This window comes from Streptomyces sp. NPDC127197, from assembly GCF_042672405.1.
Classification (GTDB): domain Bacteria; phylum Actinomycetota; class Actinomycetes; order Streptomycetales; family Streptomycetaceae; genus Streptomyces; species Streptomyces flavusporus.
Genome location: NZ_JBHXVG010000042.1, coordinates 1 through 55,720, shown reverse-complemented (window position 1 = coordinate 55,720; position 55,720 = coordinate 1). Strand labels below are relative to the sequence as shown.

General features: G+C 68.9%; 48 protein-coding genes and 7 pseudogenes. 27 read left to right on the top strand and 28 right to left on the bottom strand.

What is annotated here, in order from left to right; all coding sequences use genetic code 11:
* Nucleotides 1-91: 91 nt before the first annotated feature.
* Nucleotides 92-859 (bottom strand): hypothetical protein, encoded by a 768-nt coding sequence (locus ACFVJQ_RS38220; protein WP_385790346.1) that lies wholly within the window; start codon nt 857-859, stop codon nt 92-94.
* A gap of 552 nt (nt 860-1,411) precedes the next feature.
* Nucleotides 1,412-1,666, bottom strand: a pseudogene (locus ACFVJQ_RS38215) (helix-turn-helix domain-containing protein); the annotation flags it as partial.
* Between the two features lie 219 nt (nt 1,667-1,885).
* Between ACFVJQ_RS38215 and ACFVJQ_RS38210 the strand changes: the two are divergent.
* Nucleotides 1,886-2,188, top strand: coding sequence for a ricin-type beta-trefoil lectin domain protein (locus ACFVJQ_RS38210; RefSeq protein WP_385790344.1), 303 nt, complete (start codon nt 1,886-1,888; stop codon nt 2,186-2,188).
* 90 nt (nt 2,189-2,278) lie between these two features.
* Nucleotides 2,279-2,812: a hypothetical protein gene (locus ACFVJQ_RS38205; protein WP_385790342.1), complete on the top strand. Its 534-nt coding sequence runs from the start codon at nt 2,279-2,281 to the stop codon at nt 2,810-2,812.
* Nucleotides 2,813-2,900: 88 nt separating this feature from the next.
* Here the strand turns inward: ACFVJQ_RS38205 and ACFVJQ_RS38200 are convergent, their stop codons facing one another.
* Together ACFVJQ_RS38200 and ACFVJQ_RS38195 are read right to left on the bottom strand one after the other, a co-directional pair.
* Nucleotides 2,901-4,703, bottom strand: a complete 1,803-nt coding sequence (locus ACFVJQ_RS38200) for a family 43 glycosylhydrolase (RefSeq protein ID WP_385790340.1) — start codon at nt 4,701-4,703, stop codon at nt 2,901-2,903.
* Nucleotides 4,704-4,814: 111 nt separating this feature from the next.
* Entirely contained in the window at nt 4,815-5,162 is a 348-nt protein-coding gene (locus tag ACFVJQ_RS38195; RefSeq protein ID WP_385790338.1) for a transposase, read from the bottom strand.
* A gap of 11 nt (nt 5,163-5,173) precedes the next feature.
* Here ACFVJQ_RS38195 and ACFVJQ_RS38190 point away from each other — a divergent pair, with 11 nt between their 5' ends.
* A complete protein-coding gene (locus ACFVJQ_RS38190; protein WP_385790336.1) occupies nt 5,174-5,350 on the top strand; it encodes a hypothetical protein in 177 nt (58 codons plus the stop codon).
* A 14-nt stretch (nt 5,351-5,364) separates the two neighbouring features.
* Here ACFVJQ_RS38190 and ACFVJQ_RS38185 read toward each other — a convergent pair whose 3' ends face one another.
* The 3 genes from ACFVJQ_RS38185 to ACFVJQ_RS38175 all read right to left on the bottom strand — a co-directional run bounded on the left by ACFVJQ_RS38185 (nt 5,365) and on the right by ACFVJQ_RS38175 (nt 12,768).
* Nucleotides 5,365-7,704 carry a xyloglucanase gene (locus ACFVJQ_RS38185; RefSeq protein WP_385790334.1) on the bottom strand — a complete coding sequence of 780 codons (2,340 nt, stop codon included), beginning with the start codon at nt 7,702-7,704 and terminating at the stop codon, nt 5,365-5,367.
* A gap of 82 nt (nt 7,705-7,786) precedes the next feature.
* Nucleotides 7,787-9,769 carry a TIM-barrel domain-containing protein gene (locus tag ACFVJQ_RS38180; protein ID WP_385790332.1) on the bottom strand — a complete coding sequence of 661 codons (1,983 nt, stop codon included), beginning with the start codon at nt 9,767-9,769 and terminating at the stop codon, nt 7,787-7,789.
* Between the two features lie 137 nt (nt 9,770-9,906).
* A complete protein-coding gene (locus ACFVJQ_RS38175) occupies nt 9,907-12,768 on the bottom strand; it encodes a glycoside hydrolase family 3 C-terminal domain-containing protein (protein WP_385790330.1) in 2,862 nt (953 codons plus the stop codon).
* A gap of 260 nt (nt 12,769-13,028) precedes the next feature.
* Between ACFVJQ_RS38175 and ACFVJQ_RS38170 the strand changes: the two genes are divergently transcribed.
* Nucleotides 13,029-15,158 carry an alpha-galactosidase gene (locus ACFVJQ_RS38170; protein WP_385790328.1) on the top strand — a complete coding sequence of 710 codons (2,130 nt, stop codon included), beginning with the start codon at nt 13,029-13,031 and terminating at the stop codon, nt 15,156-15,158.
* A gap of 189 nt (nt 15,159-15,347) precedes the next feature.
* Here the strand turns inward: ACFVJQ_RS38170 and ACFVJQ_RS38165 are convergent, their stop codons facing one another.
* From ACFVJQ_RS38165 to ACFVJQ_RS38140, 6 genes are all read right to left on the bottom strand, one after another.
* Complete coding sequence (locus tag ACFVJQ_RS38165; protein ID WP_385790326.1) at nt 15,348-16,274, bottom strand: carbohydrate ABC transporter permease; 927 nt, start codon at nt 16,272-16,274, stop codon at nt 15,348-15,350.
* Nucleotides 16,271-17,326, bottom strand: coding sequence for an ABC transporter permease (locus ACFVJQ_RS38160; RefSeq protein ID WP_385790324.1), 1,056 nt, complete (start codon nt 17,324-17,326; stop codon nt 16,271-16,273). The genes ACFVJQ_RS38165 and ACFVJQ_RS38160 overlap by 4 nt, the downstream gene beginning before the upstream one ends.
* On the bottom strand, nt 17,326-19,002 hold the full coding sequence (locus ACFVJQ_RS38155) for an extracellular solute-binding protein (RefSeq protein ID WP_385790322.1): 1,677 nt from the start codon (nt 19,000-19,002) through the stop codon (nt 17,326-17,328). The genes ACFVJQ_RS38160 and ACFVJQ_RS38155 overlap by 1 nt, the downstream gene beginning before the upstream one ends.
* 375 nt (nt 19,003-19,377) lie before the next feature.
* Nucleotides 19,378-20,586, bottom strand: coding sequence for an ROK family protein (locus tag ACFVJQ_RS38150; RefSeq protein ID WP_385790320.1), 1,209 nt, complete (start codon nt 20,584-20,586; stop codon nt 19,378-19,380).
* 243 nt (nt 20,587-20,829) lie between these two features.
* Nucleotides 20,830-22,533 (bottom strand): ABC transporter permease subunit, encoded by a 1,704-nt coding sequence (locus ACFVJQ_RS38145; RefSeq protein ID WP_385790318.1) that lies wholly within the window; start codon nt 22,531-22,533, stop codon nt 20,830-20,832.
* A gap of 85 nt (nt 22,534-22,618) precedes the next feature.
* Nucleotides 22,619-23,137, bottom strand: a complete 519-nt coding sequence (locus tag ACFVJQ_RS38140; protein ID WP_385790316.1) for a hypothetical protein — start codon at nt 23,135-23,137, stop codon at nt 22,619-22,621.
* A gap of 180 nt (nt 23,138-23,317) precedes the next feature.
* Here ACFVJQ_RS38140 and ACFVJQ_RS38135 point away from each other — a divergent pair, with 180 nt between their 5' ends.
* Nucleotides 23,318-23,503 carry a hypothetical protein gene (locus tag ACFVJQ_RS38135; protein ID WP_385790314.1) on the top strand — a complete coding sequence of 62 codons (186 nt, stop codon included), beginning with the start codon at nt 23,318-23,320 and terminating at the stop codon, nt 23,501-23,503.
* Nucleotides 23,504-23,583: 80 nt separating this feature from the next.
* Here ACFVJQ_RS38135 and ACFVJQ_RS38130 read toward each other — a convergent pair whose 3' ends face one another.
* On the bottom strand, nt 23,584-24,048 hold the full coding sequence (locus tag ACFVJQ_RS38130; RefSeq protein WP_385790312.1) for a hypothetical protein: 465 nt from the start codon (nt 24,046-24,048) through the stop codon (nt 23,584-23,586).
* Between the two features lie 774 nt (nt 24,049-24,822).
* Here ACFVJQ_RS38130 and ACFVJQ_RS38125 point away from each other — a divergent pair.
* Both ACFVJQ_RS38125 and ACFVJQ_RS38120 read left to right on the top strand, forming a co-directional pair.
* Entirely contained in the window at nt 24,823-25,677 is an 855-nt protein-coding gene (locus tag ACFVJQ_RS38125) for an IS5 family transposase (protein WP_385790310.1), read from the top strand.
* On the top strand, nt 25,674-26,072 hold the full coding sequence (locus ACFVJQ_RS38120; RefSeq protein WP_385790308.1) for a type IV toxin-antitoxin system AbiEi family antitoxin domain-containing protein: 399 nt from the start codon (nt 25,674-25,676) through the stop codon (nt 26,070-26,072). The genes ACFVJQ_RS38125 and ACFVJQ_RS38120 overlap by 4 nt, the downstream gene beginning before the upstream one ends.
* Here ACFVJQ_RS38120 and ACFVJQ_RS38115 read toward each other — a convergent pair.
* The 3 genes from ACFVJQ_RS38115 to ACFVJQ_RS38105 are packed head-to-tail and all read right to left on the bottom strand — an operon-like array spanning nt 26,069 to nt 28,213.
* Nucleotides 26,069-26,323: a gamma-glutamylcyclotransferase family protein gene (locus ACFVJQ_RS38115; RefSeq protein ID WP_385790306.1), complete on the bottom strand. Its 255-nt coding sequence runs from the start codon at nt 26,321-26,323 to the stop codon at nt 26,069-26,071. The genes ACFVJQ_RS38120 and ACFVJQ_RS38115 overlap by 4 nt on opposite strands.
* Complete coding sequence (locus ACFVJQ_RS38110) at nt 26,302-26,856, bottom strand: GNAT family N-acetyltransferase (RefSeq protein WP_385790304.1); 555 nt, start codon at nt 26,854-26,856, stop codon at nt 26,302-26,304. The genes ACFVJQ_RS38115 and ACFVJQ_RS38110 overlap by 22 nt, the downstream gene beginning before the upstream one ends.
* 10 nt (nt 26,857-26,866) lie before the next feature.
* On the bottom strand, nt 26,867-28,213 hold the full coding sequence (locus tag ACFVJQ_RS38105; protein ID WP_385790302.1) for a hypothetical protein: 1,347 nt from the start codon (nt 28,211-28,213) through the stop codon (nt 26,867-26,869).
* A 239-nt stretch (nt 28,214-28,452) separates the two neighbouring features.
* Between ACFVJQ_RS38105 and ACFVJQ_RS38100 the strand changes: the two genes are divergently transcribed.
* From ACFVJQ_RS38100 to ACFVJQ_RS38080, 5 genes are all read left to right on the top strand, one after another.
* The gene (locus ACFVJQ_RS38100; protein ID WP_385790300.1) at nt 28,453-28,950 is read left to right on the top strand and encodes an ATP-binding protein; all 498 of its coding nucleotides are present in this window, start codon (nt 28,453-28,455) and stop codon (nt 28,948-28,950) included.
* Nucleotides 28,951-28,972: 22 nt separating this feature from the next.
* A complete protein-coding gene (locus tag ACFVJQ_RS38095; protein WP_385790298.1) occupies nt 28,973-29,359 on the top strand; it encodes a DUF6415 family natural product biosynthesis protein in 387 nt (128 codons plus the stop codon).
* A 73-nt stretch (nt 29,360-29,432) separates the two neighbouring features.
* Nucleotides 29,433-30,104, top strand: a complete 672-nt coding sequence (locus ACFVJQ_RS38090) for a hypothetical protein (RefSeq protein WP_385790296.1) — start codon at nt 29,433-29,435, stop codon at nt 30,102-30,104.
* 152 nt (nt 30,105-30,256) lie between these two features.
* A complete protein-coding gene (locus ACFVJQ_RS38085) occupies nt 30,257-30,949 on the top strand; it encodes a phytanoyl-CoA dioxygenase family protein (protein ID WP_385790294.1) in 693 nt (230 codons plus the stop codon).
* Between the two features lie 26 nt (nt 30,950-30,975).
* Nucleotides 30,976-31,404 carry a hypothetical protein gene (locus ACFVJQ_RS38080; RefSeq protein ID WP_385790292.1) on the top strand — a complete coding sequence of 143 codons (429 nt, stop codon included), beginning with the start codon at nt 30,976-30,978 and terminating at the stop codon, nt 31,402-31,404.
* Nucleotides 31,405-31,470: 66 nt separating this feature from the next.
* Here the strand turns inward: ACFVJQ_RS38080 and ACFVJQ_RS38075 are convergent, their stop codons facing one another.
* Nucleotides 31,471-32,712, bottom strand: a complete 1,242-nt coding sequence (locus ACFVJQ_RS38075; protein ID WP_385790291.1) for an MFS transporter — start codon at nt 32,710-32,712, stop codon at nt 31,471-31,473.
* An 89-nt stretch (nt 32,713-32,801) separates the two neighbouring features.
* Here ACFVJQ_RS38075 and ACFVJQ_RS38070 point away from each other — a divergent pair, with 89 nt between their 5' ends.
* The 3 genes and pseudogenes from ACFVJQ_RS38070 (at nt 32,802) to ACFVJQ_RS38060 (ending at nt 34,132) form a co-directional block, all read left to right on the top strand.
* Nucleotides 32,802-33,674 carry a hypothetical protein gene (locus tag ACFVJQ_RS38070; RefSeq protein WP_385790289.1) on the top strand — a complete coding sequence of 291 codons (873 nt, stop codon included), beginning with the start codon at nt 32,802-32,804 and terminating at the stop codon, nt 33,672-33,674.
* 84 nt (nt 33,675-33,758) lie between these two features.
* Nucleotides 33,759-34,022: pseudogene (locus ACFVJQ_RS38065) on the top strand (DUF6009 family protein); the annotation flags it as partial.
* The gene (locus ACFVJQ_RS38060; RefSeq protein WP_385790348.1) at nt 33,992-34,132 is read left to right on the top strand and encodes a DUF6009 family protein; all 141 of its coding nucleotides are present in this window, start codon (nt 33,992-33,994) and stop codon (nt 34,130-34,132) included. The pseudogene ACFVJQ_RS38065 and the gene ACFVJQ_RS38060, both read left to right, overlap by 31 nt.
* 70 nt (nt 34,133-34,202) lie before the next feature.
* Here ACFVJQ_RS38060 and ACFVJQ_RS38055 read toward each other — a convergent pair whose 3' ends face one another.
* Nucleotides 34,203-35,387, bottom strand: coding sequence for a serine/threonine-protein kinase (locus tag ACFVJQ_RS38055; protein WP_385790287.1), 1,185 nt, complete (start codon nt 35,385-35,387; stop codon nt 34,203-34,205).
* Between the two features lie 484 nt (nt 35,388-35,871).
* Between ACFVJQ_RS38055 and ACFVJQ_RS38050 the strand changes: the two genes are divergently transcribed.
* Together ACFVJQ_RS38050 and ACFVJQ_RS38045 are read left to right on the top strand one after the other, a co-directional pair.
* Nucleotides 35,872-36,984 carry an ABC transporter substrate-binding protein gene (locus tag ACFVJQ_RS38050; protein ID WP_385790285.1) on the top strand — a complete coding sequence of 371 codons (1,113 nt, stop codon included), beginning with the start codon at nt 35,872-35,874 and terminating at the stop codon, nt 36,982-36,984.
* Between the two features lie 123 nt (nt 36,985-37,107).
* A pseudogene (locus ACFVJQ_RS38045) lies at nt 37,108-38,560 on the top strand (NF041680 family putative transposase).
* Here the strand turns inward: ACFVJQ_RS38045 and ACFVJQ_RS38040 are convergent.
* A pseudogene (locus tag ACFVJQ_RS38040) lies at nt 38,485-38,706 on the bottom strand (Tn3 family transposase); the annotation flags it as partial. The pseudogenes ACFVJQ_RS38045 and ACFVJQ_RS38040 sit on opposite strands and share 76 nt — an antisense overlap.
* Before the next feature lie 109 nt (nt 38,707-38,815).
* On the opposite strand from ACFVJQ_RS38040, the pseudogene ACFVJQ_RS38035 reads away from it, so the two are divergent.
* The 8 genes and pseudogenes from ACFVJQ_RS38035 to ACFVJQ_RS38000 form a co-directional block, all read left to right on the top strand.
* Nucleotides 38,816-39,157 (top strand): annotated as a pseudogene (locus ACFVJQ_RS38035) (HNH endonuclease); the annotation flags it as partial.
* Nucleotides 39,158-39,354: 197 nt separating this feature from the next.
* Nucleotides 39,355-40,192 (top strand): annotated as a pseudogene (locus ACFVJQ_RS38030) (hypothetical protein).
* A 159-nt stretch (nt 40,193-40,351) separates the two neighbouring features.
* Complete coding sequence (locus ACFVJQ_RS38025; RefSeq protein ID WP_385517937.1) at nt 40,352-41,566, top strand: ROK family protein; 1,215 nt, start codon at nt 40,352-40,354, stop codon at nt 41,564-41,566.
* 136 nt (nt 41,567-41,702) lie between these two features.
* Nucleotides 41,703-43,040, top strand: a complete 1,338-nt coding sequence (locus tag ACFVJQ_RS38020) for an ABC transporter substrate-binding protein (protein WP_385517940.1) — start codon at nt 41,703-41,705, stop codon at nt 43,038-43,040.
* 7 nt (nt 43,041-43,047) lie between these two features.
* Nucleotides 43,048-43,989 (top strand): carbohydrate ABC transporter permease, encoded by a 942-nt coding sequence (locus tag ACFVJQ_RS38015; protein ID WP_385273235.1) that lies wholly within the window; start codon nt 43,048-43,050, stop codon nt 43,987-43,989.
* Nucleotides 43,989-44,879, top strand: a complete 891-nt coding sequence (locus ACFVJQ_RS38010; RefSeq protein WP_385273238.1) for a carbohydrate ABC transporter permease — start codon at nt 43,989-43,991, stop codon at nt 44,877-44,879. Before ACFVJQ_RS38015 ends, ACFVJQ_RS38010 begins: the two co-directional genes overlap by 1 nt.
* Before the next feature lie 7 nt (nt 44,880-44,886).
* Nucleotides 44,887-46,152: a 6-phospho-beta-glucosidase gene (locus tag ACFVJQ_RS38005; protein WP_385273241.1), complete on the top strand. Its 1,266-nt coding sequence runs from the start codon at nt 44,887-44,889 to the stop codon at nt 46,150-46,152.
* Nucleotides 46,149-47,192, top strand: coding sequence for an N-acetylglucosamine kinase (locus ACFVJQ_RS38000; RefSeq protein WP_385790282.1), 1,044 nt, complete (start codon nt 46,149-46,151; stop codon nt 47,190-47,192). The genes ACFVJQ_RS38005 and ACFVJQ_RS38000 overlap by 4 nt, the downstream gene beginning before the upstream one ends.
* Nucleotides 47,193-47,242: 50 nt before the next feature.
* Here ACFVJQ_RS38000 and ACFVJQ_RS37995 read toward each other — a convergent pair whose 3' ends face one another.
* From ACFVJQ_RS37995 to ACFVJQ_RS37975, 5 genes are all read right to left on the bottom strand, one after another.
* Complete coding sequence (locus ACFVJQ_RS37995; RefSeq protein WP_385790280.1) at nt 47,243-47,797, bottom strand: transposase; 555 nt, start codon at nt 47,795-47,797, stop codon at nt 47,243-47,245.
* Nucleotides 47,767-48,369 (bottom strand): transposase, encoded by a 603-nt coding sequence (locus ACFVJQ_RS37990; protein WP_385790278.1) that lies wholly within the window; start codon nt 48,367-48,369, stop codon nt 47,767-47,769. Before ACFVJQ_RS37990 ends, ACFVJQ_RS37995 begins: the two co-directional genes overlap by 31 nt.
* Nucleotides 48,370-48,445: 76 nt before the next feature.
* Nucleotides 48,446-48,667 carry a hypothetical protein gene (locus ACFVJQ_RS37985; RefSeq protein ID WP_385790276.1) on the bottom strand — a complete coding sequence of 74 codons (222 nt, stop codon included), beginning with the start codon at nt 48,665-48,667 and terminating at the stop codon, nt 48,446-48,448.
* The gene (locus ACFVJQ_RS37980) at nt 48,667-49,893 is read right to left on the bottom strand and encodes a hypothetical protein (protein ID WP_385790274.1); all 1,227 of its coding nucleotides are present in this window, start codon (nt 49,891-49,893) and stop codon (nt 48,667-48,669) included. The genes ACFVJQ_RS37985 and ACFVJQ_RS37980 overlap by 1 nt, the downstream gene beginning before the upstream one ends.
* A gap of 31 nt (nt 49,894-49,924) precedes the next feature.
* Nucleotides 49,925-50,053 (bottom strand): hypothetical protein, encoded by a 129-nt coding sequence (locus tag ACFVJQ_RS37975; RefSeq protein WP_385276589.1) that lies wholly within the window; start codon nt 50,051-50,053, stop codon nt 49,925-49,927.
* Nucleotides 50,054-50,697: 644 nt separating this feature from the next.
* Between ACFVJQ_RS37975 and ltrA the strand changes: the two genes are divergently transcribed.
* Together ltrA and ACFVJQ_RS37965 are read left to right on the top strand one after the other, a co-directional pair.
* A complete protein-coding gene (gene ltrA / locus ACFVJQ_RS37970) occupies nt 50,698-51,957 on the top strand; it encodes a group II intron reverse transcriptase/maturase (RefSeq protein ID WP_385790271.1) in 1,260 nt (419 codons plus the stop codon).
* Nucleotides 51,958-52,117: 160 nt separating this feature from the next.
* Nucleotides 52,118-52,651, top strand: a complete 534-nt coding sequence (locus tag ACFVJQ_RS37965; RefSeq protein ID WP_385790269.1) for a hypothetical protein — start codon at nt 52,118-52,120, stop codon at nt 52,649-52,651.
* Here ACFVJQ_RS37965 and ACFVJQ_RS37960 read toward each other — a convergent pair.
* The 3 genes and pseudogenes from ACFVJQ_RS37960 to ACFVJQ_RS37950 all read right to left on the bottom strand — a co-directional run.
* Nucleotides 52,599-52,733, bottom strand: a pseudogene (locus ACFVJQ_RS37960) (IS5/IS1182 family transposase); the annotation flags it as partial. The gene ACFVJQ_RS37965 and the pseudogene ACFVJQ_RS37960 overlap by 53 nt on opposite strands.
* Nucleotides 52,734-53,367: 634 nt before the next feature.
* Nucleotides 53,368-53,997, bottom strand: coding sequence for an IS5 family transposase (locus tag ACFVJQ_RS37955; protein ID WP_385276583.1), 630 nt, complete (start codon nt 53,995-53,997; stop codon nt 53,368-53,370).
* Nucleotides 53,998-54,011: 14 nt separating this feature from the next.
* Nucleotides 54,012-55,631 carry an IS4 family transposase gene (locus ACFVJQ_RS37950; RefSeq protein WP_385790267.1) on the bottom strand — a complete coding sequence of 540 codons (1,620 nt, stop codon included), beginning with the start codon at nt 55,629-55,631 and terminating at the stop codon, nt 54,012-54,014.
* Between the last annotated feature and the right edge of the window lie 89 nt (nt 55,632-55,720).

Sequence of the window (55,720 nt, the reverse complement as noted above, 5' to 3'; positions counted from 1 at the left end):
CGCCCGGACAGACCCATGGTGACGCACCCCCTGCGCCAGCACCCGAGCGGCGCGTCACATCACAACAGGGCAAACGTTGCCTGATACGGCACTAGATGCTTGATCCGCCGCCGGAGGTGTTGCTCCACCAGGCGCTGTAGGCGTTCAGCGAGTACCGCTTCTGCACGCCGCTGGTCGAGCTGATCTCGAGGCCGAACTGCATCGTGTCGAAGGTGGTGTTGCGCAGGAGGTTCTGCGACGCGGCCCACCGCCAGACCGCCGCAGCGTCGACGGAGCCGGTGTTGCTCTGCTGGGCGGGGATGAACTGCAGGACGTTCCAGCCGGGATCGGCCTGCCAGACCGACGCATACCGGACGCCGCCGATGGTCACGTTGGACGCGACCTGCCTTCCCCAGCCGCCTAGCGGTCCCGGGTTCCAGCTGGTGAAGACCATGATCTCGTCCTGGTTGTTGGTGGACCAGAGGTCGGCCGTCCAGCCCCAGTTGTCACCGCCGGCGGCGGGAGCCGACGACGTGTTGTACCAGAAGCCCGCCGAGTTCAACTGCGACAGCGGCGTCTGGGGCCGGACCGAGGTGTTCGAGTAGGACTTGATCCCGCCGCCGGAGTGGTTCGCATCGATGTACCAGGACTTGATGCTGTCGACGGTCAGGCACTGCCTGCCGTGGTTGTCGCCCCATAGGTTGTTGTGGATCGTCCAGGTGCCCTGGGTGTACTGACCGTACCGCTCGCAGGTGGAGTACACCGCTGCCTGCGCCGGAGACGCGAAGCTCAGGAACCCGGCGATCACGGCGACGATCAGGGCCAGCCGGCCGAACCCGGCCGACTTGCTGCCTATGGATTTACGGGCTTGCCATCTCATGTGTCCCTCCAAGGACGGCGATGGGTGGTTTTTCCGGCCCCCCCGGTCTGGTGGCGGACTCTGGCGCCGCGAGGTGTCGCTCGCCGGCGAGTCCGGGCTCGGGACGGCGCGACTCAGCTCCGTCCGAGGTGCTTGCGCAGTCGGCGGACTGATCACCTTGATGGCCCGCCCTGGGCGAAGTGGTTCCTTCCACTGCTCGCAGTTGGAATCCCCGCCGAAAGCGAGGCGGCCGAGACGGTCGGTCAGCTGACGTGTTGACACCTTCGCTCCGTTCACATGCGGTGCTGCTCGCGATGGTGGGTGGCTCGTGTCGTCGAGGTGGCGCGCTCACGAACTGCGGGAACGGTGCTCGGTCCCCTTACTTCAAGCACCGGGCTGGCCAGACGCAGGTGCGAAGTGTCGAAGCGCTTGCGTCTTCGGGGACAGTAATGATGGGACGTCTGAACAGCAATACTCTGCGTAGGAAGACACATTTCTTTCACCTGGCGACATCATTGTCGAAGCGCATCGAATAGCATCGGCCGCGCCCGCCACCTGGCTTTCGCTGAACCGCTACTGGTCCTGGTGGATGTGGCGGAAGGTGCCGGGGCAGGTGCCGATGTGACGGGTGAAGAACTTCGCGAAGTTGGTGGGGTCGGGAAAACTCGGACGGCGGGAGGTGGTCGCCACCGGCTCATCCGTGTGCGCCGGCAACCGCTTCACCTCCAACGCGGCACGGGCATTGATCCCATGCTTCACCGGCTGTCCGGTGGCAGCCATGCACGCACGGGTCAGGGTCTTGACCGTGTAACCCAGACGGTGCGCGTGCCACCGGTCGTCCCCGGCCGCACATACCGCTGCACCTGTGCAGATCACCATCATCGGCGCCCGGAACATGGCCTGGGGCATCGCCACACGGGCCCCGGCGGGCGGGCACACAGTGACCGTCACCGCCAAGGTCCCGCCAAAGCCGCGCGACTCGCCGGCGAGCTGGGCGCGCACGCCAGGAACCCGCCCCCCAACACCGCCACCGGATACGGCGACGGCATGACCCTGAGTCGTGTCCCGGCCTCGCCCACCTACAGCGCCCTGGTCAACGCGGCCTCCAGCAGTTGCCTGGAGATCTACGGCGGCGGCACGGCCGCGGGCTCGGCCTCGGAGGTCCGGACCTGCAACGGCGCCAACAACCAGCAGTTCGCCCGCGCCTCCAACAGCGAACTCCAGGTCTACACAGGCTTGCTCACCATGTGCCTCGACTCCAACGGCGTGACGAGTCCGGGCTTCGCTGTGGTGATCGAGAACTGCACCGTCGCATCGGTATCGTTGTCCAAGCCCGTGGTTCCTGAATGATCGTTCTGCGTCGAGAACAGAAATGATCACTCACGACCACGGGCGTCCTGCTACCAGGGCCGCCCCCACCACCCCTGACACTCACCCAACGTGACAGCCGGTCAGCCTCTCAGTACCAGCGCACCGCTCAACTTCGAAGAGCCCCTTTCCTTCCGGGCCGCCGTCGGCCTCCAAGGCCATGCCGGGCTCGAATGGGACCTGCTCGGCTGCGACGACGCCGAGCTCAAGTCGGTCCGCGCGTACGGGGCGCTCTACCGCGAGCTTCGCGACCTCCTGCACTGCGGTACCGTGATCCACCCCGACGACGTCGACCCCGCGTTGCGGGTGCGCGGCGTCGTCGCTCATGATCGATCACAAGCCCTGTGGACCGTCGCGGCGGTCGCCCGGCCCGAGGAGTCCCTCGCTGACCCGGTTGCGGCTGCCCGGGCTCGACCCCGACCGCCGCTACACGGTGCAGGTCCGTCACGACGTCGGCGCACCACGGACCGAGTGGGCGCCCCGAGCTGGCTGAGCGCCACCGCACCACTCGTGCTTCCAGGCCGGCTGCTTGCCGAGGTGGGTCTCCAGCTCCCCACCCTGCTGCCTGTGCTGGCCCTGGTCTTCCACCTCACCGCCGTCGTGTGACGACGGCACCCGGACCTCCTACCAGGTCCGGGTGCCGCCCAGGCTGTTCGCCGATGCCGTCAGCCCGAGGTAGGGCCTGCCTCCGACATCAGGGCACCACCACTTCGAGGCGAACGTCGGTCAGTTCCTCTCGCAGGTCGCGGGCCGGGCTGAGGTTGAAGACGGGAACTCCGCCCCTGCCGAAGTGGACTCGGTGCATCGCGGACGAGACCACATCGTGACCCACGGGCGAGGCGACCGCGTGGTAGCAGATCCAGGTGTTGCCGTCGTAGTCGGTGAAGAGGGAGTTGTGTCCGGCGCCATAGAGCCCTTCTACCGACTGGTAGTTCAGGGCCGGCGTGATCGCCTTGGACCATGCGGAGGCATCCAGGTAGTCACCGCCTCGGGGAATACTCAGCATCCCGATGGAGTAGGTGTAGCCTCTGGCCGCTCCACCGGAGTACGTGATGTACACGGTCTCGTCGGTCAGGAACGGGTACGGGCCTTCGTTGTTGATCGCCCCCTGCACGTTCTCCCAGCCGTACAGCGGGCGCGTCAGCAACACCGGTTCGCTGATGAGACGAGTGGGATCAGCCACGGTCGTCTCCGCGATGTAGACCATGCTGCCCGAGTCCATCGGCGAGCCCAGACCTGTCCGGGATGACCAGACGAGGAAGCACCTCTCGTCAGCTTTGAAGTAGGTCATGTCCAGCGTGATGCCGCCACTCTCGGCCAAGTAGGAGCAGTCGGCCTTCCGGACCCGTACGGGGGTCTCCCAGCTGTCGGCCTGCATGATGTCGTGACCCTTCTTGAGTCGCATCATGTGGCACTGCGGCCCCCACTCAGTGCCGCTGACAGCGAACAAGATATAGAGGTCGTTGCCGATCTGGTGGAACTCGGGGGCCCAGAAGGTCTGCACGAAGCCCTTGCTCTCGTCCGCGTCGAGGATCACCTGCTCGCGGAACCCGTCGTCGAACAAGCCGTTGATCGTCTCGGACTCTCGGACGTAGAGGCCGATGTCGTCCACGTTGTCGTTGGTCGCGATGTAGTAGTACTTCCCTTCCCAGGGCAGAATCACCGGGTCCGCGTACCCGCGCGCCAATGGGAAGGGGCGAACGGGAGTCTGCACCGTGCCGGAGACTCGGTAGGTTCCCGGAGCCGAGAAGTCCACTGCACTGGTGTCCCAGGCGACAGACTTGTCGGCCGTGGAACCGTCGGAGTAGACGGCTGTCGCCTTCACCGCGGCCAGTTCCGACAGGGAGGACGCGACGACAGTCTTGGGGACGCGGGTTTCCGTATGCGCCAGGGGCGTCCACCGGTCCCGAACGGCTTGAGCGATCGACGGTTCCACCGCGAGCACGTTCCCCGGGTTGATGTCCGTCAGGTTGCAGGGGTCCGCAACCTGCGGGAACCGGGATCCCGGCCGAGGCCCCTTTGACCCTCCTCCTGCGAGATCGACAACCTGGTTCACGAACACGTTTCCGTCGGCGTCTCGCCACAGAAACTCGTACGCACCGACCGCCTCGTCGTACTGACACGCGACGGCATCGACATGCACGGAGTTGTGCAACCGAAGGAGCCCTCGGGATCGGAACTCCGTCAGATCGGTCGACGTCCACACCAGGACACAGCCACGGCTTTCCTCGTCCTGTGCTCCCCGGGGTGCGACACGGACGGCGACCAGCCCGAACCCGCCTTCTCTCGTGCGGAACAGGAAGGGGTTCTTGGCACCCTTCTCCAGGATCGTGTTGTGCTCGCTCACCGTGGCTTCGGGAAACAAGATCCCGTAGTTCTGGTTGAGCGGCTCAAACGGTGCTCCGTCTTCGCTCAACGCGAGGTGGATGCTGTTGCTCAGCGACTCCGTGTACTCGCCGAGCGGTGTTCGGGTGTAGACGAGAACTCTGTCTTCCATGACGAACCCCGTTCAGTGTCTGGCGCTGATAGATGGTCTCTGGATCCGACGACGGTTTTGGACGGAGGGCGACGTGTGGTCGGTCAACAACCCTATGAGGTCGTAACAGGATCATGAGCGGGTCTTCTTGAGGCGCCTCCAGCAGATGAGAGAACAGCCCAACGAGACGAAGGCGTCGTGGAGTTCGAGACGTCGTTCCCATCGGACGGCGAGGCGCTTGAACTGGTGGAGCAGGGCGAAGGTCTGCTCGACGACATAGCGGAGTTTGCCCAGGCCCCTGATGTTCGCAGAACCCTTGCGGGAGATCACCGGCAGGATCCGGCGCCGACGCAGTTCGTGGCGCACGGCCTTCGAGTCGTACGCCATGTCGCCGAGCACGGCATCGGGGCGCCGACGGGGACGGCCAGGCGTCCGGCCACCGTTCCGGAGGGTGAGAGCCGCTCCGAGAGGCGAGGGCACGGGAGTTGTCGATGGCCGAGGTCGACGCCCTTTCCTGGCAGGACTTCGAGAAGTACGTCGGCGCCCGAGCACGGCGCGGACGTCGCGCTCTTCGTCACCACCTGCCGTGCCTTCACCCGGCCGCCCTCCAGTTGGCGGTGCGCCAGCGCCCGGAGTCCGGTCACGGCGGCTGGGTGCTTCTGCCGTGACCGGAGCCGGGGGTTCAGGCCGGGTCGCCGTAGACGACCCCCCGTCCGTTGGTGCCGAAGTAGACACGGCCGTGGATGCGGGGGTCTCCGGTGATGGTGCCGCCCGTCCAGGCGTATTGGTGCCGGTCGTCGTTGATGCGGACCCAGGTCCGGCCCGCGTCGTCGGACCGGAAGATGCCGCGCACGCCGCCGATCCTGGAGCTGGTGAACACCGCGGGGTACGGAGCGCCCGGTGCGGCCTTGTCGAAGCCGACGGCGTCGCCCTGGTCCACCGCTTCGATCCGGGTGAAGGTTGCTCCGGAGTCGGTCGAGCGCCACATGCCGTACGGCGTGGAGGTCCCGTCCTTGTCGGTGCCGCCGGCCAGCCAGATGTCGCCCTCGTGGCCCGGCACCGCCTTGAACCGCACGTTTCCGTCGGTGGGCAGACCGGTGGCCGCCGTACGGCCGAAGCTCTCGCCGCCGTCGCTGCTGACATAGAAGTCGCCGGAGGCGTACGCATAGAACTTCGCCGGGTTCACCCGGTCGGAGCGCACCGGCGCCCCCGCCGGCAGCCCCTTCGCGGCGGTCCAGGTCGCACCGTGGTCGTCGGACCAGCTGACCGGTGCTCCGGCCGGTGACCAGACGATCCGTCGGCCGTCGGCCCCGACGGCGACGGCCTGGTCCTCGACACCGGGGCCGGTGAGGCCGGCCGGTTCGTCGCCGGACGGTTTCCAGGTGTCACCGCCGTCGGTGGAGACAGCGAGGTGCTGGGTCCAGCCGCTGGTGGGGCGGCCGACCCGGACGACGGTGTAGGGCGCGAGCTCTGCGTAGTCCAGGGCCGGGGTGTTGTCGAAGGTCGGGGTGTCGTACATCTTCGACGCTTTGTGCAGGTCCGTGTGCCGGAAGCCGCCGACGTCCCCGATGCCGGAGAAGAGATGGGCGCGCCCGGTCGGCGGGCTGATCAGGCACAGGACCGCTGTCTCCTCCAACCCCTGGGCCCGCACGGACAGATGGACCGTGCCGTCGCGGTCCCAGTCCGTCAGGTTGTCCGCGCCGTAGATCGTCGCCCCGGTCCCGTACAGGAAGCGGTCGGAGTCGAACGGGTCGATCTGGACGGACTCCATCATCCAGCCCAGCTTCGGGGCCGCCTCGGGGGGCTTCGGGGAGGCGTTCCACGTCAGCCAGGGGGCGTCCGAGATGTCGATGTCGTAGCGGAACGTGCGCTGCCCGTCCGCGTCCTGGTCCCAGATGCGGCTCCAGTGGGCGCCGCCGTCGGTGGACCGGAACAGGAGGCAGTCGGGGTACCACTTGACCTGGGTGGACACCATCAGGGTCCGCGGGTTTCGCCGGTCGATGGTCAGACCGCTGTAACCGTAGGCGTTCTCGTCGCTGGTGGAGGGGACGGGGCTGATACGGGTCCAGGTGTCGGTGGCGGTGTCGAGCTTCCACACGTCGCCCTTCGAACCGTCGTAGGGGCCGGCGGTGTCGCTGGTCGCGAGGTACAGGTAGCCGCCTTCGTGGTCGAGGACGGCGTGGTGCGGGATGTATCCGGTGGGCTGGCCGGGGACGCGCTGCCACGTGGCTCCCGCGTCGGTGGACCGGTAGAGGATGTTGTCCTTGTCGGCGACGGTGACGTACAGCGTCCGGGTCGCCCTGCCCGGTCTGCCGGTGCGCTTGTCGAAGACGACCTGCAGTACCCCCAGGTTGTCGCCGTTGTAGCCGCCGGGGTCCGACGGGTCGGGGACGAAAGTGCCGACGTTGGGAAAATGGGTCACCTGCGCGAAGGTCTTGCCGTGGTCGGTGCTGCGCCACAGCCCGTGGCCGCCGCGCACGCCCAGATAGAGGATGCTGTTGCGGTTCGGGTCGATCACGAGGCGTTCGCCGATGCCCCGGCCGGGCATGTTGCCGCCCAGACGGAACGGCAGCGGGGTGGTCTTCCAGGTGCGGCCGCGGTCGGCCGAGCGCAGGATCGCCGCCATGTCCGGGTCCCAGTCGGGCAGGGTGTAGGTACCCGCCGCCAGATAGACCCGGTCAGGGTCGGCCTCGTCGGTGGCGATGCTGATGATGCCGGTGTGACCGTACTCGTCCCAGCCGATCCAGTCGGTGAGGGGGACCCACCGCCGGGACGCCGTGTCCAGGCGGTAGGCGCCGCCGATGTCGGTACGGGCGTACACCAGGCCGGGCTCGCGCTGGTTGAAGACGATCCCGTGGACGAAGCCGCCGCCGACTATCTCCGCGTTGCGGAAGCGGTACGGCGCTTCGGCCCTTCCGGAGCCGGCGGCGGACGCCGCGGAAGGGGCGAGCACCGGGAGCGCGGCGGCTGCCGCGCCGGCGGCCAGCAGTCCGCGCCGCGAGAGGTGCGGGGTGGGAGGCATGGACGGTCCTGCCTTTCTGGTGGGCGTCTTGTCTTGAGGGCCTGGCCGGTGTGCGCACGAGAAGTGGGTGCCCGGGGCGTCGTCAGGCCAGGTGTTCCGCCATGCCGGACCCCTCCCGCACGAAGACCGGGATGCGTTCCAAGGGGGCTTCGGCGTCGAGCGTCGTGCCGCCCTTCCGCAGGGCTCCGGTGGCAGGGTCGAGCCAGCCGGTCCCGGACGGCAGGTACACCCGGCGGGCCCGGGCGCCCGCCTCGTACACGGGCGCCACCAGGACATCGGGGCCCAGCAGGAACTGGTCGTCCACGTCCCAGGCACCCGGGTCCTCGGGGAAGTCGAAGAACAGCGGACGCATGGGCGGAGCGCCGGTGCGGTGGGCGTCCTCGGCGAGGCGGTGCAGGTAGGGGCGCAGGCGTTCACGCAGCAGCAGATGCTGCCGCAGGATGTCGTACGCCTCCTGCCCGTACGACCAGACCTCGTTCGGCCCGGCGGTCATGTCGGTGGAGAAGGTGGGGTGGTTCGGCTCCCGGTCTCCGTGCAGCCGCATGACCGGACCGAAGGTGCCGTACTGGAACCAGCGGATGAGCAGTTCACGGTAGGCGGGGTCGTCGGGGTCGCCGCCGGCGAAGCCACCGATGTCGGTGTTCCACCAGGGGATGCCGCTCATCGCGACGTTCAGGCCGGCCCGGATCTGGCGCGCCAGGGAGTCGAACGTGGTGGGGATGTCGCCGGACCACAGCAGGGCGCCGTGCCGCTGGCTGCCCGCCCAGGCCGACCGGATCAGTGACAAAGGGCGGTCCTCGCCCGTCGCGTGCAGACCGTCGGCCACCGCGCGGGCGTGCTGCAGCGGGTAGAGGTTGGCGGTTTCGGCGGCGGGCCCTGCCGCGTACACCGCGCGCTCGGCGAACGCCGGAGGCAGGTCGGGCTCGCAGGCGTCCAGCCAGAAGCAACTGACGCCCACGGCACGGTAGTTGTCGTTCAGGCGCTGCCACAGTGCCGCGCGGGCGCCGGAGTGCGTGGCGTCGTAGTACGCCATCGGGCGGGTCAGCGCGTCGCCGCCGTGGCGGGAGGGCCACGGGAAGGTGAGCAGGCCGCCGTCGGCGTCCGTGACGAGGTGCCCGGCCGCGCGCAGTTCGTCGTAGGTGTCGCTGTCGGGTTCGACCGTCGGCCAGACCGAGACGGCGAGTTTCACCCCGAGCCGTCCCAGCTCTTGCGTCATGGCGGCGGGGTCGGGCCACTCGGCGGGCTCGAAACGCCAGTCGCCCATGCGCGGCCAGTGGAAGAAGTCACAGACGATGACGGACAGCGGCAGGCCGCGTTCCTTGTACTGCCGTGCCACCGACAGGAGTTCGTCCTGAGTACGGTAGCGCAGCCTCGACTGCCAGAAGCCGGACGCCCACTCCGGCAGCAGGGGCGGCCGGCCGGTCGCCTGTGTGTAGGCGTCGAGGATCTGGGCCGGGGTGTCGCCCGCGGTGATCCAGTAGTCGATGCGTCCGCCGGCGTCCGCGGTCCAGCGGGTGGCGTCCGCGCCCAGCTCGACCCGGCCGGTGGCGGGGTTGTTCCACAGCAGCCCGTAGCCCCGCGAGGAGTGCAGGAAGGGGACGGCCGCCACGGTGTTGCTCTGGACGAGATCGATCACGCAGCCCTTCTGGTCGAGGCGTCCGTGCAGATGCTGCCCGAGGCCGTGGAGCCGTTCGCCGTCGTAGGCGTCGAAGGACTGCTGGGTGCGGCCGCCGGCCGCGAGGACGCGGGAGCCGGTGTGATGGGAGCGCGGGTCGCGCTCGGCGAGGAGTACGCGACCCGAGGCGACGTGACGGAACGTCAGCCAGCCGTCGGCCGAGGCCTCCACGGCCAGTCGGCCGTTGACCAGACGGGCACAGCCGTCGTCCGATGCGGACAGGGCGACGGGGGCGGCGGGCGCCGGGCTCTCCAGCGCACCGGGGGCGGCGGGGTCGAGGGTCCCTGCCGTGGCCCGTACGCGTACGGCGTGCGGGCCCCAGGGCTCGATGCGGAGCATCTCCGCCGCGGTGTGGCGTTCCAGGCCGCCCGCACGGATGCTGTAGGACACGGTTTCTCCCTTGATCGTCTCGGAGGCGGCCCACGCCTGTGAGGTCTCCCGGCCGCGGCAGGGGCCGCGGCGCCGGGATCAGGAGGAGGCACAGACATCGCACAAGCTTGTTTTGCGCTGGTGGGCGAGGTGAACGCTCAGTTGTTCGCCGGGGACGAGTGGAAGCGGAACGCGGCGAGGCGCAGGCTCCCGCGCAGGATCAGGGTCAGGTCGTGCGGGCCGGGTTCGACGCCGGACAACTCGGCGGCGACCTCGGTCCACGCGTACCGGTCGCCGGTGACCGGTACCGTGATCCGGCCCAGGCTCCGCTCGCCCGCCCGCACTTCCACGCTCGCCTCGCCCTCGGCTTCCTCCTCGCGGGCGACCTCGGCGTCGAAGCGGACCGCACCGGTCAGATCGGCCGAGCGGAACAGCAGCGTCGTGGGGCGGGACGGATCGGAGGGGGCGACGGCGTCGCCCGCGGCCCGGGTGGCGTCGACCAGGACGGCGCGCGTGTGGTCGTCGAAGTCGCAGGCGCGCGTGCGGCGGCCGACGACCGTTCGGGGCGCGGGTGGTGGCCCGGTCACACGGAGCCCCGCGGTGCCGACGACGTCCCCGGCGGAGCGTGCCACCAGTACGTCGTAGTCACCGGGGTCGACGGTGAAGGTTCCGGCCCCCACGTCCCAGTGGGCGAACTGTTCGGCCGGGAGCCGGAAGTCGAGCCGCCTCGTCTCGCCAGGTTCGAGCCGGACCTTGCGGAAGTCGGCGAGGCGCAGCCGGGGCGCCTGGTAACGGGCGTGACGGGGACGGACGTAGAGCTGAACGACCTCGCTGCCGGGCCGGGATCCGGAGTTGACCGTCGTCACCGAGACGTCCAAGGCGCCGTCCTGGGCCATGGTGTGCGCGGAGAGCCGCAGGTCACGATAGGTGACATCCGCGTACGACAGGCCGTGCCCGAACGGGTAGAGCGGCGCGGCGTGGTGGTACTGGTAGGTCCAGCCGGCCTTGATGACGTCGTAGTCGAGCGGGTCCGGCAGTTCGTCGTCGCCGCGGTACCAGGTCTGCGGCAGCCGTCCCCCGGGATCGGCCTCGCCGAGCAGCACGGCCGCCAGCGCAGGGCCGGTCTCCTGGCCGCCGTGGGAGGTCCACAGCACCGCAGGCAGATGCGTGTCGGCCCAGTCGACGGCGTAGGGGTAGCTGCTCATGACGACGAGCGCGGTCTCGGGACGGACCGCGGCGACCGTACGCAGCAACGCCCCCTGGGCCTCGGGCAGGGCGATTCCCGAACGGTCCTCGGTCTCGCGGCCGTTGATCATCGGGTGGTTGCCGAGGACGACGATGGCCGCGTCGGCCGACGCGGCGGCGGCCCGCGCCTCGGCCGTCCCGTCGTGCAGCAGCTCCCGCTGCCAGCGCTCGGCCGCCGCGAGGCCGTCGGCGGTGACGTGCACGCTGCCGTCCGCGGGATCGACGGCGGCGTAGCGGCCGGTGCGCACATGCCGGAGCACCAAGACGTCGTCCTCGTCGTCCGGGGCGGGCTCCAGGCGGAACGTCTCGTCGACGAACCAGTCCTTGAGCAACGTCCGTTCGGCGACGAGTGAACCGTCGTCGGCACAGCGGAGATAGCGGCCGGTACCGGCCTCGCACAGGGTGACAACGCCGTCGCCCCACTCCTGAACGTCGAAGGCGCTCTTGCCCAGGGGATCGCCCGTGGTACGGGAGCGCAGCGCGATCCGGTCGGTGCCCGGCACGCACACCACCTCGCCGCCCAGGGGCGCGAGCGCCGCCCGCAGAGCGGTCGCGATGCCGACCTGGTACGGCAGAGTGCCGCTGTACCAGTCCTCGTACAGCGCGTCCGCGTGCGGGCCGATGACCGCTATCCGCGCGGCACGGGCCGGGTCGAGCGGCAGCAGGCCGTCGTTCTTGAGCAGCACGACCGACTCCGCCGCCGCACGGCGGGCGAGGGCACGGTGCTCGGGGCAGTCGACCACCTCGGGCCCGATGCCCGCGTACGGGTCCAGGTCGGGGTCGAACTCGCCCAGTCGGAAGCGGAGTTGCAGCTGCCGGCGGACGGCGCGGTTCACATCCTCCTCGTCGATCAGGCCGCGCTCCAGCGCCTCGCGCAGTCGGCCGATCACGGTCGCGCTGTCCTCGCGGAGGTCGGTGAAGTTGTCGATGCCCGCCTTCAGGGCGGCGGCGTGGCCCTCGGCGTGGTCGTCGAAGTAGTGCTCCGGTGTGACGAGGTTGGTCGGCGCGCCCTCGTCGCTGACCACGAACAGCTCGTGGCCCGTGGACCGGGCCCAGGCCCGCAGCTCTCGCTCGAGCAGTGGACTGACATGGCAGGGACGGCCGTTGACGAGGTTGTAGGCGGCCATGGCGCCGGTGGCCGCGCCGGAGGCGATGACCGGGCGGAAGGCGGCCAGGTCGTACTCGTGCAGTACGCGCGGGCGCAGGCCGGAGGAGGTGACGCTGCGGTCGGTCTCGTTGTTGTTGGCGAGGAAGTGCTTGAGTACGGGAGCGGTCCGCAGGTAGGCGGGGTGATCACCGGTCAGTCCTCGGCAGTACGCAGTGGCGACGCGCGAGGTGTGCAGCGGGTCCTCCGAGTAGCCCTCCTCGTTGCGGCCCCACCTCGGATCGCGCAGCAGGTTCACCACGGGCGACCAGACCTGCAGCCCGTTGGGGCCGGGCCCGGTCGGGGTGGGCTGATGCCGGTGCAACGCGCGCAGTTCGGCGGAGACGGCTTCGCCGACGGCGTGCACGAGTTCCTCGTCCCAGGTGGCGCCGAGCCCCACGGCCTGGGGGAAGACGGTCGCCCTGCCGAGGCCGGCGACACCGTGCAGCGCCTCCGTTCCGGTGCGGAACGCGGCGATGCCCAGGCGGGGGACGGCGGGCACGTACTGGTGCAGCATGGCGAGCCGCTCGTCGAGCGTGAGCCGTTCCAGCAGGTCGTCGACGCGCTCGTGCAGCGTGAGCGCGGAGTCGCGGAAGGGGGGCGTGGCTGCGGATGCGGACGCAGAAGTCACGTGAGGGATTCCTCGGCAGACGGGGGTCGAGTGGTGGTGGAGAGCATGTGTCGAAGCGCATCGACGCTGACATTCCCTCTCCGTTGCTGTCAATGGTTCGAACCGAGGGAATTTTCCCGGGAGTTGACACGTCATTCTCCCTCTTTCCTCTTGTTCCGAAGAATTGACTCGGTTAGCTTCACTGTTTTAGTGAAGCGCTTCGATTCCGATATCCCGCGACTGGCTTCCCCACCTCCGTACAAGGGACACCAAAGGACACCATGGACAACGAACAGCGGGACTTCCGCTGGGGTCACAGCGCCCTGCGACTCGACTTCACCGTCGGCGACGACGACCGCGTCCGCCTTGCGCATATGGGCCGCCCCGGCGACGTGGGCGGCGACGACGGCGCGTCCCTGCCTCTGGTGGAGGTGACGGCGGCGGGCCACGGCCGGGACTGGTCGGGCAGCCGCCTGATCGGGACCGCTCTCGGCGCCCGCCTGCGCCACCGAGGGCACCGGGCGGGCCGGGACGGAGACTGGCACACCCTGACCGTGGACCTGCACGACCCGGAGACCGGGCTCGCCGTCGAGATGACCTACCGGTCGCCGGACGGCGTCCCCGTGCTCCGCGGCGAGGCGACCCTGCGCAATGAAGGGCCGGACACGCTGCACCTGGAATCGGTCAGTTCGCTCGTCGTGGGCTGTCTCACCCCGCGGGACCCGGCAGCGATCGACGCGGCCGACGTGTGGTGGGCGGACAACGACTGGCTGGCCGAGTGCCGTTGGCGGTCGCAGCCGATGCGCCGGACCACGCCCGCGGTGAGCGGCCGTGTGCCGTACGGGCACGGCAAGGCCGGATACGCAGTGACCGGCCAGGGCGTCTGGTCCAGTTGCGGGCACCTGCCGATGGGCGGCCTGACGGACCGTCACTCCGGCCGTGCGTGGGTGTGGCAGATCGAGCACAACGGCGGCGGCTGGCGCTGGGAGTGTCAGGAGCACGACGGGGCGGCGTACGTCGCCTTGTTCGGCCCCACCGACACCCATCACGGATGGCGGCACCGACTGGAGCCGGGCGCCGCCTTTCACACCGTGCCCGTGGCCCTGTCGGTCGCTGCCGACGCAGGCCCGGACGACGCGTTCGCCGCGCTGACCCGCTACCGGCGCGCCCAGCGCCGTCCGCACGCCGACCACCTGCGTCTGCCCGTCGTCTTCAACGACTACATGAACTGCCTGATGGGCGACCCCACCACCGAGAAGCTGCTGCCGCTGATCGACGCGGCGGCGGATGCGGGCGCCGAGTACTTCGTCATCGACGCCGGCTGGTACGACGACAGCGACGGCTGGTGGACCAGCGTCGGCGCCTGGGAGCCGTCCGTCTCCCGTTTCCCGGGCGCGCGCGGCATCCACGAGGTCCTCGACCGCATCCGTGCGCGCGGCATGACACCCGGCCTGTGGTTGGAGCCGGAAGTCGTCGGCGTGCACAGCCCCGTGGCCAAGTCCCTGCCCGACGAGGCGTTCTTCCGCCGTGACGGCGTACGTGTCACCGAGTCCGGCCGACACCACCTGGACCTGCGTCATCCAGCCGCCCGCGCCCACCTCGACCAGGTCGTGGACCGCCTGGTCGGCGCGTGGGGCGTCGGCTACCTCAAGTTGGACCACAACATCGACCCTGGTTCCGGTACCAGCGCCCACCCCGGCGAGAGCCCGGGCGACGGTCTGCTCGGCCACAACCGCGCCCACCTCGACTGGCTCGACGGCGTCCTGGACCGCCACCCGCATCTGGTGGTGGAGAACTGCGCCTCGGGCGGCATGCGCTGGGATCACGCCCTGCTGTCCCGGCTGCAGCTGCAGTCCACCAGCGACCAGCAGAACCTCGTTCATTACGCGCCCATCGCGGCCTCCGCGCCCACCGCCGTCACCCCCGAACAGGGCGCCGTGTGGGCATATCCGCAGCCCGGAGACTCCCTTGACGAAGTCGCCTTCACGATGACGAGCGCACTTCTTGGCCGCATCCACCTCTCCGGCCGTCTGCCGGAGCTGGGGCCCGAAGCCCGTGGACTGGTCCATGAGGCGATCGCCGTGTACCGGGCCGTCCGCGCCGATCTGCCGCAGGCCGTGCCGTCCTGGCCGCTCGGGCTCCCCGCCTGGGACGCCCCGTGGATCGCCCTCGCCCTGCACACGCCCGCCACCACCTACCTCACGCTCTGGCGCCGCCCGGGCGGGCAGGACACGGTGTCCGTCCGTCTGCCGCAGCAGGCGGGCGGCGCGGCCCACGCCGACGTGCTGTACCCCGCCGCACGCGGGGCGAGCGCTGCCTGGAACCGGGACAGCACCGAACTCACCGTGACCCTGCCCACCGCGCCCTCGGCGGCACTGCTCCGCATCACCCGCACGACGCCGGAGGCCTGAGCGCCGACCCCGCTCCCCGGACGTACCCCACGTGGTGGTCACCGGTGAGTCTGTCGATGACGGGCAGCACCGGTCCGCCGGGCGGCGGACACCCTGCTGGAAGAGCGCAGTGCGCGGCGGGGCCGGCGATCGCGTCATCCGTGATCGCCGGCCCCGCCGTAGCGCCTTCCTCCGCCCTGTTCCTCGGCGTCACCCCTTGATGGCGCCCGTGAGCATGCCCTTCTTGAAGTGCCGCTGGACGAACGGGGAGACGACGGCGACAGGGATCAGCGCGAGGACCATGACGGCCATCTGCAGGCCCAGTGCCGAGAGCTGGCCGGTGTGGACCGCCTGCTGGAGACCCGTCGGTGCCTCCGTGTTCTTCTGGACCAGCTGGATGAGCACGTTCTGCAGCGGCATCATCTGCTGGTCGGAGAGGTAGATGGAGGCGTTGAACCAGGCGCTCCAGTAGCCGACCGCGTAGAACAGGGAGATGACGGCCAGCACCGCCCGGGACAGCGGAAGGACGATGGTCAGCAGGATGCGCACGTCACCGGCGCCGTCGATGCGGGCGGACTCGGTGAGTTCGGGGGAGATCCCCATGAAGAAGGCCCGCAGCACCAGGATGTTGAAGACGCTGACGGCGCTCGGCAGGATCAGCGACAGGTAGGTGTCCGTGAGGCCGAGTGTCTGCACGAGCAGATACGTGGGGATCAGCCCGGCCCCGAAGAACATGGTGGCCATCATGGCCGTCAGGGAGAACCGGTGTCCCAGGCTGCCCGGCCGGGACAGGCCGTAGGCCGCGAGCACCGACACCGTCATGGAGAACAGGGTGCCGACGAGGGTGACGCCGACCGAGACCGTGATCGCCCGGCTGACCTGGCCGCCGCTGAGCAGTTCCGTGTAGTTGACGAAGGTGATGCCCTGCGGGATGACGACGAGACCGCCGGCCCGGTCGATCACCGGCTTCGGGGAGATGCTGGTGACGATCACGATCCACAGCGGGCCCAGAACCCCCAGGCAGCACAGGGCCAGGAACGCGCCCTTCGCGGTGAGTCCGGCCTTGCTGGGCGGCTCCTCCCACACGGGGCGGGCGGGAGCCTTGAGGCTGCGGATGAGCTGCGTGTTGAGGCTCACTTCTTGTACACCCCCTGCTCGCCGAGCAGGTGCGCGAACTTGTTCGCGCCCAGGACGAGACACACTCCGATGACCCCCTTGACGAGGCCGACCGCGGCCGCGTAGCTGAAGTCGCCGTTCTGGATACCCATGTTCCACACGTAGGTGTCGAGGACCTCGCTGGCCCCGGCACCGACCGCGTGCCGCTGGAGCAGGAACTGCTCGAAGCCGACGCTCAGCGCGTCACCCACCCGCAGGACCAGCAGCAGCGCGATCACCGGGCGCAGCGCAGGCAGCGTGACATGCCACATGCGCCGCCAGCGCCCCGCGCCGTCCATGGCGGCTGCCTCGTACAGGTCCGTGCTGACGGCGGACAGGGCCGCGAGGAAGACGATGATCCCCCAGCCGGCGTCCTTCCACACGGCCTGCGCGGTGACCAGATACTTGAACAGGTCCGCGTCGGTCATCAGGTCGAAGCCGCTCCACCCGTGCTTCTCCAGGGTCTGCGCGATGATGCCCGCGCCGCCGAGGATCTGCTGGAAGACGGTGACCACGAGGACCCAGGAGAAGAAGTGCGGCAGATACATGATCGCCTGCGCCACGGCCCGCACCCGAGGCCGGATCACACTGTTGATGACCAGCGCGAGGGCGATGGGGATCGGGAAGAACAGCACCAGTTGCAGCACGAAGAGCACGATGGTGTTCTTCGTGGCGCTCCAGAACAGCGGGTCGTCGAGCATCCGCGAGAACTGCTCCACGCCGACCCAGGGGCTGTGGAAGATCGCCGTGATGCCGTTGCCGGCGGCGTACGGGTCGTAGTCCTGGAAGGCGACGACATTGCCGAGCAGCGGGACGTAGTTGAAGATCAGGAGCAGGAGGATGACGGGCAGCGTCATCAGGATGAGCGTGCGGTCGCGGCGCAACCGGACCCGGAAGGGAACCTTGCCCCTCTTGCCGGCCCCGCGCGGCACGCTCTCCTTCACTGTGGCGGGGGCGTCCGGGGCCGTCGGTTCCTCCACGGCTGCCGCGGGGGGACGTGTCCCGTCGGGCCTGCTCCGGGCCGTGAGGGACATCAGTTGCCACTGCCGTTCTTGTCGAGGAGCTGCTTGTACCAGTCCCGCAGCTTGTCGCCGCCGGAGGACTTCCAGGTGGAGATGGCCTGCTGAATGTCGGACAGCTTCTTGTTGCCGCGCACGAAGTCGATCTCCAGCTGCTCGAACTGGCTGGAGAGGGTGGCGTAGCGGTTCGGCTCGACGATGTTCATGCCGTACGTGGACGTCTTCTTGACGAAGGCACCCTGCCGCTGCTGCCACTCGACCTGCTTGCGGGCGATTTCGGGGAAGTCGGGGTGGGCCAGGTAGGGAGCCGGGGCCGCCAGCATCGCCCAGGCGTTGTTCACCTCCTGGATACCCCGATCGTTCTTGAGCGGGACGCCGTCCTTGACCGTGTAGTGGGTGCCCTCGACGCCGTACTCGACGGACATCCGCTCCTTGGTGCCGTAGGGGGCTGCCACGAAGTTGGCGGCGGCCAGCGCGTTCTCGATCGTCTCCTTCGAGGCGCCCTTGCGGATCATCGACCAGATGCCGGCGGGCTGGGCGGCGTACAGCGTCGGGTTGCCGCCGTCGGCGGCGAAGTAGTCCATGCCCTCGATCTCGAAATCCGGGTTGGACTGGGCCTGTTCGGCGGTCTTGCCGTACCAGGCGGACGTGTCGCTGTTGAAGACCAAAATCTGCCCGGCGGTGAACCGCTGGCTCGGGTCGCCCGTGATTGCTTTGTCGTCGGGATGGACCACGCCCGCGGCGAACAGCTTGCGGACCCACTCCAGATGTTCGAGGTACTCAGGATGCTCGATGCGGTACGTCAGCTTGCCGTCGTCCCCGATGTTCCAGCCGAGCGACCCGGCGGGGCGGAGACCGAAGATGGCCGCCGCCGCCCACCTCATGTCACCACAGGCCCACACCTTGGCCTTGGCGCTGGTGGCCTCCTTGGCCCAGCTGAGGAACTCGTCGGCCGACTTGGGGACGGTGTAGCCCTCCTTGTCGAAGACGTCCTTGCGGTAGTAGGGCACGATGCCGGGCGCGGCGGCGGCGGGTACCGGGATGCCGCGCAGCGCGCCGCCGAAGATGCTCATGCGCCAGGAGTCGGACGGGATCGCGGCCAGGTTCGGGTACTTCTTGACCTTGTCGCCCGACAGGTAGGGGCCGAGGTCCATGAACTTCGCGGTGACCGCGCTCGAGATCTTGCCGACCAGCTCCCAGCTGGGCACGACCACCATGTCGGGTATGGAGCTGGAGGCGAGGACGGCGCCGAGCTTCTGGCCGTAGGTGTTGCCGTCCTGGTTCTGCCAGGTGATCTTGGTGCCCGCCGCCTTGTCGAGTTCCGTGTAGTAGGCGCAGTCCGGCTTCGGCGGGGTCCCCCAGAGCGGGGACATGACCTTGAAGGGGGCGCCGGTCCCGAGCTTGTCGGGGACGGAGGTGGCAAGGTCGGCGAGGTCGATCTTGCCGGTGTAGCCGGCCGCCGAGCCGTTCTTCGCCGGAATGTCCGGCTTGGCGGTCGTGCTGGCGACGTACGTCGGGAGCAGCTTGGCTGCGTTCTTGCCTGATGTGGTGCCCTCGCCTGAATCGCCGCTCGAACCGCCACAGGCGGTCAGGAGCGGCATTCCGCCGGCCATCGCGGCGGTGGCGACGGCCGTGGAGGTGAGGAAATTCCTGCGGCTCAATCCGGCTGGGGAGACGGTGTTCGGTGTCATTGCTTCAACCCTTCGTTGTGCACCTGGACACCCGGCGGTGGGCCGTCGGCTGCGGTGTCGGGATCACTGGCTGAGCTGGGAGCGGGCGCGTCGGCACGGGTGCGCGAGGACGCTGTCGAAGCGCTTCGATTTGGCCGTGAGATTAAGTGACGTCCTCGGGAGTGCACAAGAGATTTCGCCTTAGTTTCTTCGAAAAGGCAGAAACGGAGATGCGCGCGGGCTGGGTTTCTATTTGGCGGCATCAAAAGCGGCGCCTCGTCGGATTAGGCCGTATCGAAGCGCTTCGACAAAGCATGGAATTGTGGCATGAGTGTGCCTGCGCGGAAGGTGGCGCGAGAGTCGGAGTGCGCGTGATGGCGCACCCGACGACTTCACTCAGCCTGAAGCGACCCTGGCGGCGCCTGCTCCGGGGCCGGCCGCTGCTGTCCGTGGGCGTCGCGCCGGTGTCGGGGCGTGGCCCAGGACGTAGCTCTGGATGACGGTGGCCGCCGCGCCACGGGCCCAGTGGGCGAAGTTGTTGTGGCGGACGTCCACGTCGACAGGGGCGGCATCCGGGACGCGGTCGGCCCGGATGCCCTCGTCCATGGCGGGACGGGCGGCTTCCGCCAGACGCACGGCTTCGCCGGTGACCACGATCTTCTGTACCAGCGCGAAGTTGGCGACCGCGGCCAGCAGGCGGCCGAGGGCGCGACCGGAGGCGGTGACCACGGCCGTGGCGACGGGTTCGCCGCCGGCTGCGAGGTCGAGGCACTCGTCGTAGGTCACCGGACGGCGCAGTCCTACGGAGACGGCGGAGCGGATGGAGGCGACGGAGAGCATCGCCGTGGCGCAGCCTCGGTGCCCCCGCGGGCAGAGCGGGCCCATCGGGTCGAGGGGGTGGTGCCCGAGCAGCCCGGCACCGACGTCAGGGATGTCGACGACGGCGTCGTGCATGACCAGGCCGTAGCCGATGCCCGCGCCGATGGCGACGACCGCGAAACGGTCATGACCGCGTGCCGCGCCGAACCAGTGCTCGGCCCGGGTGAGCGCCAGAAGGTCGTTGTCGACGGTGACGCAACCGTCGAACGCGTCCTGGAGGAGGCCCCCGAGGGGAACGCCTGTGGTCCATCGCAGAAACGGCGCGTCGGTCACCGTCGTATGGTCGACGACTCGCCCTCCGAGACTCACCCCCAGTCCACTCACCTGCGCATGCCTGGGGGTGAGCTCCTGCGTCAGCTCGTTGACGGTCGCCACGACGGAGGCGGGGTCCCGGCCGGTCAGAGGTCTGCGGCTGGAGGCCACCACCTCGGCGCGCATCGTGGTGAGGACGGCGTGGACGTCGTCGCCGGTCACCTTGGCGCCGATGAAGTGGTGGGCGGTGGGGTTGACGTCGAGCGGCCGAGTCCGGCGCAGGGTCCCGGACTCGGGGCCACCGTTGGTGTCCACCTCCACGAGTAGACCGCTGTCGACCAGCGGCTTGGCCAACCGGGTGAGGCTGCCGGCCGACATGTCGAGGCGACGGGCGATCTCGCTGCGGGGCAGGGGGCCGCTCAGCAGCACTTCCAGGGCGACCGCGCGGGTCGACGGAGCGGTGGTGGCGTCCACGGGTGGCCCTCCCCAGGGTCGGCATGCGCGGCAGGTGCTCGGCTAGCAGGGGTCAGCATTCCACGCAACCGCGATTACTTCCATGGCGGAAGCATGATTGCCTGAATTTTGCGAGCAGGCCCTAGAAGGTGGGGTGACTTCGAGGAGCTTCCGCCTCGACTCTTTCGTTGTGAAAGTGTCAGTGGCTCAAGATGCCCCTCCTGTTCGGTCGACGCCATGTCAACGTTCGGTGCGACGGGCCTCCTACTCGGTGGTGAGGCCACTCGCCGAACCGGTTCCGCGCCGCGACCTGCGGCCTCGTGCCGGGATCCAGGCGCGCCCGCCGCGCCCCGTTCCCACGGCCCCGACCGCCGCCACCGCGAGGAGCACCAACGCCACGGCCGGACCCGCCACGGCCCACGGCGCCAGTTCCACGTAGGGCTGGTTCTCCGAGAGCAGGCGGCCCCATTCCGGGGTCGGCGGCTGCTCGCCGAGGCCGAGGAAGCCGAGGGAGGCCAGGACCAGGATGGTGGTGGGCAGGCGGAGGAGGGCGCTGAGGGCGAGGGCGGGCAGGACGGCGGGGAGGTAGTGCCAGGTGAGGAGGTGGCGGGGGCCAGCGCCCAGGGAGCGGGAGGCCAGGAAGTGGCCGGAGGCGCGTTCCTGCTCGATCAGGGCAGCGGTCTGGGCGGCGTACGGGGTCCAGCCGACCAGGCAGACGGCGAGCGCGGAGCCCCACGCGGAGGGGCCGGTGACGGCGGTGGTGAGCATGCCGGCCAGGACGGCCGGGAGGGTGGAGGTCACCTCGGTGAGACCGGCGGTGGCCCGGGGCACCGCGCCGAGCAGCAGACCTGCCACGACACAGACGGCGGTGACGGCCAGCGAGATGGAAACGGTACGCAGGGCGCCGTGGCCGAGCCGGGCCAGAAGGTCGCGGCCGAGCGCGTCGGTGCCCAGCGGGTGCGCGACGGACGGGGGCAAGAGCCGGCCGGCGGTGTCCACGGTCAGCGGATCGCGCAGCAGGCCGGCGACGATCAGGGCGGCCAGCGCGAGGGCGCAGCCGACGGTGAGGAAGCGGGTGGCGCGCCCCTGCGGCAGCGGCGGGGTGTGCAGGGCGGGCAGGCCGCCGGCGCGCAGGGCAGGGCCGAGCAGCAGGTGGCGCAGACCCTGGAGAAGGAGTCCGGCGACGACACCGAGAAGGGCGAGGGCGAGGGTCGCGGTCTGCAAGGGCGGCAGGTCCTGGGCGATCGCGGCGTCCAGGGAGAGCCGCCCGAGGCCAGGGATGTTGAAGATCTGCTCGACCGCGACGGCCCCGCCGACCAGGGCGACCACGGTGGGCAGCAGCTGAGGCAGGACCCCGGCGAGGGCGCGGCGCACCGCGGTGCGGGCGACCTTGGCGGGTGCGTAGCCGTGGGCGTGCCAGGTACGGGCCCAGGGTTCGGCGAAGGCGGCGGGCAGTGCCTGGTTGAGCAGGCCGCCGATCATCGCGCCGGAGGGGATGCCGAGCGCCAGCGAGGGCAGCACCATCGAGGCGGGCCCGCTCCACCCCTGGGAGGGGAACCAGCCCAGCCACACACCGCCGACCAGCGCGAGCAGCGCGGCGAGCAGGAACTTGGGCAGCGCCGCGAGGGCGACGGCCACCGAACCGGACCGCGCCCGGTGCAGCTGCCGCCGGGCCCCGAGACGTACGGTGCGGGCGCTGATCAGCGCGGCTACGAGGACGGTCACGACGAAGGCGCCGAGCATCAGCGTCAGCGACACCGCGAACGCGGCTGTCACCTGCGCAAGCACCGGTTCCCCCGACACCCACGACACGCCCGCGTCCCCGGACGGCAGCCCGCCCAGCCAGCGCGCCAGATGCACGAACGGGCCGTCCTGGAGGCCCAGTTGCTCCCGCACGGCGGCCAGCTGGGACGCGGTTGCCTCGGCGTCGGAGGACCGCGCGCGCAGCACGCTCAGCGCCGGGTCCACCCCGGACGCCCACCTCCGCGTGGACGGGGCGGCGGTCGCGGTGCTGCCCGTCGTCCTGGACGTCGTCGTGCCCCTGCCGACCAGTTCAGCCGTGGTGGAGGTGGTGGCGAGCGTAGATGTGCAGGCCGTCGAGGGCGGGTCGATCGAGCACAGCGGTGAGGCGGGTGGTTCCGGTGAGGATCAGGGGGAGGGGACGGCCGTGCTGTTCGGCGGCGCGCCAGGTGCCGTGCAGGCAGCGCAGGCCGTCGCTGCGCAGCTGGTGCGCGTCTTCGGCGACGAGGATCACGCGGGAGCGGCGGACGAGCTGCGCGTCGATGGCGCGCTCGGCCTCGGACAGCAGTCGGGGACGCCTGCCGTGCCGGCCGGGAAGAAGGGCCGCGTACAGGGCGTCGATGACCGCGGTGCGGTTGCCGGGCTCCCGCACCGCCACTCGTACGGCGCCTGCCAGGCGGCCCCGCTCGTCGAGCACGGCCGTCACGGCCCGCCCGGCTGCCTCCGGTACGTCGGCGGTGACCGTCATCACCTGCCCCTCCTCGACCGCATCGAGGAGGCGGCCGGCGAACTCCTCGTCGGGGGCGGGCAGTTCGGCAAAGGCGGGCGGCACGGCGTTCTCCCTGGGGGTTGAGGACCGGGCTGTTCCAGTGCAGCACTTCCGGGGAAGGCGCCGTGCCGGAAGCGGGCAAAACCCGGATCACGCCCGGACGGCTCCGTACGATGGCGCACCGACGATACGGAAGAGGCGGGGTTGATCGTGGCGAGGGTGCGAAGGCGCCGGCAGTTCCGGATGGAGCAGGCCCCGGCCGATCCGCGGACGCCGGAGCTGCCCGAGCAGGTCGAGGTTCGGGCCTTGGAGCGCACGTACGACTGCTGCGCGGTGGAGCAGGTCCGCGGCTGGCTCGGTGGCACGGCGCTGATCACCACCATCCACGCGGAACAGTGCCCTGCGTGGAGCCGTACGTCATCGCGTTGACGTACGGAGCGGACCGGTGACGTACATGGCGACCGCCCCGACCCTGGTCATCGCGCTGTTGCCGTCACGACGGTATGCCGTCACACCGGCGGAGTCGTCCGTGGCGTGATGGCCACGGTCCACGCCGAGCAGTGCCCGGCATGGGGACATGGGGACGCCGCCCCTGCCCCACGACCGTTGTCCGGGTGTGCGCCGACGGCCGTCACGCCGCCCGGCTGGCAGGCTGGACGCGGCAGAGCGTGCGGTACTCGTCGGGGTCGAGATCCTGTATCCGTCGGGAGGCCGGGAAGCCCGCCTGCGCCAGGATCTGCCGCGCGCGCCGTGTCGGTGCCGGGCAGCGCGGCGATCACCCGGCCCACGGGCAGGGTCCCGGTGACGTCGCTGGCCCGGGCCTGGGCGAGGGCGTCGCGCAGCGAGAGCCGGCCGGTGTGCAGCAGATGCAGCAGATGCAGGCGCTCGCAGGCGCGGCGACGGTGTTCACGCAGCGCGTCCGCGGTGCGCTGCGCGGCCCGGCTGGCCGCGACGTCACCGGGCGTGGTGGCCATGGGCAAGAGCATGAGCAAGCTCCCCCTCTGAGATACAGGACCAGTTGGTGATCATGACAAGTGTGAGCCGCTTCGCATTCCCGCGACCAGCAGTTTTCCGTCCCGTCACTCCCGTGCCCCGGTGCTGTGTGCAGCTCGGCGGAGTTCTGGCCGACGACGTCCTCGTCGGCCGGCGACGCGCGCAGTGTTCGTGGTGACCGTTACCTGTGGCCTTTGCTCGGAGCACGGCCGACGAGAACCTCACTCCGGCCGGTCGCCTGTCCACGAAGCCGATGCTGCCGCCGGGCACAACTCCCGTCCTACACTGGACTTCTGGACCGGGAGGGGCCCGTCATGGACACACCGAGCGTTGAGCCCGAGGGCGTCAAGCCGCGGCCCGACTACCCGCCTAAGTGGGCGTTTGATGTTGATTCGCGCTGACCGTTTCAACATGCTTTGCCGCATTTATCGCCAACGCGCAAGGCCTGAAATGCCTGGAAGTTCTCTACCAGTCGGGAGCTTCCGCCCCATTGCTAAACCAGACGGAATTCGAGCGGCATGTATGAACTAAACGGGCGCTCCGACCATCACCTCGGAGAAAGCAAATGCACTCCTATCGGAGCAAAGTATCCCGAAAGTCGCCGACCGCTAAGGTGGCGTATCTATACTAAACATACCTAAACGCCCACTAAGAGGACGTTAAGTCCCGTTCCTGATGGTGTGGCGTCGCCCGTTCGTGGCTGATGGGGCGGTTCCGTTCTCGTGCCCTGTCGTGTGCATGATGGGGTCGCGGGCATGGAACGGATGCCGTACGCAACGGACTTGGCCGACGAGCAGTGGGTGTTGATCGAGCCGCTGGTCACCGCGTGGAAGCAGGAGCGGGTGGCGCGGTCGGCGACCGGAGACCCGGGCTCGTGCGATCTGCGGGAGGCCGTGAACGCGCTGCTGTACCAGAACCGGACGGGCTGCCAGTGGCGGCTGTTGCCGCACGACTTCCCGGCCTGGTCCGCGGTGTTCTGCTACTTCACCCTGTGGCGCGAGGACGGTCTCGACCAGCGGATCCAGGAGATCCTGCGCTGCCAGGTACGCGAGCGGGCCAGACGCTTAGAGGACCCGTCCCTCGTGATCATCGACACCCAGTCCGTCCGCGCCGCGGCCGGGGTACCGAAGACGACGACGGGACTGGACGCGAACAAGAAGACGCCAGGCAGGAAGCGGGGACTCGCCGTCGACGTGCTGGGCCTGATCATCGGCGTGGTGGTCCTGCCCGCGAGCGCGCACGACAACGAGGCCGGCATCGCCCTGCTCGACCAGGCAGCCGAGAAGTGCGGGATGCGCCTGGAGAAGGCCCTGGTCGACCAGGGCTTCAAGGACGCCGTGATCATCCACGGGGCGGTGAACGACATCACCGTCGAGGTGGTCCGGCGCAACCCCGGCGATGCGGGCAAAGGCTTCGTCCCGCAGCCGAAACGGTGGGTCGTCGAGCAGGTCAACGGCACCCTCATGCTGCACAGGCGCCTCGCCCGCGACTACGACCACCGGCCCGACAACGCCGCCTCCCGCATCTACTGGGCCTCCACTGCCGGCATGCTCCGCCGCCTCACCATCCCCAGCCCCGCCTGGCGAGACGAGATGGAGCTGGCCGCGTGAACGTCACCGAACTCCTGCGGCTTCTGCAGACCGAGCACGACGAGATCGCCGCCCGCGCCGACCAACTACGCGAACAGATCGAGCAGTTCACCACCGCCCTCGCCGAGACCGAGGCCCGCATGCTCGAACTGGCCGCGACCCGCAAGGTCATCGACGGCCTTGCCCCGCCCGACCGCGAACCGGCCCCCGCCGAGAGCGCCACCGTCTACCAGCGCATCGTGACCGCGTTCAACGAGCACCCCCAGAAGGTGTTCCGCGTCCGCGATCTGCACGAGCTCCTCGGCCTGCCCACCGACGAGCCCTCGATCAACGTCACCCGCTCCCGCTTGGGACGACTCGTCCGCCAAGGACTCCTCGAACAGCCCGGACGCGGCGAATACCAGAAACGGACTTAACGCCCTCTGAGGTCGGTCATTAGTACGCCGGCCGCCGAGCCGCCGACCGCTTGGACGAGGCCTGGGTAGACCCGGCCCTCGAGTGCAGCCGCGCGCCAACCCGGCGCTTCCGCCGAAGTCCGCTCAGGTATCCGCCCCAGCAAGGCCTCGAGGACGGCATCGAACTGGAGCGTGCCGTAGCAGAACAGCACGTCGGGGCCTTGCTGAAGCCGCCGCCGGTGGTTAGAGGTCACCGGCACACTGCTCTCCATTCGTCCTCGAGCATCGCGTGCACAACTGAGTCACGCCATCGGCCGGCCTTCCAGATGTGGGCACGGATGGTGCCTTCCTCGACCATGCCCGCCGCTGTCATCGTCTTCGCCGACGCCTCGTTGAGCGGGGAGCGTGCGCCCCAGACGCGGTGCAGGCTGAGCTCCTCGAACCCAAAGCCCAGCAGGAGGCGCACGGTCTCGACTCCGTAGCCGACGCCCCAGGCGTCCGGGCGCAGCGCGAAGCCGAACGTGGCCGCGCGCTGCTGGTGCGGATCCATGGCGAGTCGGCCGAACCCGATCAGATCGTTCGTGTCCCGCTCGACGACGGCGAGCGCGTACTCGATGCGGGGCTCCGCCGTGGCCAAGGTGACGGACCGGGCCACGATCTCGCCGACCTGCTCGCGAGTGCGCGGCTCGAAGGACAGATGCTCCGTGGCCTCGGGGCTGCCGTAGATGGCGAGCACTGCGTCGACGTCCTCGATGGTGAGTTCACGCAGCTCGAGGCGCGGGCTGGTGCGCTTGACCGGGTACATGCTTCGGACTCTACCCGCGGGGCAGCGCCGGCCGACTCGCCGGGAAGGCTTCGATCTCCGCGCGGAGGTCTTGGGCTGCGAGGGCAGTGCGCGCGTGGCTGTTCATCAGCGCCTGGCGGACGCGGAGCGCTGAGACGACGATGCCGTTGTTCCTGTGGGTGACCGGCAGGTCCAGGACGGGGCGGATGGCTTCTGCGGTGCCGTCTACGTCTCCGCTGAAGAGACGAATGAGGGCGAGGTCGCATTGCGATCCTGCGAGGTCGCCGAAGGCCCAGTTCGGGGCGTTGGGGTCGCTGAAACCCTGGACGGCTTGTTCTGCCTGCGCGGCGAGCTGCTCGTCGCCGTGGCCGAGAAGTGCCTCGGCTTCCACCGCGTAGTAGAGCTGTTTCTCAGGGGCGTAAGTGAACAGGCCACCGAGCTGGTCCAGGTCGTCGGCGATGACTCGCTCTCGCCGGTCGGCGGCCTGCTGGTTGGCGGCGCGTACCGTTTCCTCGTCGCCCAGTATTGCAGCGGCACGGGCCTGGAGGCCGAGCAACCACAGTCCGACGGTGCCGCGAAGGCCAGCGGCGGTCTCGGCTCCCTGGCTGGCGTAGTGGTAGGCGTCCCCGGGCCTGTCCGCCCAGTAGGCGATCAGCGACTTGAGGCCGTCGGTGAGTGCGATGAGACCGGGGTGCTCGGCGTCCTTGGCGCAGGACGCGGCGACCCGGGTCATCGTCATCGCGTGGTGCGGGACTTCCATGTCGTTGAAGCCCTTGGCTACGAGGAAGGACAGCACGGCGGCCTTGAAGTTCAGGTCGCGCAGCTGTGACGGTCGGACCCTGCGGCCGTCGAGGAGACGGAACACCTGGTCCTGGGTCTCGAGCAGGTCGTCCCAAATGGCCGACAGCGGCTCACGCGGGTACGCGGCGACCAAGCGGGTCACCTCGTCGTCGAGGAGGCCGAGCGTGTCGGCGCCCACCCTCTCTCGGTCTTTGTCCAGGAGGAACTCCTTCGCGCGTTGCACGGCCATCGCACCCGTCCTTTTCATCTCGTTCAGGTCCACGCCGGCGTCGGCATGGGGTGCAGTCGGTGACGCGCTTGTCAGCGGAACGAAGTTCGGCGTGGAGCCCTCGGGTACCTCAGTCCACAGGTCATCGATGCTGTAGCCCAGCATCTCGACGATGGTTGGTCGGAAGACACGTTGTGGTTTCCGGCCTTCGTAGATCCATCCCTCGATGGTCTTCGGAGCCGGGTCCACGTTCTCCAGGCGGAGCCGCTCGGCTGCCCTCCTGTACTGCGGAAGGAAGTCCTCGGGGGTCCTGATACCGCGTGCTTCGAGGGCGTGCCGGAAGAACAACACGGGCGCCTCCCATTCCATCCGCCTAGCACGTCACTGCCACGACGTTAGAGCGCTGTCCTCATCAACTTGCCCCATGCAGACGGTACTTAGTGGATCGAGGTAAGTCCGAGGAAGAGCCGAGGAAGGCCCGTCAACTTTGCACCAAACCCCGAGGGCGGTCTGGGGGTAGAGCCGTCTGCACACCGTTGCAACGCTCGTAACAGCCCTCGCTGAGAGTGCCCGGACGTGCACATTCGTGGATCAGGGAGTTCCCCCCCATGCCCCCCAGAGTTGCCGGAGCGACGACAGCTGTACGGACGCCTCGCGCGGTTATCCGCCGTGACGGGGAAGTGATGAGAGAGCGGATCGAAGTCGCCCCCCGCCTCGGTGACGATCCGCTCCGGCCCCAGGACGCAAACCGAGTAGGGGCCATGCGCCGGATCGCTGCAGCCAAGCTCAGGTACTGCGGGCTGGGCGCGCTGATCGACGAAGTGATGGTCATCGTCTCCGAGTTGCTCACGAACGCGGTACTGCACAGCGGTACCAAGGAGATCACCCTGAGCCTCAGCGTCCGAGACGGCTTCCTGCGCGTCACTGTCACCGACGGCATGCCGGGCGGAGCCACGCGCCAGGCCGCCAACGAGGACGCCGAATCTGGGCGTGGCCTTGCCCTGGTCGAGGCCCTAGTCGCGGAGCACGGCGGCACGTGGGGCACCAACGACAACGGCGCAGAGACCTGGTGCAGCCTCGCCGCGCCGGCGGAGGACCGGCCGTGACCACCCAGGCGGAGATCCGGCGGTGGGACCACCCCGTACGGGCGGCCGACGTGCCCTTGGGCCGGAGCGGCTGCGGTGGGTCCTGGAGAAGGTCCAGAAGTGGCAGCCATACGTCGACGGCGCCTTACTCGACGACGTCGCGGCCGTGCTCGACAACTACACGCCGGACGAGGACGAGACCGACGAAAGCGCGTTACGGCTCCGCGGCCACCTGATGCGGCTCGTGAACCTTGCCGACGTCGAAAAGGTGGTTGAGCGAGACGAGCGGGTCGCCGAACTCGTCGTACGGGCCCGCGCTATTTGGTCCGAGGAGCTGCCCGGCGAGCACCAGCAAGCCGTGGGGCACGTCCGCCGGATGGCGTGGACCGTCAATGAGCTGCTTGAGCCCTGGTGGAGAACCAGAGCCTGAAGGAGGAGACGTGATCTGTCGCCCGCTCCCGCCCTATAGCCCGTTCATACCGTCGAGAGAGAAGAACTGTTCCGTGCGCACCACGACTGAGCCGCGCCTGATCCCTTTCATCACCCAGCGGGAGGGGGAGGACGCCGCGCCGGACAACCTCATCATCGTCCGGCATGCATCCGGTCCCAGGCTCTACTACGCGGATGAGGACGCCAAGGGCAGGGACCGGCCGCTGCGGGGGGTGCTGTGGGCGCGATGCGGCTTCAACCCGATGGATGAACACGGCATGCCGACTGGCGCGCCGCAGTGGAAGTTCATGCACCCCTACCGGCAGATGCTGACGATGCAGGCCATGCGCTGCCAGGTCTGCGTGGAACCATCCCGTACGCCCTTGGGCTTCATCTTCCTCGCCGGGCCGAAGGACGAGGACCCCACACAGACCACGATCTACACCAACCAGCCTCCGGTGTGCGTCAAGCACGCCCGCGCCGCTGCTGCGCTCTGCCCGCACCTGGAGAAGAACCCGATGGTCTTTCTGGCACAGAGTGCACCCCTGTACGGCGTGCACGGCACCATCTACGGCCTCAACGCACGGAACGAAGTGCACGTCGTCGCGCAGCCCGACCACGCTTTGCCCTTCGGACACCCGAACGTCTCCACCCTGCTCGCCTCGCAGCTCGTCCGCCGACTCAGCTCCTTCCGCGTCCTCGACATGGAGGAGCTGCTGCAGGAACTGACCGTGCGCGGCACATAGACCGCTGCCCGATGGCCCGGAGGATCCGGCCGCGGCCATCGGGCAGGCCAGACCCCCGGCGCGGGGACACCGCCCGAACTGTTCCCCCACGGATCAGGCCTCCCCGCGCCGGGACCTCCCAACAACCTCACTGACGAAAAGGAACGTCGCTGATGGTCGACGAGAGCGGTACTGACGGATTACTGGGACCAGACGGCTACAAGGTGTTGAGTCACTGGACGACCCCTGCCAAGGCCAACGCCCGAGCGACCGAACTCATCGTCGCCCACCGCGGCACGTTGCAAGAGGTGGTGGCCAATCCCCACCTCATGGAGGAGTGGGCCCAGACGCTCGTTCGGGCCCCGCGACTCGTCGCCGCGGTGCAGGAGCTGATCGGTCCCGGCGTGGCCGTGGAGAACTCCTTTCTCGTCATCAAGTGGCCGAGCCAGGACTTCGAGGTGCCGTGGCACCAGGACGGCACCAACGACCGGTTGGAGCTGGACCCTCAGCGCTCGGTCGCGGCCTGGCTCGCGCTCACCGACGCCGACGAGAAGACCGGGTGTCTCCGTGTCCTGCCCGGGTCCCAGCGCGTCGGCTACCGCCCGTACGAGACCGAGCCAGCCAACGGTGCCGCACGCGGTCGCGGCCTCAGTGTCCGCATCGACGGAGTCGTCAATGAGGTCCCGGTCCCGGTGCGCTCTGGGAACGGCGTGCTCATGGACACCCGACTCGTGCACAGCTCGCACTCCAACTTGGGGACCGGTGCCCGCATCGGCCTCAACATCCGCTTCGTCGCGCCCGGTGCAGTCTCGATGCGCGACGGCTCAAGCCCCAGTCTGGCCCCCATCACGGGCACGGGCTGGTAGCCCCATCCATCCGAGAGGAGCAACACGTGACGATCGTCAAGGAGTTCCTGGACCAGGGTGCGCCCACGCGTGTCCGCGTGCTCAACGGCGAGGACACCGATGCCAGCCGGCGCGGCGACAAGAAGCCGATCGCCCGCAGCGAGTGCATGTACTACTGCCCGGACGAGGCCACCGTCCGCCGCTGCATCGACGCACTGGAGGAGTCCGACAGGCGGCTGCGTGAGCGGCCGGAAGAGCTGATGCTCTGGGACTGGCAGGCCACGTACTTCGAGGCCGAGCAGGGCAACCCCAACGGGGGCGGCACCGTGATCCTGGGCGTCGCCTGGTACGACCAGGCGTTTTTCGACGACCGCCGAAACGCCTGGTTCGGCGCCATGCACCAGCGGATCTACCAGCAGCTCGGCATCCCGCTGGAGAACATCACCGTCGAGCACTGGGCGCGCGTCGCCGCGTGATCTGACCTCGTGATCCGACAGCGGCCGGGCGCATCGGCCCGGCCGCCCCCCTTCCAGCAGGGATACCTACTCGCGCGAGAGTTGCGGAGCCATTTCCGTGACCGGCACAACACTCGCCCTGTCCCGCGTCCACCACCATGCGGTCACTGCCCCCACGACGGACACCGCGATGGTGGCCAGGCCACCAGCCCAGAACCCGACCGCTGGGGAGGCCGCGGCGACGGCCGGCACCACGAGCATGGACGCCGTTCCAGCGGCCCGGATCACCGTCACATCGACGGACATGAGCCGGCGTCGTGCAGCGGGTGGAAACGCCGCGAGGTGGGTCTGCAGCGTGACGCCCAGGAACGGCGCTACGGCACCGGAGGCCCCCGAAATCGCCAGGAGGACCAGCAGGTTCCCGGCCGAGCCGGTGACCGCCAGGAACAGCCCGGACACCGCCCACAGCGCGCAATACGCCACGGGAAGCCGGTTCGGTAGCCGCACGTTGCCCGCCACCAGGTTCCCGGCCAGAGCACCCGCCCCGGTCGTTGCGAGGACAAGGCCGTATGCGCCCGCGCCCGCGCCGAGCCGGTGGGCGAGCAGCGCGGGCATGGCCAGAGCCACGGCCTGGGCGAAGATCCCGGCCCCGTGCACGGCGATCGCCGCAGCCGTGGCGGGGTGGGTGCGCAGCAGCGAGCGGGCGCGCAGCCGTACGGCGTCCTGTACGGGCTGCGCGTCGGCTGTCGAGGCTCGCGCGGTACGGCGGCCCAACGCTGCCAGCACTACGGCCGACACGGCGAAGGTGGCCGCGTCGAGGAGGAACAGCGCGGCTTGCGGGATGACAACGAGTAGCGCCCCAGCCGCTCCGGGACCGGCCACCCGGGCGATGCGCCCGGTCAGGTCCATGAGCCCGTTGACGGCCTGCACCTCGCCGGGACGGACGAGGTCGGGCACCAGGGCGCCTAGGTTGGGGTCGAAGACGGCACCGGCCAGGCCGAGCGCTGCCGCCAGCGCCAGCATGCCGGGAGTACCGAACGCCTCCCATGCGAACGGCAGCGCCGCGACCAGCACGACGCGGGCGGCATCGACGCCGGCAAGTGCCCGCAGGGAGGCGAAGCGGTCCATGACCCGGCGGCCGACGGTGCCCATCACGATGTACGGGACGGATTCCGCGACGGCTACGAGTCCCATGGCCGCGGCCCCGGACTGCTCCCACGCGATCCACATGATCGCCATGGCGTACAGGCGGTCACCGAACACCGACAGGGCCTGCGCCCCCCACAGGGCCAGCACACGGCGGCGGCGCAGCAGACGGACGTATCCCAAGATCACTCCCGCCCTGAAAAGACGAAGTCCCGGCACTGGTGCCACCGGGACGCCACACACCTTATGGCAGACGAAAGGACGGATGTTGCATGAAGACCGAAACGCTGCCCGCTGAGGCGCGGGCGGCTGCAGAGGAGCTGTGCGGCGAAGATCCGAAACTGAAGCTCATCAGCGACCGGCGCGGATCCGCCGTCTGGCAAGTCACCGGACCACGACGTTCGGCGGCCTTGAAAGTAGGGGCTGGACCCGAGGGCACGGTCATCACTGCCCGTGAGACGGCCGTGCTCACCGCCATTGACTGCGGCGGCGCGCTGCTGGCGCACGGCCGCTTGGATGGAGAGGCATGGATGCTCACCCCCTGGTACGAGGGCCCGTCGACGTGGGAGGCGCTCCGCAGCGTCCGTGACGGGGAAGGGAATCGCCGGCAGGCGCTACAGACTGCGGTCGAGTGGTGCGAGGCGGTCGCCCGGCTGCACGCGATCGACTGGGTGCACTGCGATCTCCAGCCGCACCATGCGATCCACACGCCCGACGGCGTACACCTCATCGACTGCTCATGGGCCTGGCACCCCCACAAGCTGCCACCGTCACACATCTTCAGGGGCGGCCCGCCACACCTCCTCGCTCCCGAAATGGCGCTGACCATCCACGGCGGTCAGCGGCCAGTGGCCCCCACACGCACTGCGGAGGTCTACACACTCGCCGCGGGCCTGTGGTGGGCGATTACCGGCGCCTGGCCTCTCGACTACAACGCGATCGGCATCAATCCCGCCAGGCTGACCCCCGCGGTGCTACGGCAGATCATCGGCACGCGCCCGATCCCTCTGCGAAGCCATCGAGTGTGGCTCGAAGTTCAGGAAATCCTCAGCGGGGTGCTCACCGCCCCCGCTCCTAGCAGGCCGACCGCGGCCGAGCTGGCCGCCCTGCTCGGCGACGCCACGCGTGAGAGCCGTAACCGGTGAGATGTAACAGAACACGACCGCCGCCGTCCCGGCAGTGAAGGGGTTGAGCCCTCGCGTCAACCCCCGCAGTGATCCGGAGGAACGGTGACGACCGCGACAGAGTTCGTGTGGCTGGAGGACATCGGCCAGCTCGACTACGTCCGCCAGAGCCTGGACCGGCTGCCCGCCCGCAAGGGCCGCCCCGCCTACCACTGCGACGGCCGCATGGTCGGCTACGCGATCCTCGGCCCCACCGCCAAGCCGTCCCGCGCCTCCGGCACCTTCCGCCGCCGCGTCTTCTGGCTCCTGCCCCACGATCGCGATAGCCAGCCGACGGCCTGTACGCCAAAAGCGCCCCCGCCGAGGCCGTCGACCCCCGCACCCTCCAACCCCGGGTCAAGGGCTACGAGACCGAACGCTCCGAAGGCGGCCCGCCGTCGACCGCCATGCAGCAGCTGGGCATAACACTGCCGCTGTGATCTCAGGCCCTTTCCTTCAGCGCGGTCGACGAGTTGAGCCGGTTCGAGCGGCGATGCCGCGTTGGCGTGCTCAGTGTCCAAGGCGCGAGGTGACGAGGTCGTTCAGTCGGTCGATCCACTCGTCGCGCTGGGCTGCGCGTCGGGCGTTGAGCTCGCACGGGTAGGAGGTGCCGTCGTGCAGCCGGATGGTCACGGTGAGCCGATTGCCCCAGCGTGAGGGAACGTAGGTGAGGGCGGCGATCTCGGGCCAGTCGAAATCCACCTCGGTGCCGTCGACTTGGAGCGTGATGCCTGCGCTGTCCGCGGTCAGGCTTGCCGTTCGGTCGCTGATGATGAGGCCCAGCTGCTGTTCGGCGGGCAGGGTATTCGCACCGGGCAGGAACTGCGGTGTGATCGCGGGCGGCGGTGCCGGGGCCGGCGGGGGAGACACGGGCCGTGATGGGACCGCGAGTGTCGGCGTGTACCCGGCAGGCATGCCGTGCTGCGGCGCTGTCACCAGGTCCAGCAGCGCGCTGGGTGTCGGACGGGCCGCAGGGTCCTTGTGCAGGCAGGCGGCCACCACTTCGCGCAGGCCTGCGGGTACGGCGGAGAGGTCGGGGGGTTCGTGGACCGATCGGTACATCAGGGCCATGGACGTTCCCTCTCCCCACGCACTACCCCCAGCTGCGGCGACCAGCACGGCGCCGAGCGCGAACACATCGCTGGCCCCGGTCACGTCCTGGCCCAGGGCCTGCTCGGGGGAGAGAAAGCCGGGGGTGCCGAAGGCTGTGCCTGTGGCGGTCAACCGCGATGACTCCAGCGCCCGGGCAATGCCGAAGTCGAGGACGCGCGGGCCGTCGGCGGCCATGATGATGTTGCCCGGCTTGAGGTCGCGGTGGACGAGACCGCAGGCGTGGATGGACGCCACGGCCTCGGCGAGTGCTGCGGCGAGAGCGCGCAGGCGCGGCTCGTCCATGGGCCCCTCGGTGGCGAGCTGTTCGGCAAGGGTGGGGCCGGGGATGTAGGCCGTCGCCAGCCACGGCGGGTCGCCTTCGACGTCGGCATCCACTACCGGCGCCGTATGGAAGCCGCCCACCGTGCGCGCCGCTGCCACCTCCGCGCGGAAGCGCTCACGGAAGACGGGGTCCGCCGCAAGCTCCGGCTTGGCGACCTTCAACGCGACAGCGCGCCCGCCGCGCGTACGCGCCAGGTAAACCATCCCCATGCCGCCCTCGCCGAGCCTGCGCTCGACGGCGTACCCCCCGATGTGATGCATGCGCCAAGTATGGCCCTGACGCCCCACCGGCCCACACGCGGCACCTGCAAGTCCATCTCTTCCAACCCTTGCGCTGATCGGCTGGCCCCTCCACCGTCCGGCGCGGTACAGAGATACGTCCAGCCCGCAGAAGGGCAGGTGCGAGCTGGAGTGCCGGGGTTGTCGGGTCTCGCGTACGTCCGGGGGATGTTGAAGGCTTCAACTTCGGATAGTCACTTGGATTTTCCAAGCTGTGTGGCTACGCTGCCGCTCCATGATCACAGCGGCAGGGGCGACGGATATGAGCTCTCCACGGACCCGGACCGCCTCGATATGGCGCTGGTGCACCGGGCAGCTCAGCGAACAAATGGGGATGCAATGTCCGGCATGGTTGCCCAGGTGCGCGCCCGCCACGGCGAGATGAGATGAACGCGTACTACTGGGCCTTGCCACTCTGCGATCCGGGCAATCTGCGACCGAATCGTCACACGGGAGACGCCAACGCATGAATACGCCACCATCGCCACCTGGAGCGGAGCGGACTGACAGGTCATCCGTCCAGATCGGCGCTCTCGTTCCGCTGACTCGGCCAGGCTGGGTCGAGGCGGGCCAACACTTGCTCGCTGGACTCGAGTTGGCGGTTCGCGAAGTCAATGACGCCGGCGGGATCGTCGGAAGACCACTCAAGCTGGTGGTCCGAGACACCGCGGCTGATCCACAGAGGGCCGCGGCGGCCGTGGATGAATTGGCTCGCCTGGGCGTGGCTGCCTTGGCGGGGGAGTATCACAGCGTCGTCGCTCGCGCCGCTGCAGCCAGGGCTGACGCGCTCGGTCTGCCGTTCCTCTGCTCGTCAGCGGTTCTCGACGCGCTCACCGAACAGCCGACGGAATGGGTCGCGCGCCTTGCCCCGGCGCAGTCCCACGGCTGGCAGATCTACGCGGACTTCCTCCTCCGCGTGGGTCATGGACGAATCGCCGTAGCAGCCCAGTCGAGTGGCTACTGGGCATCTGGGGCCAGCATTCTGCGGGACTACCTCGCTCCACGCGGCGGCACTGTCGTCGAACTGGACATGGGCGTGCTCGCCCCCACGGCCGTGTGCGACGAACTCGTCGACAATGGCGCGACAGCCCTCCTTCTGTTGGTCGGGCACCCGGAGCTGGTGGTGTCGATCGTCAAGTCTGTCCGCCGCGACCAGCGCCTCGCCGAGATCATGATTGGTGCTCCGGCCGGGCAACCGGAGTTCGCCGAATGGGCGACGTTGTTGGGCGGCGACGGCGCCGCGATCCCGTTCTTGCGCTACCTGCCCGAGCGCCTGAGCGCACTCGGTGTACGAGTCGAGACGGCCCTCCGCGAGCGGCTGGGCGAAGCGCCCTCCTTCGTCGCTTTCGAGGGCTACGACACGGTCGCCGTCCTCGCCGATGTGCTGCGTTCTCACGGTGCGGACCGGGCGCGCATTGCAGATTCCTGGTCGCGCGTTGCCGTCGAAGGCACCCGCGGACAGATCCGGTTCTCCCGCACGCATGGCATCAGCATGTGGCAATGGGCTTGGCCGCCGGTCCAAGTCGTGGATCGCGATCCGGCGGACCCCGATCGCTTTCGGATCCTTCACGCCAGCTGAGCTTGGTGTTTAACCTCGGCCGTTCACCTGACCCGCTGATCTTGGTTCGTTCCCGGGACAGCAGGGCGGCCGTTCTTCACGCTTCGAGGTGTCGAGCAACGTCGCGTGAAGGAACGGCCGCTGGTGAAGAGTCTCGCTCCTGAACAGTCCGCTGACACCGCGCTGGGCATCCTGTCCCACTTTCGTGTCCAGTTCTACGACTGCCTCTACGCCCGAGCGGATGCGCTCTTCGAGCTCACCGACGCGGTGCTGTGCTCGGACGGCCCGGTGACGTCGCTGGTCGAGTTGACGCTCACGGCCGAGCACCGGCGCGGGCACGGGGCGATGTACGACGCGGTCAATCACGGCTGGCTGGAGCCGCGCCGGCTGCGCAGGCTGCTTGCCTCCACGCCGCTGCCGCGTGCCGCCGACGGGCGGATCGTGCTCGCGGTGGATGTGAGCAACTGGCTGCGTCCCGACGCCCCCACCAGCCCTGGCCTGCTGTTCTGCCATGTCTACGGGCGGGGCCGCAGCGCGGATCAGTTCATCCCCGGCTGGCCCTACTCCTTCGTCGCCGCGCTGGAGACGGGGCGTACGTCCTGGACGGCCGTGCTGGACGCGATCCGGCTGGGGCCGTGCGACGATGCCACCGCGGTGACCGCCACCCAGCTGCGCGAGGTGGTCACCCGGCTTGTGCGCGCTGGGCAGTGGCGGCCGGGCGACGCGGACATCCTTGTCGTGATGGACACCGGCTACGACGTCACCCGCCTCGCCTACGTACTGGCCGATCTGCCCGTCGAGCTGGTCGGTCGGCTGCGCTCGGACCGGGTCATGCATCCGGGATGCCGGACCGCGCCGCTCCACCCCGCGCGGCGGACAGCCCCGCAAGCACGGTGGCGTCCTGACCTTCGCGAAGCCGGAGTCCTGGCACACCCCTGACCAGGCCACGAGGTGCGACACCACCCGCTATGGCACGGCCGAAGCCCTTGCCTGGGACCGGATGCACCCCCGTCTGCAGGCCCGTGGCCCCTGGCTCGACCACTGCGGTGAACTCCCTCTGATCCACGGCACGTTGATCCGGCTGAGGGTCGATCACCTGCCCGGCGACCGTGACCCGAAACCGGTCTGGCTGTGGTCCTCGCACACCGGGATGACCAACGCGGACGTCGACCTGCGCTGGCAGGCGTTCCTCCGCAGGTTCGATCTTGAACATACCTTCCGGCTGTTCAAGCAGACCCTGGGCTGGACCGTCCCCAAGGTCCGCGATCCGCACACTGCCGACCTGTGGACGTGGCTGATCATCACCGCCCACACCCAACTCCGCCTCGCCCGCCCCCTGGCCGAGGACCTCCGTCGCCCCTGGGAACGGCCCGCCGAGCCCCGTCGGCTCACCCCCGCCCGGGTCCGCCCGGGGTTCCGCCACCTCCGCGTGAAGACCGCCCGTCCCGCCGGCGTGCCCCAACCCTCCCGGCCTGGGCCCGGACGCCCACCCGGCTCGAAGAACCGCAGGCCAGCCCCACGTCACGAGCCTGGGAAGACCGTGAAACGAGTCGAAACCCTCACCGAACACGTCCGTCTGAAACAGCAGCGAGGATAAAGATCAAGCTTAGGCAATGCCCTGCTCAACGCGAAGTACTTGGGCAGGGGGGCAGAATTGATCGTGCGGACGGAAACGACGAAGCGCAGGCTATCGACGGAAGCGAGCAACCTGTCGTTCCAGAACTTGACGATGGGAACCTGCGCCTGGGCGGCGTTGGGTGCAGCGAACTTCGCGCCCTGGTACGTGTGGTCCTGCCGATGGCGAAACCGGGCATAGCCGCCGTACCCCTCTTCCATTTCTTCGTTCCCTACGGGGCCCGTTCCTCTGACCCGTCGGGCGCTGTTCGCCCGTGACGGGGGCCGGTGCATGTACTGCGGTGGCGTCGCAACCAGCGTCGACCACGTCATCCCACGCAGTCGCGGGGGCAAGCACGTGTGGGACAACGTGGTGGCGTCCTGCCGTCGCTGCAACCACGTCAAGGCCGACCGCCATCTCTTCGAGATCGGCTGGCGGCTCCGCCACAAACCCGCCCCGCCCACCGGCCTGGCCTGGCGCATCATCGGCACGGGCCATAGGGACCCGCGCTGGCTGCCATACCTGCAGCCGTACGGCGCGGACGACGCCTTGGCCCGGATCGACGGCATCTCCGCCTGACGATCCGGGCTTTTGCATGGCCGGACGTCCCCGCCGGGGCGTCCGGCCAGGCAGGTCCGCTTGACCTGCGCATTCGTTACCGTCTTCACAGGCACCCCGCGTTCCCCACACATGCGTGATCGCCTAGTGTCGCCCCCAACAGCGAATCCTTGTTCTGGAGCCCAACGCCCAGGGGTTCGCCTCGAATGTGGGGATTCATGCGAAAGCTCGCCATAGGCGCCGTCGTGTCCGGCGCTCTGGCTCTCACCGGCCTGGCCGCGCCCACCGCGCTCGCCGACGCGCCGGACCTGGCCTTCGGTGCCATCACGGTGAACAACGGCAAGCCGATCGTGGTCGGCACCAACACGAGCGTGACCGTGCCGGTCACCTACAGCTTCACCCGCCCGTCGGACCTCGTCATCGACTACAAGAACAACTTCCTGGGCGTCGTCCTGTACCGCGGCTCGCTCACCGACAGCGCGAACGCCCTGGAGAGCTCCTCGAAGGCGCCGACCTGCACCACCACCGCGACGACGGAGACCACGGTCACCGAGTCGTGCGGGACGACACTCACCGTCGACCCGCGCGAGCAGCTCTTCAGCGCCGCGGACGCCACCACCTGGAAGGCCGCCGCCGTCTACGTCCGCTCGTACACGGACATGGACGACTCCGACGGCCACATCAGCTTCGAGACCGGCGTCGACGCGTGGGTCAACCTCGGCACGGCCAAGCTGCAGCGCAAGGCGGGGCTCGGTACCAACGCGACGCCGGAGCCGGTCGTCAAGGGCAGGACCCTGACCGTCAAGGGCAAGCTCACCCGCGCCGACTGGGCCAAGGGCACCTTCACCGGCTACCAGGGCCAGACGGTCACCCCTCCAGTTCAAGGCCAAGGGCGCCACCGCCTACACCGACGTCAAGACGGTCACCTCCGGCACGGGCGGAGCCCTGGCCACCACCGTGAAGGCGTCGAAGGACGGCTCGTACCGCTACAAGTTCGCGGGTACGTCCCCCACCGCGGCGAAGACCTCGGCCGCCGATTACGTCGACGTGAAGTAACACCACCGCCTTCGTGGCGCGCACCGCCCCCGGGTAACGACTCCGTTGCCCGGGGGCTTTTTCGTGGCCGGATATTGACGCACGACTGGTCTAGTCCTACGTTTCCTGCCATCGACATCCGATAGGAAAGTTTCCTAACAGTTGGGGAGTGGCGTACCCATGGCAGGAACCCCTCGCATGCTGCGCGCCATGAACGACCGTGCCGCGCTCGATCTGCTGCTGGAGCACGGACCTCTCTCCCGCACCCGGCTCGGCAAGCTCACCGGCCTGTCGAAGCCGACCGCCTCACAACTGCTGGCCCGGCTGGAGGCCGCCGGGCTCGTGGTCGCCACGGGCACCGGCGGAACCGGCGTCGGCGAGGGCCGCCCCGGGCCCAACGCCCAGCTGTACGCGGTCGATCCGACCGCCGCGTACGCCGCCGGCCTCGACGTCACTCCCGAACGCGTCCTCGCCGCCGTCGCCGACATCACCGGCCGCACGGTGGGCGAGTACGCCGTCCCCACCCCCGGACGCCGACCGGCCGAGCCCGTCGTACGGCAGGTCACCACCGCGCTCGACGGCGCGGTCAAGGCAGCCGGGCTCGTACGGTCCGACGTGCGCCGCCTCGTCATCGGCACCCCCGGCGCCTTCGACCCGGGCACCGGGCGGCTGCGGTACGCCTCCCACCTCCCCGGCTGGCACTCCCCGACCCTCCTCGACGAACTCGCCGCCGCGCTGCCGATGCCGGTGGAGTACGAGAACGACGTCAACCTCGTCGCCCTCGCCGAACAACGGCTGGGCGCGGCCAGGGGCCACGACGACTTCGTCCTGCTGTGGAACGAGGGCGGCCTCGGCGCCGCCGTCGTCCTGGGCGGACGGCTGCACCGGGGGTTCACCGGGGGTGCGGGAGAGGTCGGCTTCCTGCCGGTACCGGGCGCTCCGCTGGTTCGGCAGGTGACCAAGGCCAACAGCGGCGGCTTCCAGGAGCTCGCCGGGTCCCAGGTCATCCCCCGGCTGGCCCGCGAGTTGGGCATCTCCGACATCCCCGACGGGCCGTACGCTGAGGTCGCGGCGGCGTTGGTCGCGCGGGCCGCCGACATCGGCTCCGGCGCACACCGACAACTTCTGGCAACATACGCGACCGGGCTCGCGACCGGTCTGGCCGCGCTGGTGTCCGTACTCGATCCCGAACTCATCGTCCTCAGCGGTGCCGCGCTGACCTCCGGCGGTGAGCCGCTTCGGGGGTTGGTCCAGGCCGAGTTGGGGGAGCTGGCAGCTTCCCGGCCTCGGCTGGTTCTCGGTGCCGTGCTTGAACGCCCTGCGCTGCGCGGGGCGTTGGAGAGCGCGCTCGCCGCTACTCGTGACGAAGTCTTCGACACGTTGACGCTCCGCTGAGAAGGCCGTCTGAAAGGCCGTCTGAAAACTGCCGGCCGTCCGTGGCTGGTCGCGCAGTTCCCCGCGCCCCTAAAGGGGCGCGCCCCCTCAACCTCCAACGCGAAGTCACCCATCCCTGCCCTCAGGAGACCCCGCCATGCCCGGAATATCCAAGAACGCGGCGATCGCTCTCGCCGCCTCCGTCTTCCTCGCCCTCCTCGTCACCGCCTGCACCGGACAGTCGGACACCGCGGCCTCCGACGACCCGAACGCCAAGACGACCATCACCTTCTGGCACGGCTGGAGTGCGCCCACCGAGGTGAAGGCCATCCAGGAGAACGTCGACCGGTTCGAGAAGGCGCACCCGAACATCACCGTCAAGGTCGTCGGGAACATCAACGACGACAAGCTCAACCAGGCGCTGCGGGCCGGTGGTTCGAACGGTCCGGATGTCGTGTCGTCCTTCACCACCTCCAACATCGGGAAGTTCTGTTCCTCCGGCGCCTTCCTCGACCTGAAGCCCTTCATCGAGAAGTCGAAGCTCGACCTCGACAAGACCATCCCGAAGCCGATGCTGGACTACACCCAGTTCGAGGGCACCCGGTGTGCCCTGCCGCTGCTGGGGGACGCGTACGGGCTGTACTACAACAAGGACGCGTTCGAGAAGGCCGGCATCAAGTCGCCGCCGAAGACGTGGTCGGAGTTCGCGAAGGTCGCGAAGAAGCTGACCGTCGCCAAGGGGGACAGCTACTCGCAGCTGGGCTTCATGCCGAACTACCACGGTTACGAGACGGTCGTGGACCACTACATGTCCCAGTGGGACCACGCCTACTTCGACGCCGACGGCAAGTCGAACATCGCCAAGGACCCGGCGTTCGCGGAGATGTTCACGTACCAGAAGAGCCTGGTGGACTCGCTCGGCGGCTTCGGGAAGCTGGAGAAGTACCGGAACACCTTCGGTGACGAGTGGGGGGCCAAGCACCCGTTCCACACCGGGCAGGTGGCCATGCAGCTCGACGGCGAGTGGCGTCTCGGGATGGCGAAGGACGCCGGCGTCGACTTCGAGATCGGCACCGCCCCGATGCCCGTCGCCGACGACGAGGCCGCCGAGTACGGCAAGGGCTTCCTCTCCGGCACGATCATCGGGATCGCCCCGCAGAGCGAGAAGCAGAACGCGGCCTGGGAGCTGGTGAAGTACCTGACGACCGACACCGAGGCCGTCGTCTCCTTCGCCAACGCCATCCACAACGTGCCGTCCACCTTCGAGGCTCTCAAGTCGCCCGACCTGAAGGTGGACGAGGGCTTCCAGACGTTCCTGGACATCGCCCAGCACCCGGAGTCGAACACCCCGCCGGCGTCCATCAACGGCTCGACGTACCAGACGACCCTCCAGGACTTCGGCTACCAGTACGAGTCCGGCAAGGTGAAGGACCTCGAGGCCGGTCTGGAGAAGACCGCCGAACAGATCGACACGGACATCGAGCAGGCGAAGTAGCGTCCCGATGACCACGCACACTCTCCGCGCGAAGCGCCGCAGGTCGGCGCTTCGAACGGTGGCCTTCCTGGCACCGTGGCTCATCGGGTTCGGCGTCTTCTTCGCCTATCCGCTGGTGTCCACCGTGTACTTCTCCCTGATGAAGTACGACGGCTTCGGCACACCGGTCTTCCGCGGCCTGGGCAACTGGGCCTACGTCTTCACCGACTACCCGATGTTCTGGCCCGCCCTGCGCAACACCCTCTGGCTGGTGCTGGTGATGGTGACCTGCCGGGTGGTGTTCGGGCTCGGCGTCGGTCTGCTCATCACAAAGATCAAGACGGGTGCGGGCGTCTTCCGTACCCTCTTCTACCTGCCGTACCTGGCCCCGCCCGTCGCCGCGACCCTGGCCTTCGTCTTCCTCCTCAACCCCGGGACCGGGCCGGTCAACTCCGTCCTCGACGGCCTCGGGCTGCCGACGCCCGGCTGGTTCACCGACCCCGCCTGGTCCAAGCCGGCGCTCACCGCGCTCGCGCTGTGGGGGGTGGGCGACCTCATGGTCATCTTCATGGCCGCACTCCTCGACGTACCGAAGGAGCAGTACGAGGCCGCCGAGCTGGACGGGGCCTCGGCCTGGCAGCGGTTCCGGTTCGTGACCCTGCCGAACATCTCGCCGATCGTGATGTTCGCCGTGGTCACGGGCGTGATCCAGACGATGCAGTACTACACGCAGCCGCTGGTGGCCGGGAAGGTCGCCTCCGGGATCATCGGCGGCTCCGGGCAGCAGTTCGAGCCGGGCTACCCGGACAAGTCGACGCTCACCCTTCCCCAGCTCGTCTACAACCTGGGCTTCCAGCGCTTCGACTACGGCGCCGCCTGCGTGGTCGCCCTCGTGCTGTTCGCCCTGTCGATGGTGTTCACGGCGCTGCTCATGCGGCGCCGGGGCGGACTGATCGGAGCGGCCGACTGATGACCCAGGTACTCGACAAGCCCGCACTGGCGGACGCCACCGTCGCGAGTGAGCGCACCGCGCGCCGGCGCGTGCTCCTGGAGTGGATCGCCGTCCACTCCCTCGGCGTCGCCGCCGCGCTCTTCTTCACACTGCCCTTCGTGTTCGTCGTCCTCACCTCGCTGATGAGCGACCAGCAGGCCCTCACCCGCGACCTCGTCCCGGACACCTGGGAGTGGAGCAACTACCGGCAGGTCTTCGACACCCCCGGCTTCCTGACCTGGTGGAAGAACACCCTGATCTACGCGGGCCTCGGCACCGTCCTCACCGTCGTGTCGTCCCTCCCCGTGGCGTACGCCCTCGCCAAGTTCCGCTTCCGGGGCCGGAATCTGGCGTTGATGCTGGTCATCTCGATGATGATGCTGCCGCCGCAGGTGGTCGTCATCCCGATGTACCTGTTCTGGGCGAAGCAGTGGGACCTGTCGGGCTCGCTGTGGCCGCTGATCATCCCGATGGCGTTCGGGGACGCGTTCTCGATCTTCCTGCTGCGGCAGTTCCTGACGACCATCCCGAACGAGTATCTGGACGCGGCCCGGGTGGACGGCTGCGGCGAACTGCGCACCCTGGTGCGGGTCGTCCTGCCCATGGCCAAGCCGGGGATCGCCGCCGTCGCCCTCTTCCAGTTCTTCTACGCCTGGAACGACTACTTCGGCCCGCAGATCTACGCGTCGGAGAACCCGGCCGCCTGGACGTTGAGTTACGGCCTGGAGTCCTTCAAGGGCGCGCACCACACCGACTGGAATCTGACCATGGCCGCGACCGTGCTGGTCATGGCCCCCGTGATCCTCGTGTTCTTCTTCGCGCAGAAGGCGTTCGTCGAGGGCGTCACTCTGACCGGAGTTAAGGGTTGATATCTGTATGAAGCTCACCGTGGTCGGCGGAGGCTCGACCTACACACCCGAACTCGTGGACGGGTTCGCCCGGCTTCGGGACACGCTGCCGATCGAGGAGCTGGTGCTCGTCGATCCGGCCGCCGAGCGGCTGGAGCTGGTCGGCGGTCTGGCCCGGCGTATCTTCGCCCGTCAGGGGCACCCCGGGCGGATCGTGACGACGGCCGACCTGGACGCGGGCGTGGCGGACGCCGACGCCGTACTGCTGCAACTCCGGGTCGGCGGACAGGCGGCCAGGGAGCAGGACGAGACCTGGCCGCTGGAGTGCGGCTGCGTCGGGCAGGAGACGACCGGTGCCGGTGGCCTGGCGAAGGCGCTGCGCACGGTCCCGGTGGTCCTGGACATCGCCGAACGGGTCCGCCGTACGAACCCCGACGCCTGGATCATCGACTTCACCAACCCGGTGGGGATCGTGACCCGCGCCCTGCTCAAGGCCGGTCACAAGGCGATCGGACTGTGCAATGTGGCGATCGGACTGCAACGGAAGTTCGCCAATCTGCTGGGCGTGACCCCGGCCGAGGTGCATCTGGACCATGTGGGCCTCAACCACCTCACCTGGGAGACCGGAGTCCGCCTCGGCGGCCCCGCGGGCGAGAACGTCCTCGCGCAGCTGCTGACCGACCACGGCGACACGATCGCCGCCGATCTGCGGCTGCCTCGTCCTCTCCTCGACCGCCTGGGCGTGGTCCCCTCCTACTACCTGCGCTACTTCTACGCCCATGACGAGGTCGTACGGGAGCTGCGCACCAAGCCCTCGCGGGCCGCCGAAGTGGCCGCCATGGAGCGCGAGTTGCTCCAGATGTACGCCGACCCGGCGCTCGACGAGAAGCCCGCGCTGCTGGCCAAGCGCGGCGGCGCGTACTACTCGGAGGCCGCCGTCGACCTGGCCGCGTCGCTGCTGGGCGGCGGCGGCAGCACGTACCAGGTGGTGAACACGTACAACCACGGCACGCTGCCCTTCCTCCCCGCCGACGCGGTGATCGAGGTGCAGGCGTCCGTGAGCGGCGAGGGCGCCGCCCCGCTGCCGGTGCCGTCCGTGGACCCGCTGTACGCCGGCCTGATGGCGAACGTGACCGCGTACGAGGACCTGGCGCTCGACGCGGCGCTGCGCGGCGGCCGGGACCGCGTGTTCCGGGCGCTGCTGGCCCACCCCCTGATCGGCCAGTACGAGTACGCCGACGCCCTCACCGACAAGCTGATCGCGCACATCCGGGAGCACCTCGCGTGGGCATGAGCGTTGGGGTGAGCGCGGGCGTGAGCGCGGGTCCGACCGGGAGTGTCCTCGCGATCGACGCGGGCAACAGCAAGACCGACGTGGCGGTGATCGCGGCCGACGGGGAGGTGCTGGGCACGGCTCGCGGGGGCGGGTTCCGGCCGCCGGCGGTGGGGGTGCCGGCGGCCGTGGACGCCCTGGCGGAGGTGGTGCGGGCGGCATTCGCCTCGGCGGGCGTCGAGGCGGTCGACCATGTGTCGGCCTGTCTCGCCAACGCCGACTTCCCCGTCGAGGAGGAACAGCTGGCCGCCGCGCTGCACACGCGCGCGTGGGGCGCTTCGGCCGAGGTCCGCAACGACACGTTCGCGATCCTGCGGGCGGGCGTGGCCGAGCCGCGCGGGGTGGCCGTGGTGTGCGGCGCCGGCATCAACTGCGTCGGCATGCGCCCCGACGGCCGTACCGCCCGCTTCCCCGCACTCGGACGCGTCTCCGGCGACTGGGGCGGCGGCTGGGGCCTCGCCGAGGAGGCGATGTGGCACGCGGCCCGCGCGGAGGACGGCCGGGGCGGCCCGACCGCCCTCGCCCGGACCCTGCCCGCCCACTTCGGCCTGGACTCCATGTACGCCCTGATCGAGGCCCTCCACCTGGAGCGCATCCCGTCCGCCCGCCGCCATGAGCTGACCCCGGTGCTCTTCGCGACGGCGGCCTCCGGCGACCCGCTGGCCCGCTCCCTGATCGACCGCCTCGCCGAGGAGGTGGTCACCATGGCCACGGTGGCCCTCACCCGCCTGGACCTGCTGGAGGAGGAGACCCCCGTCCTCCTCGGCGGCAGCGTCCTGGCGGCCCGCCACCCCCACCTCAACACCCGAGTACGCGCCCTACTGGCCACCATAGCCCCAAAGGCCGTCCCCGAGGTGGTCACAGCGTCCCCCGTACTGGGCGCGGCCCTACTGGGCCTGGACCAAACGGGCGCGAAAACAGAGGCCCACGAGAGAGTACGCGCACATTTCGAAGCCCCCGAGCCCCAAAGGGGCGCGGGGAACTGCGCGAGCAACCACTGACAACCCGCACGCGCCACCGAACCGAACCCCCCGAGCTAGTGCTGGATTCCTCAAACGATGTACGTGTAGCGGCGTCTGAGGGTTCGGGTGGGTGGTACGGGTTTGCCCCAGATCCAGGGTCTGGCGCGGGTGTTGAGCTGGTCGGTGGCGACGCGGGTGGCGTGGGTGATGTGGTCGCGGTCGCCGAAGGAGCGGCCGGCCAGGGCGGTCTTGCGGAATATGCGCCACCAGCCTTCTTGGAGGTTGAGCCAGCAGGCGCCGACCGGGATGAACACGTGCCTGATGCGCGGGTGGTCCTCCAGCCAGGTCCGGGTGGACACGCTGTTGTGGGAGGACAGATTGTCGGTGATCACGTAGATGTCCCCGTGCGGGTTGGCGTCCTCGACCAGCTGGAGGAACTGCTGGTAGAAGACACTGTTACGGGAGGTGGCCGTCATCGTGACCTCGTGGCCGTCCCGGACACGTAAGGCGCCGTAGACCCAGGTCTTCTCCGGTCCGCGGGAGTAGTCGATCTCGTTCTTGATGCGGTGTCCGTCCGGTGACCAGCCCGGTGCCGGCGGGAATGCGCGTGGGATCACCGGGCCGAGTTCGTCGGCGCAGACCACCGTCGCGCCGTCGGGCGGGCTGGTGTAGAGCTCGACGATCCGCGTCCTTTTCCCTCGAAGTCCGGATCCTTCGACCGGGTCCAGGACCGCGTCCGGCGCCAGCGCACACCCTCGGCCAGCAAGATCCTGCGCACCTGGGAACGGCCCACCTGGATGCCCAGCTCCTGAGCGGCTGCGGCCAGTGCGTCCAGGGTCCACTCCGCCGGCCCGGTCTCGTCCGGCGCCCACATCTCATTCGACGGCTGAACCTCCAGCCGACCTGGCGGCGTCAGCTTGACCAGGCCGACGATCCTCGAGCGCTCGGCCTCGGTGATCCTTCGCTTGCGTCCCTGCCCGCCCAGATCCTCCAGTCCCTCCAGCCCCAAGCGATTGAAGCGGTGCAGCCAGCGGCGCACCGTCTTCTGACTGCACCGCAGCTCATCGGCGATCTGCGGGACCAGCCACCCGTCCCAACTCAGCTCCACCATCCGGCACCGCTCCACCACAACCTTCGGCGCCTTTCTGGCCGACGCCAGACGGTGAACCACCGCTTGCTCGCCCTCGTCACGGCCCGGCCGTGCCCGTAACACCATGACCCAGCACCCGCCCCCGAGCACCCGCAACCACCCCGCTACCAGCAGCTATACCCGCTGAAAGCGGAATCCAGCACTAGAGCCAGACCTCGTGCTCATTGCGGTAATGCGGCCAGGGCTGTCCGACCTGCCGTGCGGCAAGCACGTGTTTCATCCCTGCGATCCACGAACCGGGCTGGACGAGTTCGATCATGTAGCGGTCCAGTTCGGAGCGGCCCATTTGCAACGTCCACCCCGGTGCCATGGTGAGAGCTCCCGCCGGTAGGCCGCGCAGTTGTTCCCGCTGGTGGATCTCCATCACGACCTGGCCGGGCTTGAGGCTCGTCTTCCCTGGTGGGAGGACCCAGTGGGCGTCCAGGCCAGCGACCTGGAGCAGACGGGCCAGCGCAGGTCCAGAGGTGTCTCTACGATCACCGAGGCGTAGTCGCCGATCAGCCGAGCGCAAGCGACGGGATGCAGGGGGTAGTTCGCCCACGGCACCCGCAGCGGATCCCGGGCCGTACTTTCCAGGCTGGTGAAGTGGACGTTGTGCTCGTCTCGGCCCGCCGCGATGCCAGCGCTCTCCAGCGCGGTATTCACAGCCTGCTGGAGGCGTTCGTTGAACTGCGGAGAGGGCAGCCCCTGCTGGATACAGCCGAGTTGGTCAACAACGTAGAGGGCCCGGCTACCGGGCACCGCAGTGGCGTGGCAGCCCTCGGTCGCTGCTCGATCAAGAGCTGCGCGCAGTACATCGAGGTGGGTGCGTAGTGGCAGGTCCAGGTCATGAAGCGTCTCCGACGCCCTCTCCCCTGGTAGAGGGCCGGCTTCCAACACTGCGGCCCTGGCCTGGTTGATCCGCCGGATCTGGGCACTCTTGCGAGCCTTCGGATTGGTCTTGATCTCTTCGGTGCGGGGAGGACGGACACGGTCCCACACCGTGACGTCGCCGATGCGCAGGCAGTTGGTCAAGTCATGCAGGAGGGCGAAGGCGCCATTCTCCTTGAAAGCCCTCTCGACGCGATCGAGCTCCGCCAGCAACCCGGCTTTGCCGTACATCGGGCCCGGCGGGTCGTTGCGGGACAGGGCGAGGATGTACGGGCGGTGGAAGTTGAAGGCCCGCCAGGCCAACGCATCTCCAACGGAACGCAGTTGGCGAACCAGCCGGTCACACACGTCGTGCTCGAACCGCCAAGTCTCCACGTCACCGAGGCCGCGGCCCGACTGCGGCTCGGGGGCCTCCGGCTGAGGCGACTTACCCTTACGCACCCGCTCTGCGGCACGCTTGAGCTCCTTACGGTCCTTCTCCGCCTCCAGCAGCCGGGTGAGCAGATCCCGCTGGAAGGCGACGCCGGCCTCCTCCGTCGTGCAGTCCCGCAGCTGCTGGATAAGCGTGGCCAGGACAGGCTGCATGTCCTGGTGCCGCGGGTGCGCCAGCATGTCGTCGGAGTCGTAGTAGTCGGCGTCGAACAGTCCCATGCCCGCAAGTGTGGCGATCAGCTGGACGTCCTGTAACTGCTTTTCAGGGATACCGACGATGCGCTGCACGGGTGTGATGCAGGTTTGGGTGAGGGTTCGGTCACGCTACCTGGAGGGCCGGTGCGGTCATGACAGTCTCGAATTCGATGGGGATCACCCGATCGTGCAGCAGACCCTTCTGATAGATGAAGAGCCGGGAGACATCGGCGTTGAGCTGATGCGGTTTCACGGTGCGCGCATGTATGTGATAAGCCGTATCTCAACCGAACGTGATCGCTTGATTCTTGCTGGTCTTGTGTCCTGAACATGAAAGGGAGTTGGTAGTAGGACAGCTTCTGGAAATGGTGCTGTGCGAGAGATGAAGGTTTGGCCCTTCGGAGTCGCCCTGCGGGGGGAGGCTCCAAACCGCCTCATGCTGCGTTGGCTGAAGACCGTCGTGGTGAGCGATGAGGAAAAGGCGTCGTAAGAGGCGTCAGGTGGGGACTGGAAAGGCGAACGCAAGTGAATCGCTGCTGACGTGTCGAAAAAGATAAAGGCGGCATCGAAACCGGGGTGTGACCAGAATCCCGGGATGAGCCTGGCGGGTGCCCGTTTATTGGCCAGGTGGTGTCCGGCATGTAGGCGACGCGAGTCCAGTCTGCTGCTTTCGCATGGAACAGGAGAAGGCAGGTCCCAACACGCCCCGCCATGCGGCGGGGGAGAGGGAGTGCCCCAAGCGGCGGACACCGCGAGGGGTTGAGTACCGACGCGGGACCTGCTGGCGGACCGGCTCGTAGTAGTGACGAAGCCTCTGTAATGGGGGTGGAGCGAAGGGGTCGGGTCGTTCGTGACTGTGTTGATCACATCAACCGGACTGTGTCCGGGAGGAGTGCGATGGGCCAGTTGAAGTCTCAGATCAAGCCGTTTGATATCTCGAGGTGGGAAGTCAAAGAGGCGTGGGAGGAAGTCAGGGCGAACAAGGGTGCACCCGGGGCGGATGGGCAGAGTATCGAGGACTTCGAGAAGGGCCTTAAGAACAATCTGTACAAGGTCTGGAACCGGATGTCATCGGGCTCGTACTTCCCGCCGCCGGTGTGCGCGGTAGAAATACCCAAGCCGAATGGCGGCGGCACGAGAATGCTTGGCATTCCCGCTGTCGCCGACCGCGTGGCCCAGACCGTTGTGGCCCGGCATCTGATGCGAAGGGTGGATCCGATTTTCCACCCTGACAGCTTTGGATACCGGCCCGGACGGTCCGCCTTGGACGCGGTAGAAAAGTGCCGGGAGCGCTGCTGGAAGCGGGACTGGGTGGTGGAGCTCGACATCTCCAAGTTCTTCGACAGCGTGCCCTGGGATCTGCTGGTCAAGGCGGTGGAAGCACACACCGACGCCGTTTGGGTGAAGTTGTATGTGCGGCGGTGGCTCCACGCGCCGCTTGCCATGCCCGACGGATCTCTGCTTGAACGGGAGTGCGGAACCCCGCAAGGGGCGCCGGTCTCTCCTGTGTTGGCGAACCTGTTCCTGCACTATGCGTTCGATAGCTGGATGGCGCGGGAGTTCCCGAACGTCTGGTTCGAGCGGTATGCAGATGATGCGGTCCTGCACTGCGTCACCGAGCGTCAGGCCCGGCAGGTGCTGGCCGCGCTCATGGACAGGATGGCCGAGGTCGGGCTGCACCTGCACCCGGCCAAGACCCGGATCGTGTACTGCAAAGACGGCAGACGTCGCGGCTCCTTCGAGCACACGGCGTTCACCTTCCTCGGCTACACGTTCCGAGCCAGACAGAACCGGGATCGCTACGGCAAGTCGTTTCAGTCGTTCGATCCGGCTGTCAGCAGGGATGCCCTGAAGAAGATGGGACGGGAAGTGCGGTCCTGGCGCTTGCACACGCGCTCCGATCTTTCCTTCAAGGAGCTTGCCCGCAGGATCAACCCTGTCGTGGCCGGCTGGATCAACTACTACGGCCGGTTCAGGCCGTGGGAATTGAACCCCTTCTTGATGCGCATCAATGCCTACCTGGTGCGCTGGATCCGCCAGAAGTACAAGCGGCTTGCGGCTGAACGGAGAGCCATCGCGAAGATGCAGGAGATCGCCCGACGGTACCCCCGCATGTTCGCGCATTGGCGCTGCACTGTTGCGGCCGTGATGACCTGACGAACAGAACGACAAGAGCCGTGTAACGGGAGACTGTTACGCACGGATCTGTGAGAGCCGGGAGGTGAGATTCCTCCCGGCTACTCGGCAGGCATGGTCTAGCTCGGAATGAGGGAGGCATCCGGCGTCTTGTTTCTGCTCCATGAGCGAGGGGTGCGCGATGGCGTCGGTGCTGGGGATGCTGGAGCAGCGGGAGGTGGCGGCCCGTGTGCGTGTGGAAGGGCTGCGGGAGGAAGTCGCCCGGCTGGCTGGGGCGTTGGAGGCCGCGGAGATCGAGCTGGACCGGCGGGTGATCGCGCGGGAAGAGCTGGTCGAGGCCCTGGCCGCCTCGGCTGCCGAGACCACCGCCGTGACCGGGGTCGAGGCGGAGCAGGAAACCGCGCCCTCGCCCGCGCCGGTGCCGGGCTCGATCGTGCCGCCCTGGCGGGACGGGCTGCCGGTGACGGTGCTGGCGCCGGACTACCAGCGGATCCTGGGCGTGCTCGACGAGCGGCAGCTGGCGGGCCGAGGACCGCTGAAGGCCAAAGAGATCACGGTGGAGCTGGGCCTTGGGACGGCGTCGGCGAAGGTCGAGGGGGTGCGCTCGAAGGCCAGGCGCCTGGCGGAGCGCGGGTGGCTCGTGCAGGAGACGTCGGGGATGTTCAGCGCCGGCCGGCGGCCCGTGCCCGCGCCAGACGCCGCCCCATCCGCGTGACCATCGACCACCGGATCATCGCCTCGCTGCTGGCTGGCAACGTCTCGTAGTCCCGGGCCAGTCGGCGCGAATGCATCAACCACACGGTTGGGTCGGCCGCGCGGCGAGGTGTCTGCCGAGGCAGGTCCTGTTCCGCGCGGCCTCCCGCCGAACCGGACATGATGGTTTCCCGATCATCCGGCTCTCCAGTGACTACAGCGTGAGCGATTCAGGCTGCTCGCGCAGGACACACAACACCGTTGCGGCGATCTGCATTTCGCATACCTCCCGGGTCTGGTGTGTCCGAGTCACCTGGCCCCCTTCGCCCGATGTGGACGGCTTTCCCGTCCTCCCTGGCCGGTCGTTACTCCGGCGACTACTACGGGGCCTCCGTCGCCGTAGGACTCGCGTCCCGTAGGCGATCCCACGTTCGTCTCTGCTGTACGTTCTAGCGCGAGTTAGGCGTCCCACTCATCTCCTTGAATGCCCTCGCTGGGCATCGCTCCGCACCCCGGAGGTGCACGGGGGCACGATCGAACCCCGTGCAGGGTGCAGCGCCGGTTTCAGTTGTCCTTCCGGCGGATGGGAACTTGCATCTGCTGGAGATTGGGCTTCAAACAATCCAGTCTTCGCCATATCGCGCGGGCCTCCCAGCACACCGTCTCTGACAACTGAGCCCGGTTGCTGGTTTGCTGACATGCTGTTGTCCCCTTCACCTTTCGGATCCAGGTAAGTCATCAGGCCCAGGAACCTCCTTCCGAGTTCCTCCCGGCTGAGCCGGGGATACAAACAGAGCGCCTCGTGGCGCACAACGTGCGCTCTACTACCCAGCGCCTCGGCAGCACCACGAACCCCTCTATGTCGTCGGTGCGCTTGACGACCTGAAGGGTGAGCGCGAGTTTCTGCCGGCACCAGTCGGCCAGGCCGCCGGTGTAACCGCCGTCGGCCCAGACCAGGCAGATGTCACGGTGCAGGCGGCGCAGCCGCCGCAGCAGGCCCACCGCAACATCCCGGTCCCCGACGTTCGCGGCGGTCACCGCAACGACCAGCAGCAGACCGAGGCAGTCGGTCACGATGTGCCGTTTGCGGCCGCCCACCTTCTTCCCGCCGTCCCAGCCGCGTGAGACGGACGGCACCGAGGCCGCGGCCTTCACCGACTGCGCGTCGATGATCCCGGCCGTCGGCTCCGCCTCACGGCCTTCGCGCTCACGCACCCGTCCGCGCAGCCGGTCGTGGAACTCTGTGATCAGCCCGTGCTCGCGCCAGCGGCGGAAAAAGGCGTAAACCCGGCCCCAAGCAGGGAAGTCCGCGGGCATCGCCCGCCAGGAGATCCCGCCCGCGACCAGGTAACGGATCGCGTCCAGCATCCAATGCCGCGAAGTTAAGGATTCGGTGGTGGCGTCAAGGCGTCAGGGAGGGTGATCTTGTAGGTGTTCGGCGCGGTGCGGATGAGTCGGCCGTTGCGGGCCCAGTAGCAGAGTTGCGCGGTGACGCTGCTGAGGGGGCGCCCCGAGGTGGGAAGCCCGAGATGCCTCGCGATGTCCCGGGTGTGCATGGCCTGATTGGAGTTCGCGGCCAAGAGCTGGCAGACCTGGCCCCAGCGGCCGGAGAGGGCCCGGCTCGGGTCCTGCGTGCTGGGCAGGGCTGGTGGGTGCACGGTGATCTCGATGGCGGTGATCGGGGTGCTGTCGCGTGGACGCCCGTCGCGGTTCCAGATGTTGTAGCGGGAGGTTCCGCACTTGACGATGCGGGCGGACAGTCGCATCCGGCGCCCGGGAAACAGCGCGTGCAGGACGCGGGCGCCGATGTGTCCCACCAGGTCGGAACGGCTGCTCGGCCCTGGGGCCGCGGTCGTTGCGACTAGGCTGACCACTGTGTCGCGGGCGGCTTCCAGAGCGACGGTGAAGCCGGCTCGGTCGGGATCGCAGCCGGGCATTGTCTCCACCGCGGTCACCATGACCGAGCGCAGGGCCTGGTAGAGGGTGAGTAGTCCCCACATCTCCTGGTTGAGACCCACCGGGTCCTTCGAACGGAGAACCCGGCCTTTGAGCAGGGTGTGACGGAGCGCCAGGTAGGTGATCTCGATCTCCCAGCGCTCGTGGTAGAGACGCACCAGGTGGTCGGCGGGATCGGTGCGGTGGTCGTTGAGCGTGGTCAGCAGGCGGTAGGTCCCGCCGAAGTCGCCGCCGTCAGCGGTGCGGGAGTGGATCTCGGCCTCGATCACCCGCAGCGGGAGACCACCGATCCGGGTCAGGTAGGAGCCGTCGGGCAGCAGCGCCAGCACCGGTGGTCGTCGGGCGCTGGTGGCGCGAATCAAGAACTGCGCCCCCTGAGCTGCGATGTCTGCGAGCAGTTCGTTGCTGTCAAAGGCGCGGTCCGCCAAGAGAAGCATGTCCGAGGTCAGGTGGCCGACCAGGTCGTGGGCGTAGTCGGTCTCGCCCTTGGAGGCGGGACCGAAAACCGCTGCGATCAGGCCGCGGGTGCCTGTTTCGCACAGGGTCATGAGCATCAGCCGGGGGTAGCCGGTTGGGCCGTAGCGGCGTTCGGTGCGGCCGAGCCAGGACCGGTTGCGCTCGTGGTCGGGGACGGACACGCTCCCGCAGCCGTCGAAGGCGACCGTGCGCCAGCGGCGGTAGCGCACTCCAGGCGTGGACGGCTGGGCCAGCGGGCCGGCCAGCACGTCGAACAGCCGCTTGAGCGGCGCCACCCCGACCCGCCGACGCAGATCGCGAAGTGCCTTCTCCGAGGGCTGCGGCACCCGGGCGGCCAGTCCGGCTGCGAGTTTGCCCCACACCAGCCCGGCGCCCAGATTCCCGAACAGCCCAAGCGCGAGCACGAAGTACACCCCGACGCGAGAGGGAAGGCTCCGAAGTCGTCGCTCGCGCGCCCCGGTCTCGTCCAGTACCGCATCGACCAACTCGGTTGGGATGACCTGGGTTAACTCACCGATGTGACCGGGCGCGAACACGTCACCGGTTCCGCCCGTGACAAAGTGGGCCACTGACGTTTTCTCAACGCCTTCATTTCCACGAGTTGTTGAGGACGAGGGCGGCTTGGGCGATGGCGCCGATCCGGCTGGGGCTGAGCGTG

Bases quoted from the DNA above. Each gene is read 5' to 3' on its own strand.
- ACFVJQ_RS38015 (WP_385273235.1), top strand. From the start codon at position 43,048: ATGACCACGCACACTCTCCGCGCGAAGCGCCGCAGGTCGGCGCTTCGA.
- ACFVJQ_RS38010 (WP_385273238.1), top strand. From the start codon at position 43,989: ATGACCCAGGTACTCGACAAGCCCGCACTGGCGGACGCCACCGTCGCG.
- ACFVJQ_RS38155 (WP_385790322.1), bottom strand. From the start codon at position 19,002: ATGACACCGAACACCGTCTCCCCAGCCGGATTGAGCCGCAGGAATTTC.
- ACFVJQ_RS38050 (WP_385790285.1), top strand. From the start codon at position 35,872: ATGAATACGCCACCATCGCCACCTGGAGCGGAGCGGACTGACAGGTCA.
- ACFVJQ_RS37955 (WP_385276583.1), bottom strand. From the start codon at position 53,997: ATGCTGGACGCGATCCGTTACCTGGTCGCGGGCGGGATCTCCTGGCGG.
- ACFVJQ_RS38190 (WP_385790336.1), top strand. From the start codon at position 5,174: ATGGCCGAGGTCGACGCCCTTTCCTGGCAGGACTTCGAGAAGTACGTC.
- ACFVJQ_RS38210 (WP_385790344.1), top strand. From the start codon at position 1,886: ATGACCCTGAGTCGTGTCCCGGCCTCGCCCACCTACAGCGCCCTGGTC.
- ACFVJQ_RS38000 (WP_385790282.1), top strand. From the start codon at position 46,149: ATGAGCGTTGGGGTGAGCGCGGGCGTGAGCGCGGGTCCGACCGGGAGT.
- ACFVJQ_RS38200 (WP_385790340.1), bottom strand. From the start codon at position 4,703: ATGGAAGACAGAGTTCTCGTCTACACCCGAACACCGCTCGGCGAGTAC.
- ACFVJQ_RS38220 (WP_385790346.1), bottom strand. From the start codon at position 859: ATGAGATGGCAAGCCCGTAAATCCATAGGCAGCAAGTCGGCCGGGTTC.
- ACFVJQ_RS37990 (WP_385790278.1), bottom strand. From the start codon at position 48,369: ATGGTGTTACGGGCACGGCCGGGCCGTGACGAGGGCGAGCAAGCGGTG.
- ACFVJQ_RS38005 (WP_385273241.1), top strand. From the start codon at position 44,887: ATGAAGCTCACCGTGGTCGGCGGAGGCTCGACCTACACACCCGAACTC.
- ACFVJQ_RS38070 (WP_385790289.1), top strand. From the start codon at position 32,802: ATGAAGACCGAAACGCTGCCCGCTGAGGCGCGGGCGGCTGCAGAGGAG.
- ACFVJQ_RS38130 (WP_385790312.1), bottom strand. From the start codon at position 24,048: ATGGCCACCACGCCCGGTGACGTCGCGGCCAGCCGGGCCGCGCAGCGC.
- ltrA (WP_385790271.1), top strand. From the start codon at position 50,698: ATGGGCCAGTTGAAGTCTCAGATCAAGCCGTTTGATATCTCGAGGTGG.
- ACFVJQ_RS38135 (WP_385790314.1), top strand. From the start codon at position 23,318: ATGGAGCAGGCCCCGGCCGATCCGCGGACGCCGGAGCTGCCCGAGCAG.
- ACFVJQ_RS38020 (WP_385517940.1), top strand. From the start codon at position 41,703: ATGCCCGGAATATCCAAGAACGCGGCGATCGCTCTCGCCGCCTCCGTC.
- ACFVJQ_RS38055 (WP_385790287.1), bottom strand. From the start codon at position 35,387: ATGCATCACATCGGGGGGTACGCCGTCGAGCGCAGGCTCGGCGAGGGC.
- ACFVJQ_RS38105 (WP_385790302.1), bottom strand. From the start codon at position 28,213: ATGGAATGGGAGGCGCCCGTGTTGTTCTTCCGGCACGCCCTCGAAGCA.
- ACFVJQ_RS38160 (WP_385790324.1), bottom strand. From the start codon at position 17,326: ATGTCCCTCACGGCCCGGAGCAGGCCCGACGGGACACGTCCCCCCGCG.
- ACFVJQ_RS38170 (WP_385790328.1), top strand. From the start codon at position 13,029: ATGGACAACGAACAGCGGGACTTCCGCTGGGGTCACAGCGCCCTGCGA.
- ACFVJQ_RS38025 (WP_385517937.1), top strand. From the start codon at position 40,352: ATGGCAGGAACCCCTCGCATGCTGCGCGCCATGAACGACCGTGCCGCG.
- ACFVJQ_RS38110 (WP_385790304.1), bottom strand. From the start codon at position 26,856: ATGTACCCGGTCAAGCGCACCAGCCCGCGCCTCGAGCTGCGTGAACTC.
- ACFVJQ_RS38125 (WP_385790310.1), top strand. From the start codon at position 24,823: ATGGAACGGATGCCGTACGCAACGGACTTGGCCGACGAGCAGTGGGTG.
- ACFVJQ_RS38115 (WP_385790306.1), bottom strand. From the start codon at position 26,323: ATGGAGAGCAGTGTGCCGGTGACCTCTAACCACCGGCGGCGGCTTCAG.
- ACFVJQ_RS38085 (WP_385790294.1), top strand. From the start codon at position 30,257: ATGGTCGACGAGAGCGGTACTGACGGATTACTGGGACCAGACGGCTAC.
- ACFVJQ_RS38185 (WP_385790334.1), bottom strand. From the start codon at position 7,704: ATGCCTCCCACCCCGCACCTCTCGCGGCGCGGACTGCTGGCCGCCGGC.
- ACFVJQ_RS38100 (WP_385790300.1), top strand. From the start codon at position 28,453: ATGCCCCCCAGAGTTGCCGGAGCGACGACAGCTGTACGGACGCCTCGC.
- ACFVJQ_RS37985 (WP_385790276.1), bottom strand. From the start codon at position 48,667: ATGGAGATCCACCAGCGGGAACAACTGCGCGGCCTACCGGCGGGAGCT.
- ACFVJQ_RS37965 (WP_385790269.1), top strand. From the start codon at position 52,118: ATGGCGTCGGTGCTGGGGATGCTGGAGCAGCGGGAGGTGGCGGCCCGT.